Raw genomic sequence first — 56,498 nt, forward strand, 5'->3', positions numbered from 1 at the left:
TGAGATTTCCCAGTATGTAAGACCCCTTGTAGACGACGAGGTTGATAGGTTCGAGGTGGAAGTGCGGTAACGTATGCAGCTGACGAATACTAATCGGTCGAGGGCTTAACCAAAATTCCTAAGGATTTAACTTTACGTGAAGTTTCGTATCTAGTTTTCAAGGCGCAAACAAACGCTTTGACTGTTTGGTGATGATGGCGGAGGGGACCCACACGTTCCCATCTCGAACACGACCGTTAAGCCCTCCAGCGTCGATGGTACTTGAACCGCAGGGTTCTGGGAGAGTAGAACGTTGCCAAGCAACATAGGGATCTTTTGGTGGAGCCAAAAGTCTCTCAGCTCTGTAAGAGTCTTTCTGGATTTTTTCCAGAAAGACTCTTTTTTTTGCATCTGTAAATGTTGCTTTTTTAACCATACTAATCCTACGAGGAGGGATGACGATGAGGACAACAAGCAGCATGAGATGGATCAACAGGGTGTGTCTTTGTTCGTTAGTAACGTTGATGATGAATGGTTGCTCAACCAAAATCGATGAAGTGAAGGAGGAGACCAATCCACTTCACTCCTTAAGTCAAGTAGGAAGCATGGAGCCTGTGCCCAAACAGGAGCCGAAGAAGATGCCAGTCGTTGCGGCAACTCCTTCTTTTCAAAAGCCTGCCAAACCGATCGTGAAAGGTATTTACGTTTCCGCATGGTCCTCCGTAGGCAACAAATTTGAGCAATTAATTGAGCTGGTAGAACGTACGGATTTAAACGCGATGGTGATTGATGTCAAGAACGATTCCGGTCAGGTGACCTATCCCTCAACAGTTCCTTTGGTCAATGAGATCGGGGCGAATAGCCACGTCATTATACAAGATATAAAAACGAAGCTGCAGAGATTGAAGCAGAAGAAAATTTATACAATTGCAAGGCTTGTCGTGTTTAAGGATCCTTATTTAAGTAAGAAGAAGAGTACGTACGCTATGAAAAACAAAGACGGAAGTGTCTGGAAGGATGCGAAAGGAATTGCTTGGGTAGATCCTTTTAAACCAGAGGTATGGGACTATAATATTCAAATCGCGAAGGAAGTAGCTGCTCTGGGTTTCGATGAGATCCAATTTGATTATGTGAGGTTCCCAGAGAACGGGCAGAAGGTTGATCGGGAGGTCCAATTCGATAACCCGCAGAAGCTAAGTAAGGCGCAGGATATAGCAACTTTTCTGCATAAAGCGAAGGAACAGATTGGTGATAAGGCGTATATTTCCGCTGATGTGTTTGGTTTAACAACGTCCTTGCCTAATGATATGGGCATTGGACAGGACTGGGCGATGATCAGCAAAGAGGTTCATTTTATTTCTCCGATGCTATATCCGTCACACTACACGACTGGGATTTATGGGGTGAAACATCCGGATTTGCAGCCATACGCGATCATCCATCAAGCTATTAACGACGCCAATTGGAAAAATCGTCAGTTAGCCCAATCGAGTGGTCAGATCGCTCAGATCAGGCCTTGGTATCAGGATTTTACAGCCACATGGGTGAAGCCGCATAAGAAGTATGGCACTCTCGATGTAAAGGAGCAGATTAAGGCGGCTAGGGAGCAAGGGGTTGAGCAGTTCTTGCTATGGAATCCAAGCAGCACTTACTCCTATCGTTAACGGAATTGACTTATTCAAGGCATGGTTGGAGCTGCTGGATCGTCCTTTTCCTTGACACCAAAAATAGGCTTTTGTTAAGATTGCAATCATATACGAAAGAATGAGCTGAAGCTTTCTTCAGATAGAGGGCTTTAAGGAGGACATGGTACGCTGTGAGAGAAGACAAGTTTGGCAAAGAGGGCTTAACTTTTGATGATGTATTGTTGGTGCCAAGAAAGTCTGAAGTGTTCGGTAAGGAGATCGACGTTTCAACTGTGCTTGCGCCAGGCGTGAAATTAAATATTCCGTTCATCAGCTCCGCTATGGATACAGTGACGGAATCAGCATTAGCGATTGCAATGGCCCGAGAAGGCGGTATTGGAATTATTCATAAAAATATGTCCATTGAGCTTCAAGCTGAGCATGTTGACCGTGTTAAAAGGTCAGAAAGCGGCGTTATCACCAACCCGTTCTCATTAACGCCTGAGCATCATGTCTATGATGCCGAAGAGTTAATGGCGAAATACCGTATTTCAGGTGTTCCGATTGTGAATGCGGATAACCGTTTGGTCGGTATTTTGACGAACCGTGACTTGCGCTTTGTGCATGACTATTCTATTAAAATCAAAGAAGTGATGACGCAGGAAGGGCTTGTGACAGCGCCAGTTGGAACGACGCTACAGCAAGCTGAGGGCATCCTTCAGAAGCATAAGATTGAAAAGTTGCCTTTAGTAGATGAGAATTTTGGTCTAAAAGGGTTAATTACGATTAAAGATATCGAGAAGGCGATTCAATTCCCTAACTCGGCGAAGGATGCACAAGGACGCTTACTTGTAGGCGCAGCTGTTGGTGTATCCAAAGATGTGCTGGAGAGAGCCGCAGCGCTTGTTACAGCTGGTATTGATGTGATCGTCGTGGATTCTGCGCATGGACATCACATTAATATCGCAGAGACTGTGAAGAAGCTCAGAGCCCAATATCCAGAACTGCCGATTATCGCAGGAAACGTGGCGACAGGCGATGGTACGCGTGATTTGATCAAAGCAGGAGCTTCTATGGTGAAAGTAGGGATCGGTCCTGGATCGATCTGTACAACTCGTATTATTGCAGGGATTGGTGTTCCGCAAATTACAGCGATTTATGATTGTGCGCAAGCAGCTGCCGAGTTTGGCGTTCCGGTTATCGCAGATGGCGGTATCAAGTACTCCGGTGATGTGGTTAAAGCGATTGCCGCGGGCGCTAGCGCAGTTATGATCGGTAGTCTTTTTGCGGGGACGGAAGAGAGTCCGGGTGAGTCTGAGATTTTCCAAGGACGGAAGTTCAAGGTGTATCGTGGAATGGGCTCCTTAGGCGCTATGAAGGAAGGCAGCAAGGATCGTTACTTCCAAGAGAACGAGAGCAAGCTTGTTCCGGAAGGTATTGAGGGTCGTGTTGCTTATAAAGGACCTATGGCAGACACGGTGTATCAACTGGTGGGCGGACTTCGTTCCGGCATGGGGTATTGCGGCGCGCGCAACATTCATGAACTTATTCATGATACGCAATTCGTTCGTATAACCGGTGCAGGATTGAAAGAAAGCCATCCGCATGATATTCAAATTACGAAAGAAGCACCGAACTACTCGATGTAATAGTCACAATATGGATGAAATTGGAGGCGTGGGAGTTGAACCCACGTTTTCTTTTTTTTGTCTAATACAGTGTGTTACAATATAACGTGTCATATCGGTTATCCAAACATCATTTAGGGAGAGTGAAATTGTGAGATTTTTACGTTTTACAAAGAAAAAGGTTGCTTTGGTGTTAGGTGTTAGCTTAATTGCTCAATCCTTACTTTTACATATACAGCCAACCTATGCGGCATCGCCTTCTCCTTCAGCAACTCCAAAACCCGCTGCGGTAACAACACCTGCGCCTAATGCAGGAACAACGCCCGCACCCGCACTGAATGAACCTCAAGTAGCTGCAAAATCTGCGATAATCATGGAAGCCAGCACAGGAGCAGTACTATATCAAATGAATGCGGATGAAGCTTTCCCTCCGGCAAGTATGGCGAAGATGATGACGGAGTATTTGGCGATGGAGAGCATCAAAGAGGGCAAATTTAAGTGGGACTCACCCGTGACAGCCAGTAAGAATGCGGCAGATGTCATTGGTTCTGGTCAGTTGATTGCCGAGAATGAAACGCTGACGTTCAAAGATATGTTCAATGCGATGTCCATTTATTCCGCGAATGATGCTTCTGTGGCTTTTGCTGAATTACTTGGGCAAACGGAAGAGAATTTTGCGAAAATGATGAATGACAAAGCGAAACAGCTTGGGATGTCAGATAAGGCACATTTTATTAGTGCGACAGGACTTTCACGTGCTGATCTTATCAATCCGCCAGCTTCCATAGAGGGTGAAACCAAGATGACCGCTCGCGATGCGGCGATTCTTGCTTATAATATTTTGAAGGATCATAAAGAAATTCTGGAGTTTACGAAAATTCCATCGTTGAAGCTAAGAGCAACGGACAAGGCTCCTATGATCAACTGGAACTGGATGCTTGAAGGGAATTCCACGAACACGAATTTTAAAAAGTATGCGTATACAGGTTTGGACGGTTTGAAAACGGGTTCTACGGATGATGCAGGGTACTGCTTCACAGGAACGGCTGAACGTAACGGCATGCGTATGATCACGGTTGTTATGGGCACCAAGACGGAACCAGAACGTTTCAATGAAACACGTAAGTTGCTGGACTATGGATTTAATAATTTTGAAATGAAACCGTTCTTGAATGCGAAACAACCGATAGATTCTTTGAAAAGTGTGAACATTAAGAAGGGTGTACAGTTGGAAGTACCTCTTGTTACGAAAACAGGTCTAACTTTTGTTGCTAGAAAAGGCGCGAAAGACACTGATTTCGTTGTAACGACGGAGTCGGTTGAAGAGAGCAAGCTAGTAGCTCCGATTGCCAAAGGCGACACACTTGGGAAAGTAAAAGTAAGCTATAATGGTCAAGAAAAAACGGTAGAACTAATTGCAGATGGGGATGTTCAAAAAGGTAGTTGGATCAGGTTGCTGTTCCGCTCCATAAAAAACTTCTTCAGCGATCTGTTCAAAGGGATTAAAGGCGGCTCTTAGGCCAGAAAATGGGTTGTATATTACCCCTCCTTCATGTAAAATTGTTGTTTAGAAGTTTATTATCGAATCGTGTAGGGAACTACACCGAAATTGCATAGAAGCTATAGGAGGAAATTAAGAATGGAAACAGGAACTTCCCGCGTTAAAACTGGTATGGCCGAAATGCAAAAAGGCGGCGTCATCATGGACGTTATGAACGCCGAGCAAGCTAAAATCGCAGAAGCAGCTGGCGCGTCCGCTGTAATGGCACTTGAGCGCGTACCTGCAGACATTCGTGCTGCTGGTGGCGTATCCCGTATGGCTGACCCAACAATTGTTGAAGATGTGATGAGAGTTGTATCCATTCCAGTCATGGCGAAAGCAAGAATTGGACACTTCGTTGAAGCGAAGGTTCTTGAATCCCTAGGCGTTGACTATATCGATGAGAGTGAAGTACTAACACCTGCGGATGAAGTATTCCACATCAACAAACGTGATTTCACAGTGCCTTTCGTATGTGGTTGCCGCGATCTTGGTGAAGCTTTGCGTCGTATTGGTGAAGGTGCATCCATGCTTCGTACCAAAGGTGAGCCAGGGACAGGTAACATCGTTGAAGCGGTTCGTCACATGCGTACGATTCAAGGTCAAATTCGTAAAGTTCAAAGCATGTCTTTGGACGAGTTGATGTTTGAAGCGAAAACGCTTGGCGCTCCTTATGAGCTTCTGTTGCAAATTCACCAAACAGGTAAATTGCCTGTTGTTAACTTCGCAGCTGGCGGCGTGGCTACACCTGCTGATGCAGCGCTTATGATGCACCTTGGTTCTGACGGTGTATTCGTTGGATCTGGTATTTTCAAATCCGACAGCCCAGAGAAGTTCGCGAAAGCGATCGTTGAAGCGGTAACGCACTACACAGACTACAAAATGATCGCCGAAATCTCCAAAAACCTGGGTACCCCTATGAAGGGAATCGAAATTTCCAAGCTCCAAGCTTCCGAGCGTATGCAGGAGCGCGGCTGGTAATGACGAAGATTGGGGTTCTCGCGCTGCAAGGCGCGGTAGCGGAGCATATTCGTGGGATTGAAAAGGCGGGTGCGGAAGGTGTCGTTGTGAAACGCACCGAGCAGCTCGCTGAGCTTGATGGCATGATCCTCCCTGGCGGAGAAAGTACGACGATCGGTAAGCTCATGCGTACGTATGACTTCATCGATGCGCTGCGTGAGTTCTCTGCTGCAGGCAAGCCGATTTTCGGCACCTGTGCAGGGTTGATCGTCATCGCGAAAGAGATCACCGGACAACCGGAAGCTCATCTTGAGCTGATGGATATTACGGTGGCTCGCAACGCGTTCGGTCGTCAACGCGAAAGCTTTGAGACGGACTTGCCGATCAAAGGCATTGACGAGAACGTTCGCGCGGTGTTCATTCGGGCCCCGCTTATCGAAAAGGTGGGACCGGATGTGGATGTATTGGCTACGTATGACGGCCAGATCGTTGCCGCGCGGCAAGGGCATCTCCTTGCGGCGTCGTTTCACCCAGAGCTGACGGATGATTTCCGTCTGCACAGTTATTTCTTAGACATGGTAAAGCAAAGCCAACAAGCCTAATAAAACGGTTCAAGCACCTTGAGTTAACCGGGATTGCCGGTATGGGTGCTTGCTTCCATATATAAACCCATTTTGCGCTAACGGAGGAATCTCCTTGTTTGATGTAAAGTTACTTCGAAGTGATTTAGCAGCTGTACAAGCTGCCATGCAAAACCGCGGCAAGCAGATCGAGGAGCTTAATGGTTTCACAGCTTTAGACGTGAAGCGCAGAGAGCTACTGCAAGAAACCGAGCAGCTGAAGAACCGCCGTAACACGGTGTCCCAGGAAGTAGCGGGTCGTAAAAGAGCTGGCGAGAATGCGGACGAGCTGATTCAAGAAATGAAAGTGGTCGGTGACCGCATTAAAGAGCTCGATGACGAGATTCGTGTCTTGGACGAGTCTTTACAACAGGTCTTGCTCTCCATCCCGAATATGCCCCATGCAAGCGTTCCTGTGGGCCGTACAGAGGAAGAGAACGTGGAGGTTCGCCGCATCGGTGAGATTCCCTCCTTCGATTTCGAAGTGAAGCCGCATTGGGAAGTGGCACAGGAGCTAGGCATCTTGGATTTCGAAGCAGCGGCGAAGGTAACGGGATCGCGTTTCGTATTCTATAAAGGACTTGGCGCGCGTTTGGAGCGTGCATTGATTAACTTCATGATGGACCTGCACAGCGAAGAGCATGGTTATGAAGAAATGCTGCCTCCTTATATCGTAAACCGTGACAGTCTGACGGGTACGGGACAACTTCCGAAGTTTGAGGAAGATGTGTTCAAGCTGGAGAATTCGGACTATTTCCTAATTCCAACAGCGGAAGTACCGGTAACGAATTACCACCGTGAAGATATTCTAACGAATGAACAGCTGCCAGTTAACTTCGTGGCGTTCAGTGCTTGTTTCCGTTCGGAAGCAGGATCCGCTGGTCGTGATACACGGGGCTTAATCAGACAGCATCAATTCAACAAAATTGAGCTTGTAAAGCTTGTGAAGCCCGAAGACTCCTACGAGGAGTTGGAGAAGCTTACAGGGCATGCTGAGCGCGTCCTACAGCTATTGAGGCTGCCTTATCGTGTGCTGTCACTCTGCACAGGTGATATTGGCTTCACATCCGCGAAGACGTACGATCTAGAAGTATGGCTGCCTAACAGCGGCGCCTACCGCGAAATCTCAAGCTGCTCGAACTTCGAAGACTTCCAAGCCCGCAGAGCGAACATTCGCTTCCGCCGGGATGCGAAGGCGAAGCCAGAATTCGTGCATACGCTGAATGGATCAGGCTTAGCGTTGGGCCGAACCGTGGCTGCGATTCTTGAAAATTACCAGCAAGCCGATGGTTCGATCGTCGTTCCAGACGTGCTTGTTCCGTACATGAACAACGTGAAAGTGATCACGAAAAAATAAGCACTTGCATCATGTTATGATTATGTGCTACAATGCTTTTTGTCACTGCACAAGGTCGTCTCTCTAATCAGAGACGCCTATCGTGGAGAGGTGGTCGAGTGGTTTAAGGCAGCGGTCTTGAAAACCGCCGAGGTCGCAAGGTCTCCGTGGGTTCGAATCCCACCCTCTCCGTAGCCAAGGTAATACCCAACCAAAAAGTCATGCGATTCTAGAAATCGTGTGGCTTTTTTTGTTGTTGTTTTTAGGAGGGAAAGTTTTTGGCCCCTTTACAAAATCAACATCGTAATGCGATTGTAGCTTATTGTATTGCAGACATGGATGAGCTCGTAAAAGTCACGAACAGTACTACGATTCGGCTACGGGTACGTTCACATTAAAGCTGGCGCATGGCAGGTGTGAACCTGGGCGCCTACAAACAGTCCAGCTACCGCGATGTGAAGACAGATAAGCTTATAAGCCCAGTCTGTGTAATGATAGCTGAGAATGGCCTTACAAGCGGTGTAAGCGAGGGTGTGTTTGCACCTGCTGCACATATCGTATGCTGGATATGCTCTGCAGCTCAGTGTGAAATGAGCAATCGCAATTAGCACTTACCCCTGGGCACGAATTCGATTCGTGCTGGGGAGTAGGTGTTTTTTTACATGGATAAAACACGGGCGGCTTCCGCATTTTAATCATGTGGAGGTGTTACCTATGAGCAAATCAGATAAGCCTAGCGTGGATCAAGCTGAACTCGTGAAAGAATGGATGAACGTCATGCCCACTGTGTTGCAACCCGCCGATACGACAAGGGTATGGGCAGATGAGGGCGATGCGGATGCCATCCGTGTACACATTATGACGGCGGGACATACCGGCTATTCATTTGATTTTAAAGTGACGTATGTGGACGCCAGAGAAGTGAAGGTTGAGCTAACCGATGTACAGCAAGGAACCACGCATATTGACGAACGCGGCGACGTCGTGCAGTCATTAATCGATGATTATGTGCGTCATATTCATGAGTGTGCGCAGGCTTTGCAGAAGGTTACCAACGCGTAAGTAAGAAGGAGGACACCGTGATGACGAAGCAAAAGAGTCCGGATAAAAATTTGCAAAACGCGGCCAAGGATTTGGAAACGAATGCGGTAAACAGCCATAATGCGCAGCAAATTCAGCAAAAGGTCAATGACCATCGGCATCAAGATGCGCTTAATCACCAAGGCACCTAACTTGTAAAAGGAGGATGGGGATATATGTCTAAACCGAAATCATATTCAGCAGGCGACAATCTTGTGAACAATGGCAATGTCAAAAACCGAAATAATCCGGGCGGTAATCAGGAGCCCTTATCTGGTTCTAAGAAAGTGAAGAATCAGAATCATCACGGCGGACATGCTGCAGAAGGCCATGGACACGGCGGATAAAGGGCATCGAAATTTTTTTTAATAAGTATGATTAAAAAACTGTAAACGGGTCATACTATATTTGTCGGCAAGCAGAGAGGTGTGGTTCCGTTGGAGCAATTAGCGAAAGCGAAACATCCATTGCAAAGAGGACTTTTCTACCTGTTATAATCAGGCTGGAGGGCGATGTGCTAAAGACACTTACCGTGTTTTATACGCAGATTTAACTTAGGTTTACGTGTAACTGGTTCAAAGAAATATCATCAATGCCGACGAAAAAAGAACCCTTAGGGGTTCTTTTTTTCTATGTCTATTAAGTTGTCTGGCGTGGGCGTGGGATAGGTAGCTGGAAAAGCGGGTTTAAGCGGCTGCTTACGATACATTAACAATCGAATGCCGCCCCCTATCAGGAGAAGAGCTACAATCAGCGTTTGACTGAAATTGTTGATCAAATACATATAATTCCGCGATGCGGGTAGAAATTGATACAGGAATTGTACGAATACATCACTGAAGATATAATAAGCCCCTAGTACGATCAAAATAACCCCAATAGTACGTTGGTAGGCTGTCCAGTTTTCGACGAGAGGCTTGTCGGTCAGAGTGCCATTTTCGTACTTAGAAATGTTCTGCAGGGCATCGAAAAAGCTAAAGAACCACAGGATCGGGATCAGAAAAAAGAACAGAGAGAGCCGCAGCACATCCAGCACATAAACAGAGAATAGGAACACAGCCATTAACTGGATACCGCGTTTGGTCATGGATAAGTACAGGTGCGCCGCGCCAGGGAAAATGGCGATAATCGTGGCTAGCGTCCGATTTTTGCGTCCATGCTCGTCGCGTTGAAAATCCTCGAACATACTGCGATCCACGAGCTCGAGCCCGGCTTGCTTGCGATCCAGCTGTTTCAGCGCATCGAACATCGTGTAAAACCAGAGCACTGGCAACGCCAGCAGGAAAACGATAAAGCCATCGTTATGGGTCAATATGGTGATGAAGAACACGAGAATAGCGATCCCGAAGAAGGAGACCATCGCCGTAAGGCCTCTTTGCATAAGTCCAAGCCGGTAATGGCCAACGCCAGGAATGAAGGAGAGCATGAGAACTTTGGATCTTTCTTGTTTTTCCGCTAGCTGAGCGTAATAGGAAGCGGCATCCCAAGACGGCATCCCCTGATCTGGTGGATAAGGCCCATAATAGGCTGGATTCGGTTGATGATGGGCTGCTGGAGTAGGTACTGGGGAACGCAATAAATAGATAACCATATCCACCATATTCGCAATCCACGTGAAGGCAATAGGGACGAGAAGGATGGCAAACTCGTCACCATCATGTGAAGCTATACCTAAAAAGAGTAAGAAACAGAGTCCGAAGAACACGAAGCCGTATAGAAAGCCCCGGCCCTTACGGTTCATGTACAAATGACCCGCTCCGGGTATGAAGGACAGTAGGAATGCAGCAAGACTGCTTTTGTTAGACATCAAGGTTGAAGACCTCCCTCTTTGTGTTCATTTTGTAAGGTGTCTAGCCACGTAAGGGTTTTATTCACGATGTGATCGGAAATTGGAACTTGGGCTTCAAGGGAGGATGGCGCTTCCAGAGGAGGAGCGGGCTTGAAGGCACCAAAGGTTCCTAATTCCTGCGATATGCCATGGAAAAAGCCTGTTGCTACAAGTACAAGCGTCGCGGCAGCGGCGACCCCATAGTGGAACATCGTCGAGCGGTACCAAGCAGGCTTCGTACCTATCGTTCGGGATATAATGCCTTTCATGTAAGACTCTGTGTCCTCGACGTCTACGGTCGGTAGTGTTGCTGATCCCTCTATGCAGGTCATGTAGATTGCCAGACAGGCATCACAGCGGTATAAATGATGTTCCATCTCGTCCCATACTTCTGACGACAAATGTTCCTCGATATACTGCATCCATTCGTGCTGGTTATAGTGTTGAATGTTCATCGAAACTCCTCCTCCTTCCAGTGATTTCTCACCCATTGCTTGGCCCTGTACAGCTTAGATTCCACGGTTTTAATGGTAACACCTTGGGCATTCGCGATATCTTGATAAGATTGATGATGAATATAATAGGCCAGTAATACATCCTGGTAGTTCGTCGGGATTTGGTCGAGCCTCTGACGTACGAATTCTGTTGTTTCTTTGATCAAAACCTCATGCTCCACAGCGTGCTCCGGATGAGGGGGACCCGTGGACGAGATAGCCTTCTCCAGCTCGGCGACGATGTCTTCCTTACGGCGACTGGACGCGCGTTTGAAATCAATAGCTCGATTCACTGCGATCCGGGTCATCCAGGTTTTCAGGCCTTTCCGTTCATACTGAGGGAGAGAAAAGTAGATGCGGGTCCAAACCTCTTGGGACAAGTCCTCGGCATCCTTCTGATGACGAACAATCGTAAAGATCGTCTGCAAAATATACGGACGATACCTTGTAATCAGCTCACGGAATGCCGATTCATCGCCTTTCAATATGCGATCAATTAGTGTGTGCTCCTCAATATGCTTCTCCTCCTCTCCGCATGAATAGACGAAGCTTCCAATCATTACCCCTGCACTTGTACGAAAAAAAGAGCGAATCGAGAGATTCGCTCCCATTATTGCGCAATTGTAGATTTGTTAGCCGCCAATGGCTGTTTCCTAACCGAGCTTTGAACGAACAGATAAGAGAGTAGTGCACTGAAGGCTCCGAGTACGCCGAGTACAATAAAACCTTGATTAAGCGAGAAATAGTCACCAATGATGCCCATAAGGACAGGTCCAATGAACATACCGAGCCCATAGATCGCTTGGAAAAAGCCCATCGCCGTCGCCCGCTTATCCGCAGGCATATGCTTGATGCTCATCCCCATGAGCAGCGTGAACGAAAGCCCTCGTCCAAAGCCGGCAAACGCTTGTGTGATCATGAGGAGCCAGAGATGATGCGTGAACGGAACCGTAAACGTGAAAATGCCCATAAGTAGAAAGCCAACTACAACCATGCGTTTCTCTCCGTACCGGATCGACCAACGTCGTCCACCGAACAAGGAGGCAAGCGCTACAGGGACGTTAGCGAATAAAGAGAGCAGGGAGAGCGAGAATTTATCCGCGCCAAGCTGCGTGGCATAAACAGGTGTGAACCCAAACACCGTAGCGAAGATGAGCACTTGAGACAGAATAGCGAGCAGTGAAACGAATAGCAGCGTGCGATCTGTCGCCACGTCACCGATCCCGCGAAGGGTGATTTTGGGCGCGTCTTTTTCTACCTTTTCGATAAGGAAAAAGGAACCGACCATGCCGAGCAGGCCCAGCACCGCACCTAGAATGAACACGGATTCCCACCCTAGCTGGTCTGCTGCCCATCCCGCACTAAGTATGCCGAGCACCTGACCAAGTGAGTTGAAAAAGGAGATCGTTCCGATCGCTTTGGTAGACTCCTCGTGCTTGTAGTAGCTCGTGAATAGCACTGTAAAATCAACCCAAGTCGCTGCGGCTGCCCCTGCAAGAGCTCGGAGGATTAAGATCCACGTAAAATCGTGCGTGAACCACAGCCCCAGCCCTGTAATGGCGGTGAAGAGAAGGCCGAAGGTGATGAACAGTCTTCTTTTATGAAATCGATCCGACATAATGCCTACGGGTATGCGCAGCAGCATCTGTGAGATGCCGTACATGCCGACAATCCAGCCAGCCAGCTGATGGCTTCCCCCGAGGAACTCCACGTAAGGCGCCATGATCGGAACGCTAGTGTACATCGACATCCAGAAGAGCATCGTGACCACACAGAAGAGCGGGATACGATAGGATGGAATAGAGCGAGTTGTCATCGGAGTGAGGACTCCTTTCGATTGTGAGTACATAACAAAGAAAGGGATTGCCAACCTGAGTTGTAATCCCTTTGTACGTATGTATGTCTAAAAAACTATACGCGCCCGATACGATTCGAACGTACGACCTACAGTTTAGGAAACTGTGTGACTGATAGATAACCATAATAAACATTTAAACCCTTGCCACTCCAACAGTTTCTTGGAATCAATGGCGCACTTAATATCATAATGTATCTCAGTCTAAAAATACAATGGCTTTTTTGTACATTGATGAACAACGTTTGGTTGATTATCGTGTTTAGTATGTTATATACTACAGCTCAGGGTCGGACGATAAGTTCCAAACTTGTCGTATGCATATAGAGAGATTAAAGGGGGAAATAAAAAAATGAAACCGCTTAAAACTGTATTTAGCAAGACAATTGTTCTAAGTATGACAACGGCTATCATCCTATCTGGTTGCGGTGTAACAGCCGACACGCCATCCGCTACTACGAGTGTAGCGCCTGCTGCAACAGTGGCAGCAAAACAAGTTACATTGAAGTTTATTACGGTGGGTCCAGGTAAGCAAGCGGATTCACAAGAGGTTTATGATGAGTTTAACAAGAAATTGGCAACATTTCTGCCAAACACGAAGGTAGAATTCGTACCCTTTACTAGCGTACAATACCCTGAAAAGTGGAAGTTAATGGCCGCTGCATCCGAGGAAATTGACATCGCATGGACAGGATATGCGTTGGATTATCCAGCTGAGGTCAACAAAGGTTCTTATATTGAATTGGATGCCCTCGTTGATAAATATGCGCCAGAAATTAAGAAAGAGCTTCCTGCCTGGGTACTAGACCGCGCCCGTGTTAATGGCAAATTATATGCCATTCCAAATTATTCACAAGCCGTAGATAACCGTCCAGCATTGCGTGTACCGAAAGAGTTTGTCGAAAAAGGATACATCGATCCGAAAGTAGCACAAGAAACTTTCTTTAAAACGGGTCCTGTCTCCAAGGAATCTCTCGCTGTCATCGAAGGTTACCTAGAGAAATTGAAACAGAACAATCAATTACGCAAAGGGTTTAGCCCAGCTGTACTTACGAGTATGCAGCATCACAATATCATTACACCATCTTTCAAATTAGTAGGCGATTTGAAAGATCCGAAGAGCCTAAAGGTAATCAATTTGTATGACACACCTGATGAGCAACGTTATATCAAAACAATGACGGATTGGTTTGCCAAAGGATATATCCGTAAAGATATGTTGAGCTTGCAAAATCAGCGACAAGATGAAGGTAAGCCAGATGGAAACGTCGCTTGGTTCCATACGATGGTTGGCAGTATCGAAGATGTTTCGAAATCAGAGTCAACAAGATATGGTTTCCCAATTCAGGTTATTCCAATGGAAGAGAAGTATACCATCTCCAATTTGTCTGATGGCACAAACCTTGCTATTACAAGAACATCTAAAAACCCTGAGCGTGCTATGCAGCTTATTAATTTGTTAGATACTGCTAAAGGGAAAGATCTATATAACCTTTTGGTATGGGGTATTGAAGGCAAACATTACAAGAAAATTGGCGACAATAAAATCGAAACCATTGGTTACTCAGGTCAAGGAACAGCAGATGCAAAATATGGCGCATTTCCATGGAATCTTGGTAATGTAGCTAACAGTTTCGAAACACAAGCTAATCCAGCTAATTACACGAAAATTTGGCAAGACGCGAATGCCAGTGCTACAGTTTCACCATTACTTGGTTATAAGCCTAATCTTGATCCAATTAAAATAGAACTTGCACAGATTGCTGCGGTTGTTAAAGAATATGCTGGCACTGGAACTGTCATTGAAACAGGAGCAGTTACTGATTCTGAAAAAAAATATGCAGAATTCATTGATAAAATGAAAAAAGCAGGTTCAGACAAAGTAATCGCTGAACTTCAAAAACAAGTTGACGAGTTCTTGAAAACTAAGAAATAATTCGAAAAAGAGTCATGGCTTGTGTCATAACAAGCCATGACTCTTTTTCAATTTCACCATTTAAAAATTCTTGATAGATTTTTGACTGCGAACTGGTATCTCTTGACATAATTCGTTTTTTGCCTAGGAATGATGCTTTGGACATAGAAAAAACCCTCCAAGTTGGTTTGTCGCCAATGGAGGGTCTTAGTGTTTACATGGTTTAGCCTTAAAATATAAGGTATACGCGCCCGATACGATTCGAACGTACGACCTACAGTTTAGGAAACTGTTGCTCTATCCTGCTGAGCTACGGGCGCATAGTATCGTCATTCTAACACGAGATGTTTTGGAGGTGCAACCATTTTAGCCCATGGACATGAAGAAGGTTTCATTTGAGCAAGGAATGTACATAGTGAATAAAGAATAGTATAAACATTTACTACAATTCTTTATAAATCGATAGAAAGAAGGTGCCACGTGAAGAATCGTCCCGTCATTCAACTGCCCAGAACTAAAGCTGAAACAGTTCTTGATGTCATCTCTCTGTTAGTGATCGTAAGTATGATCGCTTATGTAGCTTACGAATGGCATGCCTTGCCAGAGCGAATTCCGATGCATTTTAACGGTAAAGGGGATATCGATGGTTGGGGGAATAAGATGAGTTTGATTGCCTTACCACTCATAGGTGTTATCGTCTATGTTGGCTTGACTCTCCTAAGCAAGATCCCTCATGTGTATAATTATCCGTCCCCAATTACGACCGAGAATGCCCATGGACAATACCAGAATGCTCGTTTATTTATCAACAGTTTAAAAGCGATGATTGTAATTCTGTTTGGCTTCATTGAATGGTCTGTTGTCCAAAGCGCTAAAAAGGGTATCGCTGATCTTAACGTATGGATCCTGGGCTTCCTGCTGCTGATGCTGTTTGGCACAATTATCTTCTTCATCGTACGTTCGATCCAGTTAAAGTAAGGAAGGTTTTACGCCTTCCCGCGCAATTTTCGAAAAAACTGCGTCAACATCGTGGAACACTCCTCTTGTAAAACGCCGCTTACCACATCGACCCGGTGATTGAACCGGTCCTCCTGCAGCAAGTTCATTAACGTCCCCGCACAGCCTGCCTTCGGATCTACCGTTCCGTAAATCACTTGAGGAATACGTGCTTGCACGATCGCACCTGCACACATCGGACAAGGCTCCAGCGTCACATAGAGCTGGCAGTCTAGAAGACGCCAAGCCTGTAAATGCTCACTTGCCTGCTTAATCGCAATCATCTCCGCATGCGCGAGAGGATCTAAGGTTGTTTCACGTAAATTATAACCGCGGCCAATAATTTGACCTTGATGGACGACGATGGCGCCGATCGGTACTTCACGGATTGCTTCGGCCTTCAGTGCCTCGCCGATCGCTTCTTTCATCCAGGGGATATGTTCATCCACAGGGGGACACCTCGCAATAATAGTCTATCCACATGTGTATAAACATCCGAACAAATATTCGTTGTTAACAAGCTGTGGATAACAATGTGGATAACTTGTAAACCTGTGGATATTCATTCCACTACACATTCATACAATAAAAACAGGGCTCATGCAAGGATTTTAGTTGAAAGAAATAACTAGGCTACGTATAATGGTGATAACAGTGGGTCTTTTAGACCATAAATGATGAACGACATAACATTCATAGCAAGGTTCGACAATGGCAAACTTGTTGAAAAGCAAGGACGCAAAGCTGAGGGTCTAAGGTTCTAATGAACTATGGCAGTCTGGTTACCGACAATCGATGCTTTTATTGATTAAGGTGATAGACTGTCCCTTTCTTGTGGGGCAGTCTATTTTGTGCGGAAACATACATGAACATCCATCAATAAAGGGCGAGGTGTAGGTGAGCATGGCGATGAAGCAGGATGCTTTGAAGCGATATGGTTGTAAAGAAGGATACGATGCGGAAGTATTGATCGATTGCCGGGCTGTTGTAGGGAAGGATGATTTCGTATCCACGGGTATTCTGACCTATGCCCAAGGGGACATTATGGAAATTGAACTACCGGAATATGATGTGTTCCAACTGGGTGACAAGGTGAAGATTACGATGTATACCAAATCAGGGCTATTCGTCGTGCATACGACCGTTGTCGCCAGAGAACCAGGTTCGCTCATTGTCATTAATCCACCTGAGAATCGCAGAAGATTCGCGGAGAAGCGGGAATTCCCAAGGGTCAATGTAAGAAGATTTGGTCAGATCCTCGAATTTCAGAATGCGAATCAAAAGGAGCCCCAACAGCTTGAAACCCCGATAGATATTTCAATTAAAAATATTTCGATGAATGGTATCGGTTTTACGATAGACGACAATGGCATGATTGATAAGATTCTACATATAAAATGTACACTTTACGTGCAATTAGAGTTGGGCTTCGATATGCCTTGTCAGTTGGAAATTATAAGGAAAGAAAAGCTAGAGGACACCTATTATTATGGTGCTAGCTTTGAAAGCGTTCCCGCTGAACAAAGCAATGCGCTGCGCGGTTTTATTTTGCGGAATCAGATCAAAACGTACTTCGTGCAAAAGCGGGATGACGAGTTCAAAATAGCAATGGAAAAAAAGTCTGCGGCGAATCGATAGCTTGCAGGCTTTTTTTTGCCCTCCAAGTACTATATAATAAGAAGGATGATTTTCGAAAATTAAGGAGTTGTAACGACAATGGCTTTGAAAGCAGGTATCGTCGGTCTACCGAACGTAGGAAAATCGACATTGTTTAATGCAATTACACAGGCGGGGGCAGAATCTGCGAATTATCCGTTCTGTACGATCGATCCGAATGTTGGGGTAGTTGAAGTACCAGACGAGAGATTGCAGAAGCTGGTGGAAATCGTTGTGCCTAAGAGTATCGTGCCGACGGCCTTCGAATTCGTTGACATTGCGGGTTTAGTTAAGGGTGCGAGCAAAGGCGAGGGCCTTGGAAATAAATTTCTAGCACACATCCGTGAAGTTGATGCGATTGTGCATGTTGTGCGTTGTTTTGAGGATGATAATATTACTCACGTTTCTGGGAAAGTTGATCCGATTGGCGACATCGAGACGATTAATCTTGAATTGATTTTGGCAGACATTGAGTCGGTTGATAAAAAGATCGAGCGTTCACGCAAAAACCTCAAAGGCGGCGACAAGAAGGTGGTTGCTGAGGTTGAGTGTTTGGAACGTATCAAAGAAGCCTTATATAACGATATGCCAGCACGCAGCTTGGATTTGACAGAAGATGAGCGCCTGCTAGTTCGCGATCTTCATTTGCTAACGATGAAGCCAGTGCTCTACGCGGCAAACGTGAGTGAAGATGAAGTTGCAACTGCGGACGACAATGCATACGTTAAAATTGTGAAGGCATTCGCTGAGAAAGAAAACAACGAAGTCGTTTCCATTAGCGCGAAGGTTGAATCCGAAATTGCTGAGCTGGAAGAAGAAGAAAAAGCGATGTTCCTGGAAGAGTTGGGACTTCAAGAGTCCGGCTTGAATAGATTGATCAAAGCAGCATATAGAAAACTAGGCTTGTACACGTATTTCACAGCTGGCGTGCAAGAAGTTAGAGCATGGACGATCCGTAAAGGAACGAAAGCTCCGCAAGCGGCAGGCGTGATTCATACGGATTTCGAACGTGGATTCATTCGTGCGGAAGTTGTGTCGTACAACGATTTGTCAGCTGCAGGATCGATGGCTGGTGCTAAGGAAAAAGGCCAAGTGCGTCTTGAAGGTAAAGAGTACGTGGTGAATGACGGCGACGTTATGCATTTCCGTTTCAATGTTTAATGATTTATAAAATAGAGAAAGGAGTGATCCCCTATGTTGGATCGACTTCAGTCCATTGTGGACCGCTATGACAAACTAAGCGAGTTATTGTGTGACCCGGATGTAACGAGTGATACGAAGAAACTAAGAGAGTATTCCAAAGAGCAATCTGATCTTCAGGAAGCTTATGATGCTTATAATGAATATAAGAGCGTGAGTGAACAGCTAGCTGAAGCGAAAGTGATGCAGAACGAGAAGCTGGATGATGAGATGCGTGAAATGGTCAAAATGGAGATCGATGAGCTTAGCGACCAATCCGCTAAACTCGAAGAACATCTTCGCATTCTGATGATGCCGAAGGATCCGAATGACGATAAGAACGTTATCGTAGAAATCCGCGGTGCGGCAGGCGGCGATGAAGCTGCGCTGTTCGCAGGCGATCTGTACCGGATGTACACGCGTTATGCAGATGGTCAAGGATGGAGAACGGAAATTCTCGATGCGTCCGTCAATGATTTGGGCGGATTCAAAGAGATTATCTTCATGATTACGGGAAAAGGTGCTTATAGCAAGCTCAAGTTTGAGAGCGGTGCGCACCGTGTTCAACGTATTCCAGTAACGGAGTCCGGTGGACGGATCCATACATCCACGTCGACGGTTGTTGTTATGCCGGAAGCAGAAGATGTGGAGGTCGTGATTCATGATGCGGATATTCGCGTAGATACATTCTGTTCCAGTGGAGCGGGCGGTCAGTCTGTTAATACAACGAAATCCGCTGTACGTGTAACGCACGTACCAACGGGTATCGTCGCAACGTGTCAGGATGGTAAATCGCAGAACTCCAACAAAGAGTCAGCGCTTCGCGTACTTCGTACGCGGATTTCAGATAAATTGCGTGAAGAAGAAGAAGCGAAATATGCCGGCGAGCGTAAAAGCAAAGTCGGAACGGGCGACCGTTCAGAGCGTATTCGTACCTACAACTTCCCGCAAAGCCGTATTACCGATCACCGCATCGGCTTGACGTTGCACCGTTTGGAAACGGTTCTTAACGGCGATATGGCGGAAATTGTGTCAGCGTTAACGATTGCTGCACAATCCGATGCCTTAGAGGCGATGTAATGACGACTGTGAAAATGACTGTAAGAGAAGCCTTTGTGAAGGCTTCTTCTTTTTTAGGGGAGCAAGGCGTGGCGGAGGCTTCGTCTTGCACGGAGTTGTTGCTGCAGCACCTGTTAGGCGGCTGCACGCGCACGGAGCTCCTGTTCCGCTGGTGGCAGGAACCGATGCCCGAAGAGCTGGTCGCCACGTGGGACCAGCTGGTAGCAAGGAAGGCCGCGGGTGAGCCGGTGCAGTATATCACCGGCGAGCAGGATTTCTTCGGCCTTCCGTTTGAGGTCGGGCCGGCCGTGCTGATCCCGCGGCCGGAGACCGAGCTGCTCGTGGAGGCTTTGCTCCACGAGGGCTCGCGTCTGTTCCCGCAAGGCGCTCCGCTGCTTGCGGATGTGGGCACCGGGAGTGGTATCATCCCGGTGACGATCGCGCACGCGCGCCCTACGTGGCGCGTGGCGGCCAGCGACATCTCCGCGGCAGCGCTGGAGATGGCCGTAAAGAACGCGCAGCGCCACGAAGTGGCTGAGCGGATCGAGTGGCTCGAGGGCGACCTCCTCGAGCCTTATATTGAGCGCGGGCTCGCGCTGGATATGGTGGTGTCGAACCCACCATACATCCCGGATGGCGACCTGCCGGCGCTGATGCCCGAGGTGCGGCTATTCGAGCCGCACACGGCTTTGTTCGGCGGTGTCGAGGGACTCGACCTGTACCGCCGATTGATTTCGCAGCTGCACCGGCTGCCGCGAATCCCGACCGTGGTCGGGTTCGAGGTGGGCATCGGGCAGGCGGAGGCTGTTGCGGCGTTGCTGCGCGCCGCAGCTAGCTGGACGGAGATCCGCTTCGTGCAGGATCTCCAGGGGATCGATCGCCACGTGATCGCGATCCGCTCTCCAGAGCTGTAGCCGATGCTCCGAGATCGGCTAACCCTATCTATCAGCTGCGGTAACTCTAGCAACTCTACCATTTTACAAAAAATCATAGATTCATAGGTTTAGCCCCGCCTACTCTTGTCCATACTGGTTAGTATTATAAGGGACGGGAAAGGGGCTACTCTCCATGGTTAAGAGAACAGAGCGCCAATCATTTAAGAGTTTATTATTCATTTCTTTTGCACTTATTCTTATGATTATGTGTTGGGAATCCAATCGGACGAATGCGGCGGTAATTTCGCCTACGATACCAGAGGAGTCCATTCGTTTGCGTATTCTAGCAAATTCGGATTCTGCGCAAGACCAAGCACTGAAACGCGAGATTCGCGATGCGATTATTGCCCGTATGCAGGAGTGGGTTGTTGGACCACATTCCTTGGACGAGGCGAGAGCCGTTGTGAATGCGCATTTGCCCGAATTTGATCAGCTAGTTGGAGAGATGATTGCGTCCCGTGGCTATAGCTATCCGCATACGGTTGATCTGGGAGTTGTCCCTTTTCCAACCAAAATGTACGGAAATGACGTCTACCCAGCAGGGGATTATGAGGCATTGCGTGTTGTGATTGGTTCTGGTGAAGGCCAGAATTGGTGGTGTGTGCTGTTTCCACCTTTATGCTTCGTAGATTCCGTGTCCGGCGAAGCCGTAGCATCTGCAGCAGTTGTCGTGGCCAAAACGACAGATGAGAACGGCAAGGAAAAAAAGCCAACCAAAGAAGCTAAGGCTAAAGCTAGCGAAACATCGTCTGCCAAAAAGAAAGATGATGCTTCAGCCAAAGATAAATCAGCCTCCACATCCACGGAGAAATCCGTGAAGAAAGAAAAGGATGCCGAAGTTGTGGCAGCAGCAGCAACGCCTTCAGATGAACCGGCGCAACCGAAAGTGAAATTTTTTATCTGGGAAATGTTTAAGGCGATTTTCTCGTGGTTTAGCTAGCGTCGAGTAGAGTGAGAAAATGCTGCACTTTGGTAGAATTGTAAACGATTGAGTCTATGAGCAGCTTGTCCGAAATACGAACGAGTGGTGCGAATGGGATATTCCCATAGAATTTCAACGAAGTAAGGATGAGAATGATCGTGACAACGTACTGGAACGTGGAACAAGGCGATGAGAACACCATCGCACAGCAACTCGCAGAAGCAGCTCGGCTTCTACAATGGGGGGAAACGGTCGCTTTTCCAACTGAAACGGTGTACGGTTTAGGCGCTGATGCGACGAATACGAAAGCCGTGGAACATATTTTTACGGCAAAAGGAAGACCCTCCGACAATCCTTTAATTGTACATATAGCTGATGTGAAGCAGCTTCCAAGCCTTGTGCAAGCCGATTGTCTCACCCCCGATCATCAAGCTCTTATGAAGGCTTTCTGGCCCGGACCCTTAACCATTGTGCTACCTGTACTTGCAGGTAGCCTTTCGCCGTTAGTCACAGCGGGGCTGCAAACGGTGGGGATCCGTATACCGGACCATCCGGTTGCTTTGCATCTGCTGCGAGAAGCAGGGCTGCCTATAGCAGCACCAAGTGCGAACAGCTCGGGCAGACCGAGTCCGACACTAGCCTCGCATGTGCGTGATGATTTGGACGGCAAGATTGGCGGAATTGTAGACGGGGGTGCAACGGGTGTTGGCGTGGAGTCCACGGTTATTCAACTTGTAAATGGCGAGTTATTTATACTGAGGCCGGGTGGCGTGACAGCTGAGCAGCTGCAAGCGGTTTTGCCAGAAATGCATATTCATGTGTCCGAGCCGACTGAGGTAGAAGCCTTGGATACCCCTCGCGCACCAGGTATGAAGTACACACATTATGCGCCGAAGGGCTTTATGCACATCGTTCAAGGGGATGATGGGCAGGAAGTTTCAGCGTGGATTCAACGCGATATCGATGCCGCGAAGTCACGAGGGGAGTCGACGGGCATTCTCACGTTCGAAGAAAGAGTAGCGTGCTATCGGGCGGATCTCGTACTCGCGTGCGGCTCCTTATCCCAGCCGGAAACGATAGCTCGGGGGCTTTATGCCGCTCTGCGGACTTTTGATCATAAAGGTATTAGCTATATTGTCGCAGAAGGTGTTCCAGATTCCGGTATTGGCCGTGCGATTATGAATCGACTGCTGAAAGCAGCGGGTCATGAGCGGATCCGTCTCTAAAATATAAGATTGTATAAGTTTCACGCACTAAATTGTTGTATATTTCTGGATAAACGCTACCGTCCAAGTAGGACGTCGTAGCCGTTTATTGTGACTAGCATGATTCCCAGTTTGTCCGCATATCTTGAGAAAGAATCGTGGACAAGGGGGATCGTGCTATGCTCGCATCTGGGGTACAAGTTGGGCAACTCATGACAATTGGGATTATGGCGATTGCTTTGGGCCTAGATGCTTTTTCGTTAGGAATTGGCATAGGAATGAAGGGCATTCGTCTGATCGATATTTTGAAAATTAGCATAGTCATCGGACTTTTTCATGTGCTCATGCCGCTGATGGGGATGTTTATGGGGCAGTATGTGTCCCTCCTTCTGGGTAACGTCGCTACGGCTGCAGGGGGTTGTTTACTTATTCTGCTCGGTGCGCATATGGTATACAGCTCGGTACGTGGGGAAGAAGCTACGGCATTCGATCATCGGACGCTATGGGGACTCATCATTTTTGCCCTAAGTGTTAGTATAGATTCGTTCTCTGTGGGCGTTTCTCTCGGGATGTTTGCCACGGACATTGTGCTTACGGTGCTCATATTTGGTCTGTTTGGTGGTTTGCTTTCGATAGCAGGCTTACTGCTGGGCAGACGAGTTAGTGGTTGGGTTGGGGAATATGGTGAGGCATTCGGTGGACTTATCCTATTAGGGTTTGGGATCAAGTTTTTGCTGTGATACAATACGGGTAATAACGGACGGTGCAGCCGTTTATTTCAAGGAGGATTTCATGTTGCGAATTCTATTTGTCTGTACAGGAAATACGTGCCGCAGTCCGTTAGCTGAAGGTTTGCTGCGTATGAGGGTGCATCAAGAGGGGCTTGCGGCGGAGGTTCGTTCAGCAGGTGTGTCGGCCATGACAGGTGGTCCGATATCGAGAAACAGCCAGTCGCTTCTTCATGAAGCGGGCTTTAAGGAATCCATCAGTTCTCTAGCGATTACCGCGGCTGACGTCGATTGGGCGGATCTGATCCTGACAATGACGACAGGGCATAAACGTACAGTGATTGGGCGTTTCCCTGAAGCGATCGAGAAGACGTATACGCTCAAAGAATATGTAGAGGACGATGCTCGTATTCTCAAGGCGATTGAAGAGCAGGAGCAGCTTGCGACGGAGCTTCAACTGAAACAGGCGCTGTCCCAAACGGTATCGGTCGAGGAAAGAAGTCGCCTGTACGAACTACAAAATATCATGCCAGATTACGATATTTCCGACCCGTATGGCGGGTCATTAGCTGATTATCGGTATACAGCCGAAGAAATTGGCCGGAGCTTGGATAAATTGGTGAAAAAACTGAGATAGGTCAATATAGCTTTACACATCGCAGGGAATGCGATAAAATACAAGTAACAAGCAAGACTCAATGTAACTGGCGACGAGTGGGGTTAACCACAATGGAGCATTGAGCTATACGGCCGGTCGCCTGGGCACAAGAGCAACGCGCGTTTTCTAGCGTGTGCGCTCTTTTTTTCGTTTTTGGTGAGCTTTGGGATATAATAGGATGGTCGAATTCGAACAAGTCAAAAGGAGCGTTTAAGTTATGAAAATTGCTTTAGGTGCTGATCATGCAGGCTATCGTTTGAAAGATGTTATCATTCCTTTTATTGAATCATTAGGTCATCAAGTGATCGATTTCGGATGCAGCTGCGGCGACTCCGTCGATTATCCAGACTATGCACTTCAAGTTTGCGAAAAAGTTGTTTCGGGAGAAGCAGACAAAGGCATTCTGCTTTGTGGAACAGGCATTGGGATGTCCATCGCCGCGAATAAGGTTCCAGGGATCCGTTGTGCACTTGTGCATGATCTCTTCTCAGCGAAAGCGACGCGTGAACATAATGATACGAACGTGCTAGCGATGGGTGAACGTGTTGTTGGTCCTGGCGTAGCGGAAGAAATCGTCAAAATCTGGCTGGAAACCGAGTTCTCGGAAGGTGTCCGGCACAAGAATCGGATTAACAAAGTACAGAGTATCGAAGATCGTTTCACGGTACATCCCTAGAGATGAGGGAGCCACAATGACAGATTCGATGTATGAACCTATAGCAGAAGCTTTGGAAGCGAACCTGCGTGAGCTGATTACGGTTGGCAGCTTGCGTCCCGGCAACATCTTGGTGATCGGCACGAGCACGAGTGAAATTCTCGGGCATCGGATTGGGACATCGGGTACGCTGGATGCGGCGAAGCCGATTTTTGAGACGGTTAAGCGCATCTGCGGTGAGTTTGGGCTGCATGCGGCGTTTCAATGCTGTGAGCATTTGAATCGTGCGCTGGTTGTGGAGGAAGAGTTGCTGGCGCTAGCGCCGCAGCTGGAGCCTGTCTCCGTGATTCCCGTGCCGAAGGCCGGGGGCTCGATGGCTTCCTATGCGTACAGACACTTCGTGAAGCCGGTCGTTGTTGAGACAATTCAGGCGCATGCGGGCATCGATATCGGCTCAACGCTGATAGGCATGCATCTGCGCAGAGTCGCTGTTCCCGCAAGGCCGCCGGTTCGCCATATTGGCCAGGCTTATGTCACGATGGCATTCGCTCGGCCGAAGCTGATCGGTGGTACTAGAGCTGTATACTCCGCTGATCAGGCGGATCAACTTTATCAACAAGCTGCACCTGATGCAGATTGCTAATTTACTTTTGATAATCATCCTTAGGAGGAATTCAATATGACAAACTTTTTAAGCAAGCAAGATCCGAAAATCGTAGAAGCCATGAATCTTGAGCTAGGCCGCCAACGCGACAAAATTGAACTGATTGCTTCCGAGAACATCGTGAGCCAAGCGGTTCTTGAAGCTATGGGAACAGTATTAACGAACAAATACGCTGAAGGCTACCCAGGCAAAAGATTCTACGGTGGCTGTGAGTACGTCGACATCGTGGAAGACATCGCTCGTGATCGTGCGAAAGAGCTTTTCGGTGCTGAGCACGCGAACGTTCAACCACATTCCGGTGCACAAGCGAACATGGCTGTATACTTGGCTGCGCTAAACCCTGGTGACACAGTTCTAGGTATGAATCTTGCGCATGGTGGTCACTTAACACACGGTAGCCCAGTTAATGCTTCCGGTATTCTTTATAACTTCGTAGCTTACGGCGTAAGCGAAAAAGATTCCCGCATCGACTACGATGAGGTTCGTAAAGCAGCTTTCAAACATAAGCCTCGCATGTTGGTTGCTGGCGCAAGTGCTTACCCGCGTACGATCGATTTCGAAGCAATGGCTTCCATTGCGAACGATGTAGGCGCATTATTCTTCGTCGATATGGCGCATATCGCTGGTCTTGTTGCAGCTGGCTTGCACCCGAACCCAGTGCCACACGCACATTTCGTAACAACAACAACACACAAAACGCTTCGCGGTCCTCGCGGCGGTATGATTCTTACGCGCAAAGCTTGGGCTGCAGCAATTGATAAAGCCGTATTCCCTGGTTCCCAAGGTGGTCCTTTAATGCATACAATTGCAGCTAAAGCTGTTTCCTTTGGTGAAGCACTTCAACCAGATTTCAAAGTGTACGGTCAAAATGTCATCAACAATGCCCAAGCATTGGCGACAGCTCTTACAGCTGAAGGCATCAACCTTGTTTCCGGCGGTACGGATAACCACTTGATGTTGGTTGACTTGCGTAACCTGGACATCACAGGTAAAGACGCAGAGCACGTTCTTGATGAAATTGGTATTACAGCGAACAAAAATGCGATTCCTTTCGATCCGAAAAGCCCGTTCATCACAAGCGGTATTCGCTTGGGTACACCGGCTGTGACTTCCCGTGGTATGGACGAAGAAGCGATGAAAACAATCGCGAAAGTCATCGGTCTTACATTGAAAAACCCGAAAGACGAAGCTACGCTTGAGAAAGCGCGTGGTATGGTATCGGATCTAACAGCGCAATACCCGCTTTACCCAGGTTTGACGTACTAATCATTATTTGCAGGGGCCAGCTCTTTGGAGCTGGTCTTTTATTTGTTTTTGCGCGAATAGCCCCTACGTCCCTAAAACTTCAGACCATCTTACGTCAGCTGCGGATTGACGGGGCTGCAATTCGTGCTCGTTCGATGATAAAACTTCATTCCCCCATTCTCGATGCAGAGTGGCGGTGACGAGGTTTTTTGTATTTTATAGTTGTTGGTTCTATAGCAGATAAGTTGGATAACATATGATATAATGGACAAGGTTTGCCTGACCTACAAGCTTATATTAGGGAGGAACATATGGGTAAAGTACATATTTGCGATCATCCGCTTATCCAACATAAGCTTACTTATATTCGGGATGAGAACACGACAACCAAGGATTTCAGAGCGCTTGTCGATGAAGTTGCTACCTTAATGGTTTATGAGATTACAAGAAACCTTCCACTGCAGCAAGTGCAAGTGAAAACCCCGGTGACAACAGCAGATTGCCAAGTTATCTCAGGCAGAATGCTAGGGCTGATCCCTATTTTGCGAGCAGGTTTGGGGATGGTTGACGGCGTGTTAAAGCTGATGCCAGCTGCAAAAGTAGGCCATGTCGGTCTCTATCGCGATCCGGATACGCTTCAACCTGTTGAATACTATGTGAAGCTGCCTACCGATGTATTGGAGCGGGATTTACTTGTTATTGATCCTATGCTCGCTACAGGCGGATCCGCAAACGCAGCAATTGAAGTACTGAAACGCAGAGGTTGTACGCGCATTAAGCTAATGTGCCTAATCGCAGCGCCAGAGGGTGTAGCTTCGGTTCAAAAAGAGCATCCTGACGTCGATATCTACGTCGCAGCCGTTGATGATCATTTGAATGATCATGGCTACATCGTGCCAGGTCTCGGGGATGCTGGGGATCGACTATACGGAACGGATTAATTTTCTAAAAATTCAATGCTTACGCAGATAGCTTTCTTAATAGAAAGCTTTAAGGGGAGAAGAAACCGATGAAACGTCTAAAAGTGATTACGATCTTCGGAACAAGACCTGAAGCCATCAAAATGGCTCCGCTCATTCTCGAGCTGGAGAAGCATCCTGAGCACATTGAGTCTCTGGTTTGCGTAACCGCACAGCATCGTCAGATGTTGGACCAAGTGCTTGATATTTTCAAAATCACACCTGACTTTGATCTCAATGTCATGAAGGATCGCCAAACGCTGAACGAAATCACGATGCGCGTGCTGCAAGGCTTGGAGCCTGTGTTCCAAGAAGCAAAGCCAGATCTTATTCTTGTTCATGGGGATACACTAACAACATTCCTGGCTAGCTATGCAGCCTTCATGCAACAGATCCAAGTAGGACACGTGGAAGCGGGTCTTCGGACGTGGAACAAATTGTCCCCGTATCCAGAAGAGATGAACCGCCAATTAACGGGTGTTCTCGCTGATCTTCACTTTGCACCCACACAGCAATCTGCAGATAATCTACGTAAAGAAAACAAATCAGAGTCGCAAATTTATGTGACGGGCAATACCGTTACGGATGTTTTCAAATATACGGTACAACAAGAATTTAATCATCCAGTACTGGAGTGGGCGGCTGGTCGCAAATTAATCCTGATGACAGCGCACCGTCGCGAATCTCAAGGTGAGCCACATCGCCAAATCTTCCGTGCTGTGAAGCGTATTGCTGATGAGTTCGAAGATATTGCCATTGTCTACCCCGTACATTTGAGTCCAGCGGTAAAAGAACCAGCACATGAGATTCTAGGTAATCACCCACGCATCAAGCTAGTAGAGCCATTTGATGTATTCGAGTTCCATAACTTCTATCCACACGCGCATATGATTCTAACGGACTCCGGTGGTCTGCAAGAAGAAGCGCCTTCCTTCGGTGTGCCAGTTCTGGTTCTACGTGATACAACAGAGCGTCCAGAAGGCATCCAAGCAGGAACATTGGAACTAGTTGGAACGGATGAAGAAGCGGTCTATACGCGTGCTCGTGCGCTGCTGACAGATCCAGAATTGTACAATAAAATGAGCCAAGCTGCGAACCCTTACGGAGATGGAAAAGCGTCAGAACGCATTGTTCAAGCGATTCTCCATCACTTCGGTAGGACTAAGGAACGCCCAGAAGCTTTCTAACCGTGACAAAATCATGACAAACGCTACAGCGTACAGTTCGACTGTTCGGTTTGAAAACGCGCAAACCCTAGAGCCGCAAGGCTCTAAGGAGTTTTGTAAGATGTGACAAATGAAGTTCCGTCAATTGACAAACTTAGCATGGCTTCGATACAATGAATGAGGATTCGTAGCAGATAAGCTACGAGACGCGTTTTCCCATGTGGAAAACACCCAGGAGGGTGCAATGAAACGGCCAAATTCCAATGATAATCCTTGGCGGGCAGTAGCGTTAACTAGTGCAATTGGCATAGACCTTGTCGTATGTTTGGCAGCCGGATATTTCTTCGGAGATTGGTTAACTGGCGCACTAGGTGGACAGATCTGGTTGTTAGTCGGGTTTTTACTTGGGCTTGTAACCGGCGTCATTAGCATTTACTTCATGATAAAGCAGTACGGAGGGCTATGATGGACGACTTTTCAGCCACTCTGAAAACGGTTCAAAATGTGTTTCTATTCTTTTTATCCTTTTGTTTGGCTGCATGGGCGCTTCTTGTCGATTACCGCATTTACATTGCAGGACTCATGCTTGGCTCCATTGCTAGTATGATCAGTGCAAGGTTTCTGGCCTGGAAGATTAGCAAGCTGGCAGCAGCTGCGATAGAGCAGTCAGGGCGCAAGGTAACCCTTGGCTTTCTGACAAGGGCAGCAATCGCTGGGTTTGTAGGTTTGGTTGCCGTCAGGTATCCCGAACATGTTGCAATAACCACGACGATTGTTGGATACTTTTTTGCTCAATTGGCAACACTCGTACTGGGTATTCTTTCTATTAGGAAGTCTAAGAAGTAATTCCACGATGTAACTTCAACGGATGAAAGGGGTGAAAATGGAAAATATGGAACATCATGCACCAGGGTTTGAGTGGTTAGGTTTTCATTTCGATGCATCAGCACTGATGATGATCAGCATAACCACGGTTATTGTATTAATTCTTGCATTCGCTGGTACTCGTAAGCTTTCCGTATCGAATCCTTCGAAAATGCAAAACTTCATGGAATGGACGATTGAGTTTGTAGAAGGCATCATCGGAAGCACAATCGGTTCCAAGCACGGTAAGGGATTTATTGCACTTGGTCTTACGCTCATCATGTATATCTTTATCGGTAACATGCTCGGCCTTCCTTTCTCAATTGTAACGGAAGATCACGCATCTTGGTGGAAATCACCAACAGCCGATATCGCAGTTACTGGAGCGCTTACGCTTATTGTAATCTTCCTTAGCCACTACTTAGGGATTACACGAAACACCAAGCATTACTTTGCGCATTACTTTGAGTTTAAAGGGGCAATGTTGATCCTTCATTTAATTGAAGTTGTCTCCAAGCCGCTTACGCTCGCCTTCCGTCTTTACGGTAACATCTATGCAGGTGAAATCATGATAGCTGTCATCATGGGGTTAGGCCCGGTTGGTGTTGTGCCTCTCGTTGCATGGCAGGGCTTCAGTGTGTTCGTAGGTGCAATTCAAGCCTTCGTATTCACGATGCTGACCATGGTTTATATCTCGCAAGCGTTAGTTCACGATGAAGAGCACTAAGCAATTAGACTTACCTCGGGTAGTCTCGAGTCACTAATAAAACAAACAAAACCTAAGAGTTTAGAGGAGGATTTTATCAATGGGAGCAATAGCATTAGTAGCAGCAGGTATCGTATTCGGTTTGGGAGCACTAGGTGCAGGTATTGGTAACGGTTTGATCGTAGGTCGCGCTTTGGAAGGTATTTCCCGTCAACCAGAACTTCGTGGTACGCTTCAAACAACAATGTTTATCGGGGTAGGTCTAGTTGAGGCTATGCCAGTCGTTGCATTGGTTCTTGCGTTCTTGTTCATGGGGAAAGCATAAGAAAGCGTTTGGCGTTGATGGCCACAGTCGCCACCACGCCTTCGTTTTGCCCACGTTATCAGAAGGGAGTGACGTTACTTGTTGCATATTGAATGGTCCACATTTTTTATACAAATAATTGCGTTTTTGATTCTATATGTGTTGCTTTCCAAATTTGCGTTCGGTCCTCTGTTTGGCATGATGGAAAAACGCAGACAATTGGTTAAAGAACAGATTCAAACAGCTGAAACAAGCCGTAAACAAGCTGATCAACTGTTAGAGGAACAAAAGCAAGCGCTGCAACAAACTCGTAAGGAAGCTTACGATATTATTGAGCAAGCGAAACACACAGGTTCCAAGCAAGCGGATGATATTATTCATGCTGCTAGTGCAGAAGCGAATCGTCTGAAAGACGAAGCGTTGAAGGATATCGAAAATGAGAAGAACAAAGCGGTTGCCGCTCTTCGCAGCCAAGTTGGCGCGATGTCCGTTCTGATCGCATCCAAAATTATTGAGAAACAAATCGACGAAAAGTCACAAGAAAAACTTGTTGAGCATTACCTCAAAGAGGTAGGAGGCAACGTATGAGTGACATCGTCGTAGCGAAGCGTTATGCCAAAGCTTTATTCGAAGTAGCGAAGGAAAAGAATTTGATTTCCCAAGTTGAAGATGAGCTTAAATCTGTAGCTAGTGCGATTAGGGATAATGCAGACTTGCAGAAGTTCCTGAACCATCCGAACATCGGGAATACCGCTAAAACGGACCTGCTGAAGCAGATTTTCGAAGGCAAAGTTTCCGAACCGGTGTGGAACACGCTGCTAGTCTTGATTGATAAAGGAAGACTATCCATTTTGGATGCCTTAGTGAGTGATTTTACGAAGGTTGCGAATGAAGCTCTTGGACAAGCGAGCGCTATCGTTTACTCAGCATTCGTATTGTCAGATGCACAGCAAGCGGAAATTGCTTCACATTTTAGCAAAGTAACAGGTAAAACGATTCGTGTTTCGTCCGTGGTTGAGCCTAAGCTGCTCGGCGGCGTACAAGTGCGTATCGGTGATCGTTTATATGATGGAAGCTTGGCAGGCAAGTTAGACCGCTTGTCCAAAGCATTAGTTTAACACAAGCACTGTAAGAATAGGGGTGAAGTTCGTTGAGTATCAAACCTGAAGAAATCAGCTCATTGATTAAACAACAGATAGCAAACTATAATTCCGATATCCAAGTGGTTGATGTAGGTACAGTCATTCAAGTTGGTGATGGTATCGCTCGTGCTCACGGCTTGGAAAGCGTAATGGCAGGCGAGCTGCTTGAGTTTCCAAGTGGCGTTCTAGGTTACGCGTTTAACCTGGAAGAAAGCAACGTAGGTATCGTTATTCTCGGACCTTACAAAGATATTCGTGAAGGCGACCAAGTTAAACGTACTGGCCGTATCATGGAAATCCCTGTAGGTGATGCACTACTAGGCCGTGTTGTTAACCCATTGGGTCAACCAGTCGATGGTAGAGGTCCTATCGAAACAACTGGATTCCGTCCAATCGAATCCCCAGCACCAGGCGTTATGGCCCGTAAATCGGTACATGAGCCAATGCAAACAGGGATCAAAGCGATTGACGCGATGGTACCAGTTGGCCGTGGACAACGTGAGTTGCTCATCGGTGACCGTCAAACAGGTAAAACAGCGATTGCAATCGATGCGATCATCAACCAAAAAGGCAACGGCGTTAAATGTATCTACGTTGCTATCGGTCAAAAGCAATCCACTGTCGTAGGTGTTGTTGAAACACTTCGTCACGCTGGCGCTTTGGACTACACAATCGTTGTAACAGCTTCTGCTTCTGAGCCTTCACCAATGCTTTGGTTGGCTCCGTACGCAGGTTGCGCAATGGGCGAGTACTTCATGTACAAAGGCGAGCACGTTTTGATCGTCTATGATGACTTGTCCAAACAAGCAGCTGCTTACCGTGAGTTGTCCCTCTTGCTTCGTCGTCCACCGGGTCGTGAAGCTTATCCAGGGGATGTTTTCTACTTACACTCCCGTCTTCTAGAGCGTGCTGCGAAATTGAATGATGAGCTAGGTGGCGGTTCTATGACTGCACTTCCTTTCATTGAGACACAAGCAGGCGATATCTCAGCATATATTCCAACGAACGTAATTTCGATTACGGACGGACAAATCTTCCTAGAATCCGACTTGTTCTACTCAGGTCAGCGTCCAGCGGTTAACGTTGGTAACTCTGTATCCCGTGTAGGGGGCTCTGCACAAACGAAAGCGATGAAAAAAGTTGCCGGTACACTTCGTGTTGACTTGGCACAATATCGTGAGCTTGCTGCATTTGCTGCATTCGGTTCTGACTTGGATAAAGCTACACAATCGCGTTTGGACCGTGGTGTTCGTACGCTTGAAATTTTGAAACAAGGTGTTCACCAACCGATGTCATTGGAGAAGCAAGTTGCTTCCCTTTACACAGTTGTTAAAGGACATGTGGATGATCTTCCTGTTCAAGACGTTACACGTTTTGAAGGTCAATTCTTGGCTTACTTGGAATCGAACCGTCCAGAAATTCTACACAGCATTCGTGACACGAAGGATATCACTCCGGATAACGATAAAGCGCTAGTAGAAGCTATTGTTCAATTCAAAAAGAGCTTCGCAGCTTCTGTATAAATCATGATGGCAGAGCTTCATGTTGAAGTGAAGCTCTGCCTACCGTGTTAATCCTGGGCAGGCTGATCGCCTGAATTCAGGTCTTCGAATGAAGGCTTTTCTAAGCCTCAAAAGAGAGGTGAGCAGGTATGGCAAAAGGAATGCGCGAGATTAAGCGCCAAATCAAGTCCACACAAAGCACGAAGCAAATTACGAGAGCGATGGAAATGGTCTCTGCAGCAAATTTGAGACGAGCACAACGTTCTGCGGAAGCAGCGCGTCCTTACTCAGACAAGTTGAAAGAAGTCGTTCAAAGCATCGCAGCTGGAAGCAAAGGGATCAAACACCCGATGTTACAGACACGCGAAGTGAAGAAGACAGGCTATTTAGTAATCACCTCGGATCGTGGATTGGCCGGAGGTTACAACGCTAACGTGTTGCGGAAGGTCATGACCGAGATTCGTGAAAACCATAAATCAACAGCTGAATATTCGATTTTTGTAATCGGACGTAAAGGCAGTAACTTCTTCCGCAAACGCAACATGCCAATTGTAGAAGAAGTAACGGGTGTTCCGGATTCACCGAAATTCGCGGATATCAAATCTGTCGCTTCAGCAGCAGTAAAAAACTTCGAAAACGGAACGTATGACCAGTTGTTCTTGGTATACAACCAATTCAAAAATGCGATTACCCAAATTCCAACGATGATCCGCCTGCTTCCTATGGAAGAAGTTACTGGCGTGGCTGCTGCTAGTTATGAGTATGAGCCATCACCAGAAGGTGTTCTGGAAGTATTGCTTCCTAAATATGCAGAAACGCTTATTTACAGTGCGGTACTGGAAGGTAAAGCAAGTGAGTTTGGTGCGAGAATGACAGCGATGAACTCCGCTACGAAGAATGCAACGAAAATGATCAGCGGCTACACATTAGCTTACAACCGTGCGCGTCAAGCTTCGATTACCCAGGAAATATCGGAAATCGTTGCTGGAGCGAACGCGAACGCATAACAATGAAGCTTCTACGGAAGCAAAGCTTTTCTTAGGAGGGAAACCATGAGCAAAGGGCGCGTTGTAACAATTACAGGGCCAGTCGTCGACATTGAGTTCGAACGCGGACAACTCCCTGAAATCTTGAATGCCATCAAGATTGAAAAAAATGATAATGGCGTACTATCCACAATGACAGTCGAAGCAGCAGTTCACCTTGGTGACAACCTGGTTCGTTGTATCGCAATGTCCTCAACTGACGGACTTGTGCGTGGAGCAGTAGCTACAGATACAAAAGCTGCAATTACTGTACCAGTTGGAGCAGCAACACTAGGTCGCGTGTTTAACGTATTGGGAGATCCGATTGATGGAATCGAAGAAGTTGACCGTACATTAACAAGCGGCATTCACAAAGAAGCTCCAGCTTTCGACAACTTGTCGACAAAAGCAGAGATTCTTGAAACAGGTATTAAAGTTATCGACCTTATGGCTCCTTATGTTAAGGGTGGTAAAATCGGTCTCTTCGGCGGCGCGGGTGTAGGTAAAACCGTAACGATGCAAGAGTTGATCCACAACATTGCACAAGAGCATGGCGGTATCTCTGTTTTCGCAGGCGTTGGAGAGCGTACTCGTGAAGGTAATGACCTTTACCACGAGATGAAAGACTCCGGCGTTATCGCAAAAACAGCGATGGTATTCGGTCAAATGAACGAGCCTCCAGGCGCGCGTCTTCGCGTAGCTTTGTCCGGTTTGACAATGGCTGAGTATTTCCGTGATGAAGAAGGTAAAGACGTTCTTCTGTTCATCGATAACATCTTCCGTTTCACACAAGCAGGTTCTGAGGTTTCCGCTTTGTTAGGCCGTATGCCTTCCGCGGTAGGTTACCAACCAACCCTAGCTACAGAAATGGGTCAATTGCAAGAGCGTATTACCTCCACGAAAAAAGGTTCCGTTACTTCCATTCAAGCGATTTACGTTCCTGCCGATGACTATACGGATCCGGCTCCTGCAACGGCTTTCGCCCACTTGGATGCAACAACGAACTTGGAGCGTAGTATTGCTGCAGCAGGTATCTTCCCTGCGGTAGATCCACTTGCTTCTTCTTCCCGTATCTTGACGCCAGAAACACTTGGCGAAGATCACTATAGAACAGCACAAGGCGTTAAACAAATTCTTCAACGTTACAAAGAGCTTCTGGATATTATCGCAATCTTGGGTATGGATGAGTTGTCCGATGAGGACAAATTGACTGTACACCGTGCGCGTCGTCTCCGCTTGTTCTTGTCTCAGCCGCTTCACGTTGCTGAGCCGTTCAACGGTTTCCCAGGTCTTTATGTACCATTGAAAGAAACTGTGCGCAGCTTCAAAGAAATCCTTGAAGGTAAGCACGACAACCTTCCTGAAGTAGCTTTCCACAACGTTGGAACGATCGAGGACGCTATCGAGAAAGCAAAAACACTGTAAGCTTGGCATCTAGCGGGCGACGGGTTTTGCTAAACTCTAAGGAAGGAGAATCCAAGTGAGTACATTCCTACTGGAAATTGTTACACCGGAGCGCAAAGTGTACGCTGAACAAGTGAGCATGGTTAGCGTGAAGGGTACTGAAGGGGAGCTTGGAATTCTGCCGAATCACATTCCATTGGTCACTCCACTGAGAATTGCACCGATTACTGTGAAGAAAACGGGCTCTAAAGACGAAGTCATTGCAGTGAACGGCGGTTTCATGGAAGTGCGCAAGGATAAGGTGGTTATTTTGGCGGAAAGCGCCGAGCTACCTGAACAAATTGATATTGATCGTGCGAAGGCAGCGAAAGACCGTGCGGAGAAACGTCTTGCGGATAACAAGCAAGATAACGTGGATTTCAAACGTGCTGAAGCTTCTTTACAAAGAGCAGTGACTCGTATCGAAGTGTCCGGGAAATAAATATATGGTTAAAAGCGGGGGAACTTCGGTTCTTCCGCTTTTTTGCGTTTAAATGGGAAGAGAAAAACTGCCCCTCTCTAATGAGAGGAGCAGCATAGGTGAATGCTTCATTTTAAGCGTGATGCCAGATGGTGGATTCCCCTGTTTTCGGGCAAGGTGGGAAGGTTTCGCCTGCTGTTAGTTGAATGCTCTGCCCGTCGGCATCGCGATAGCGACCTGTTTCGGTAACTTTGTCATTGGTTCTATGTTTGTGATTAGCATTTGATCCAGTTGCCATGTGAATAATCAGTCCTCTCTTGTATCAAAATAGGGAATGTGGCAAGAGCCGCTATGCCCAAGCCCAATGAATAGTATTACCCGTCTACGTGGTATGCTACTCTTAACGTGAAAGAATTAATGTCGACGCATAACCCCCTTTTTGTTATACTAATATAGGTGATTATTACCAAAACTACTTAAAGGGTAAGAAACGCAAATAAGAATTGGAGGCGGTTACATTCACATGATGTATACAAATAACTATGTAATCGTAGCGATTTTCCTTGGGTTAGGCATTGTTCTCCCCATTGTAGCGCTGACGATTGGCAAATGGTTAAGACCGAGTAAACCCGTCGATGAGAAGTACACGACGTATGAGAGTGGTAATGAGCCTGTAGGTGAGGGGCAAATCCGGTTTAACATTCGTTATTATTTGTACGCTTTGATGTTTGTCATCTTTGATGTGGAGACCGTATTCCTCTATCCTTGGGCTGTTGCTTTCGATCAGCTTGGATTGTTTGCTTTAATCGAAATGTGTATTTTTGTAGCCTTGCTTGCCATAGGATTAATATACGCTTGGAAGAAGAAGGTGCTGCGATGGACTTCAGTTTAGAATCGATTTCCCCCGAAGAACGGGAAGAAATAAACCGCAATGTATTTATGACAACACTGGAGCAGGTTAAAGCTTGGGCTCGCAGTAATTCGCTTTGGCCATTGACCTTTGGCTTGGCTTGTTGCGCGATCGAAATGATGGGAACTGGCGGATCTCACTATGATTTAGACCGATTCGGAGTCATCTTCCGTACGTCACCTAGGCAATCAGATGTCATGATTGTGGCAGGGACAGTTACGAAGAAAATGGCTCCTTTGCTGCGCCGTCTTTATGAGCAAATGCCTGAACCGAAATGGGTTATCGCGATGGGCTCCTGTGCAACAGCAGGCGGACCTTATGTGAAATCGTACTCGGTTGTTAAAGGTGTCGACCAAATCGTACCTGTGGACGTGTATATCCCTGGTTGCCCACCGAATCCGGCTGCGCTTATCTATGGGATTAACAAGCTTCAGGAGAAGATTCGCTATGAAGCGAAGACTGGGAAGCAGGTGACCAATCGATGAGCGAGGAGAAAAAGCCGGAAGAAGCGGCGGTTCCGACTCCCCCTGTTGGTGAGGATGGAAAAGAGGAAGGCAATGTAGAGAGCGCAGCTGAAGCGAAAGAGGAAATTGGAGCGGAGAGCAATGCCGAAGGTAAAGCGGAAGTAAGTGTAGAAAGCAGTGACGTGGTACAAACGGAGAGCAAAGACGAAGCAAAGACGGAGAGTAAAGCGGAAGCCACTGAGCCGCCTCCGACGGAGGCAGCTCCCGAAGAGGGCAAGCCCGTGCCGCCTGAGGCTGGCGCAGCAGTTACGGACGCGGCGGCTGAGCGCGCCGCGGCAAGAGCCGCGCGCTTCGCAGCGCGCGCGGCCACAGAGGCGGGCGAGCCTGCGCCCGCCGGGGCAACAACGCCTGCGTCCGCGGACGCTGGCAGCGAAGATCCGGCGGCCAAAGCCCAGGCCGCCGCAGAAGCCCGCGCCGCGCGTGCCGCAGCACGCGGAGCGAAGACCGATTCGGCGGAGCCAGCTGCGCCGAAGGAGCCGTCACCGAACCAGCCGCTGCTGGACCGGTTGGTGACGATCTTGAAAGCCGAGGCAGGCGAAGACGCCGTCGTCGACGCTTTCATCAACGAAAGGGACGCGCATCGCCCTTACGTGGTCATTCACAGCTCGCGCTGGCCGCAGGCCGCGCTGACGCTCCGCAACCACGAAGAGCTACGCTGCGATTACTTGCGCAATCTCTCTGGTGTGGACCAAGAGACGCACCTCGAGGTGGCGTATCATCTGCTTTCCCTCACACACAAGCATGAGTTTTGTGTGAAAGTGAAGACAGACCGCGAGCAAGCCAGCATACCTTCGGTAGCTGATGTTTGGCCGACGGCCAACTGGAACGAGCGCGAAGCCTTTGACCTTTTCGGCATCGATTTCCCTGGCCACCCGAACTTAGTACGGATCATGATGCCTGATGATTGGGTGGGTCATCCACTGCGCAAAGACTACGAACCGCTTGACCCGGAGGTGTAGCACGTGTTACGGACAGAAGAACTCCTGTTAAATGTTGGTCCTCAGCATCCAAGTACGCACGGCGTTTTCCGCGTGATCGTCAAGCTGGATGGTGAAATCATTAGAGAAGCAATACCCGTTATGGGCTACTTACATAGAGGAACAGAGAAATTGGCTGAGAACCTCAGCTATACCCAGATCATCCCTTACACGGACCGTATGGACTATGTATCGGCGATGACGACCAATTACGCGTTAGTGAACGCCGTAGAGAGAATGATGGGGCTAGAAATCCCTGAACGTGCGGAATTCCTTCGCTTAATCGTGATGGAGCTGCAACGTATCGCATCTCACATGGTGTGGTGGGGAACGTACTTGCTGGATATCGGGGCGATGAGTCCTTTCTTGTATGCGTTCCGTGACCGTGAAATTATTATCGATCTATTCAATGAATTGTGCGGGGCTCGTTTAACGTACAACTACATGCGTGTAGGCGGCGTGAAATGGGACGCACCAGAAGGCTGGATCGAGAAAGTACGGAAATTCGTGCCGTATATGTATGGCAAATTAGAAGAGTATCACACACTAGTCACCGGAAATGAGATCTTCCTTTCCCGGATTAAGGGTGTTGGTAAATATGACGCTGAGACAGCCATTGCATATGGTCTTAGCGGGGCGAACCTACGTTGTACCGGTGTAGATTGGGATATTCGCAAAACGCAGCCCTACAGCCTATACAGCCGCTTCCAGTTCGATGTGCCTGTGCGTAATGGCGGGGATTGCTATGACCGTTATTTGATCCGTATGGAAGAAATTAAACAGTCGCTTCGCATCTTGGAGCAAGCATTAGACGTGTTCCCTGAGGGTGGCGAAACCATGGGCAAAGTGCCAAGAGTCATTCGCCCGCCAGAAGGCGAAATCTATGCAGCAATTGAGTCTCCGCGCGGAGAAATTGGCTGTCATATTATTTCCCGAGGTAAGCAAGAGCCCTACCGCTTGAAATTCCGCAGACCGTCCTTCGTGAATCTGCAAATATTGCCCAAGCTATTAGTTGGTGAGTCGATGACCAATCTCATTACGATTCTGGGCGGCATCGATATTGTCGTTGGGGAGGTGGATGCCTAATGGTCAACCTGTTGGAAGAGAGTCTGACGTGGACGAACTTCTTCGTATTCCTTTTCTGGGGCATCGTGATGCTAATGCTCGTATTGGGGTTCGTTACCTATGCGATCTACTTTGAACGTAAAGTCATTGGTTGGATGCAGCTGCGTATTGGGCCGAATCGGACAGGGCCTTTCGGGCTGCTGCAGAGTGTCGCTGACGTATTCAAGCTTCTCATTAAGGAAGATACGATTCCCAAAAAAGCCGAGCGTGAGCTTTTCATTCTCGCACCCATCATTACCTTTATCCCATCCTTTACGATCATTGCGACGATCCCGTTCTCGGATCGGATGTTTGGTGCGAATTTAAATGTGGGATTGCTTTACTACGTAGCACTAACAGGGATCTCAACCATTGGGATTATTCTTGGCGGTTGGGCTTCCAACAATAAATATGCATTGCTGGGCGGGATGCGTTCCGCAGCCCAAATGATCAGCTATGAAGTTCCGCTCGTTATCTCGGTCGTTGGCGTGGTCATGATGACGGGCAGCCTGAATCTACATACAATTGTCGACCATCAATCAGGCGGCTTCTGGCAATGGAATTTCATTCCTCAGATCCTCGGTTTCATTATTTTTGTGATTGCGGGTGTGTCAGAGCTCAATCGAACGCCTTTCGACTTACCGGAAGCTGAATCCGAGCTTGTTGCGGGCTATCACGTGGAATACAGCGGTTTCCGCTTCGCTTTTTTCATGCTATCCGAGTATGTGTACGTCTTCGTCATTGCTTCACTCATCTCTCTGATTTTCCTAGGTGGGTGGCATGCGCCATTTGGATTCCTTGATTTTGTTCCAGGCGTCATTTGGTTCCTGTTGAAATTCTCGTCGGTCGTTTTCTTCCTGTTCTGGCTGCGGGCGACACTGCCACGGGTTCGAATTGATCAACTGATGGGGTTCGGCTGGAAAGTGCTGTTACCACTGGCACTGGTCAACATGCTGCTGACAGCGATCATCATGACCATCTTTTAAGAGAAACGAAGTCAGTTTTGCTATCGCAAAACTTTAAGGAGTTGAAACACATGAAGGGCATTATGAAAGGTTTAGGCTTCACGTTTAAGCACTTGACTGAGAAGAAAGTAACGTACGCATACCCAGAAGTTCCGATTAAAATGCCGGATCGCTTTCGTGGTATTCAATATTTTGATCCCGAGAAATGCATCGTGTGCAATCAATGTGCGCGTGTATGTCCGACGGAGTGTATTACGTTAACTGGAAAAGCGAACCCAGACCCTGAGAAAAAGGGAAAGGTCATTGATACGTATGACATCAACTTCGAAATTTGTATTCTGTGCGACCTATGCACAGAGGTGTGTCCGACGGAAGCGATCGTGATGACGAACAATTTTGAGCTGAGCAGCTACAGTCGGGACGATTTGTTCAAAAATATGGAGTGGCTGAGCAACAACACGCAAAACATTCGTCAAGAGAACAATTCTGCGATGCCTAAAGGGGGCGCGAAGAAAGATGTTTAGTGGACTCGGTGATTTTTTATCCAGCGGAACGAGCTGGGCCTTCTTCATCTTCGCGTTGCTCGCTATCGGCGGGGCGATCTTTATGATCTCTTTTACAAAAGTCGTTCATATGGTGATTGCGGTTGCCCTTACGTTTATTAGCTTGGCTGGCCTGTACGTCATCCTTGAAGCTGAGTTTGTCGCTTTCGTACAAGTTCTGATTTATGCGGGAGCCATCTCGATTCTGATGATTTTCGGCATTATGATGACGAAGCATAGACAGGGTGAAGACGAGGGACCTAAACGTCCATGGCATGAAGGTTTGGCCATTCTTGGCGCTGTGGGATTGTTCGGTGTATTGTTCTATGCGATTCAGAAGTCGACCTTCGTCTCTTCGGGAGCATTGGATGCTGGCAAGGATAATACCCTCGAAATCGGGAAGCTGCTCTATAATGTGCATGTCATTCCCTTCGAAATCATGTCCGTGCTGCTGACGGTAGCGTTCATCGGTGCTATCGTAGTTGCGAAGAGAGAGGAGGATTAGCGTTGGGTAACATAATTACTCCTTATCTTACATTGGCGGCGATCCTATTCTGCATTGGACTATACGGTGCATTAACGAAGAAAAATGGGGTTATCGTGCTTCTCTCCATCGAGCTTATGCTCAATGCGGTGAACTTGAATTTGATTGCCTTCTCGAAGCTAGGGGATCACCCCGCATTGACAGGGCAGATCTTCTCCCTCTTTAACATTACGATCGCAGCTGCTGAGGCGGCTGTGGGGATTGCGATATTGATTACGATTTACCGGAATAAAGGTACAGTCGAAGTTACGGATTTGGATTCTATGAAGCGCTAGGAGGCTAACAAGGCTATGGTATCGGACTATTCACAGTACGCCTGGCTCATTCCATTGTTTCCGTTGCTTGCTTTTCTAGCGCTCACGGCGATGGGACGTCAACTTAAGGACTTAGGGATTTACATTAGTATTTTCGCGATGCTGCTTTCATTTATTGTAGCTTTGCTCATATTCGTAGAGCGTATTGGCGGCAAGGTGGAGGACTTCACGTGGGATAAAATGAACTGGCTGCAGGTGGGCGATTTTACGCTGAAAATGGGCTTTGAGGTGACCAACCTTAATTCCCTCATGCTAGTAATCGTCACACTCGTTTCATTGCTGGTGAATATTTATTCCAAAGGCTACATGAAAGGTGACGAGCGCATTCACGTGTTTTTTGGCTATATTGCGCTATTCTCTTTCTCTATGCTAGGTCTTGTCATCTCCGAAAATATGCTGGAGCTCTACATCTTCTGGGAGCTGGTAGGGGTATGTTCCTTCTTGCTCGTCGGATTCTGGTACTTCAAGCCAGAGGCGAAGGCTGCCGCCAAAAAGGCATTCATCGTCACCCGCATCGGGGATGTGGGTTTGTTTATCGCGATCCTGCTGTTGTATCTATACATGCCAGGGCATGCGCTTGATTTCACATCGATACATAATGCCTTCACAACGGGTAAAATCGACCCAACGATCGTCACGTGGATCGCCGTCTTGATTTTCATCGGGGCGATGGGTAAATCCGGGCAATTCCCGCTGCACACTTGGTTACCTGAAGCGATGGAAGGGCCAACGCCGATCTCGGCGCTGATCCACGCCGCGACGATGGTTGCTGCTGGGGTGTACCTCGTGGCACGGACGTTTGATATTTTCCACGCCTCACCGGATGCGTTGATGGTTGTTGCTTATGTCGGTGGATTTACCGCCATATTTGCAGCAACGATCGGTATCGCACAGAACGATATTAAGCGGATTCTCGCTTACTCGACCGTGAGTCAACTCGGCTACATGATGATGGCGCTCGGAATTGGCGTTTCGATTACGTCAGGAATGTTCCACTTGTTTACACATGCTTTCTTCAAAGCGCTGCTCTTCTTGGGCGCAGGTAGTGTCATTCACGCGGTTCATACGCAAAACATCAACGAAATGGGCGGCTTATCCCGCAAAATGAAAATCACGACATGGACCTTCGCGATTGGAACGTTGGCCTTAGCTGGTATCTTCCCATTCGCAGGCTTCTGGTCGAAGGATATGATTCTAACGGAAGCGTACGAGCATAATCAGCTTCTGTTCTGGGTCGGTGTGATTGCGGCGTTCTTCACCGCTTTCTACATGTCACGCCTGTTCTTTCTTGTGTTTATGGGTTCGTCTAGGGCGAAAGCACATGCTTCTGAGGATCACCATGATCACGAGCACAACCACGCGCATGAGCCGCATGAATCTCCGGCGTCCATGACAACACCGCTTATTATTTTAGCTGTGCTGGCTGTCGTTGCAGGATTTGTGAATACGCCATTCAATGAATGGCTAGGTCATTGGCTAACAGGGCAAGAACATGAAGAAACAGCGAACTGGACCGTTATTATTTTGTCCACGCTAGCTGGATTGCTAGGTATTGGTCTTGGTTACCTCATTTATCTGAAACGTACAATCCCTCGGGACATCGTTTCGAGCAAAATGCCTTGGTTATATACGTTGCTTAATCGCAAATATTTCATCGATGAAATCTATGATGTCATTGTTGTCAAACCGCTTCGCGGTCTAGGCTTCATCCTAGAATTGATTGATATCTACATCATAGACGGGATTGTACGCTTGATTGCTTTCACTGTGGTCAGTCTTGGACGCTTAGGCTCCCGACTTCAAAATGGTCAACTGCAGTCCTACGGGGTCATCATGCTACTAGGGATGTTGATTCTGGCACTTGCCATTGCAGGAAGGAGGTTCATACATGCTGGATAATATACCCATTTTAAGTATGATCGCCTTCTCACCTTTGCTAGGTGTTCTCGTACTGCTCTTCCTTCGGGGGGATCGTGGACGTTTAATCAAAACGGTAGGTATCGTCACGACGCTCATTCCGCTTATTTTGGCGGCATGGTTGTATGTGGACTATAACTATCAGGGGGATCCGCTTCAGTACAAAGAACAGCTCGATTGGATCAAAGTCCCTTTAAATCACGAGGGTATTCAGCAAATTACACAATTTTTCTTCGAGTTTAAATACTCGTTGGCTGTCGATGGCATTTCGTTGCCACTCGTCTTTCTAACAGCGCTGATCTCGTCCATGGCGGCATTAGCATCGGTTTACATTAAGAAACGGTGGAAAACGTATTTCATTTTGTTCCTTTTGCTAGAAACGGGCATGTTCGGTGTGTTCATGGCACAGGATCTCTTCTTGTTCTTCCTGTTCTTCGAAATTACACTCGTGCCGATGTTCTTCCTGATCGGAATTTGGGGGTATATGAACCGGGAGCAAGCGGCTAACCGCTTCTTGCTTTATAACGGACTGGGCTCAGCGATCATGCTGATTGCGTTCTTAATTTTGGTTACAACCGCAGGGTTTAACCAGGATCCGTCGCAGACTGAGGCTATCATTTACTATAGCGGGGACATCCATACGATTGCCCATAATTTGCTGCAAGCCCCTGAGGCTTATGTGAATCAGGCGAACACGCCGTTCTTCATGAGTCAAGCTATGAAATGGACCGTGTTTATCATGTTATTGGTCGCTTTCGGGATCAAGCTGCCGATCTTCCCGTTCCATACGTGGATGCTGAAAGTACATACAGAGGCTCCGCCTGCTGTTGTTATGATTCACTCCGGGATTTTGCTCAAAATGGGGGCCTACGGCCTCATCCGTTTCGGGATTCTGTTCTTCCCGGCGGAAGCCCAGCAATGGGCGTGGGTGCTCGCGCTCCTCGGTGTGATTAACATCGTGTACGGTGCGCTTCTCGCGATGGTCCAAAAGGACTTCAAACTCGTGCTGGCCTACTCGAGTATCAGCCACATGGGCATCGTCTTGTTGGGACTTGCTGCGTTCAACATTGCAGGTCTGCAAGGCGCCGTGTTCCAGCTCATCTCACACGGTTTGATCTCAGCCCTGATGTTCTTGCTCGTCGGCAGCATCTACGAGCGAACCGAAACCACGCAGCTCGATCGCTTGGGCGGTCTCGCGAAGAATATCCCCTTCATCAGCGGTATTCTGCTGGTCGGGGGCATGGCGTCGCTCGGATTGCCAGGCTTATCCGGCTTCATCAGTGAGTTCCTCGCATTCGTCGGACTCTTTGAAAACCACCGCGTGTACGCGATTGTCGGTACACTGGGTATCATTTTTGCAGCGGTTTACGTGCTGCGTGGGGTGTTAAACATCACGTTCGGCCCTCAGCAGCCGAGCTTACTGCAGCAAGGGATGCGCGACGCGCGTCTCATCGAGGCTGTGCCGATGATTACCTTGGTCGCGTTCATTCTCTTGCTGGGCGTGTACCCAAGCGTGCTGAGTCAGCCGCTTCAACAAACCATTGGCAGCTTGGATCAATTGATCCATAGCGTAGCCGGGAAGATAGGAGGTTAGTCCAGTGGAACAGATTAGACTCCATGCTGCTGATTTGATGCATCTGCTCCCTGAGCTTGCGCTGGTTGCTACCGCGATCATCCTATCTCTCTTGGATTTGGTTCTGCCGAACCGTTTCAGTCGTTCGATTATCGGATGGTTAACATTAGTCGGTATCGCGATTTCCGCCGTGTTCGTAGTCCTGCAGCTGAATCCGGAAGAGGCGATTCAGCTCCTGAATCAAAGCTATCGCGTCGACGATTTCTCGAACTTACTTAAATTATGTACCCTCGTCGGTACGGGACTTATCGTCTTTATGAGCTTAGGCTTCGTAAAAGAGGATAGCATCCCACATGTCGGGGAGTATTATTACTTCTATTTGCCTGCTGCGTTAGGGGCCATGATCATGTCATCCTCGGGTGATTTGATTACCCTCTACGTAGGATTAGAGCTGCTCAGTATCACCTCTTACTTAATGGTCGCCATGAAGAAGAGAGACAGCAAGTCCAATGAGGGAGCATTCAAGTACTTGGTTATGGGCGGTATTTCGTCCGCGATCATCCTGTACGGCATGTCCTTCCTGTACGGAATGGTCGGCTCCGTGAATCTGCAAGAGATTGGTGCAGCCCTCCCGACGTTGGTAGCGTCGTATGAGCCACTGCTCTATGTCGCCTTTTTCCTGCTGCTGGCAGGCTTTGGCTTCAAGATCGCGGCTGCGCCTTTCCACAGCTGGGCACCGGATGTATACGAGGGCGCGCCGACACCGGTTACCGCATTCTTAGCTGTCGTGTCCAAAGCTGCTGGCTTCGCCATCTTGTTCCGTGTATTCTATGTTTTGTTCGGATTTAGCAGCTTCGAAGAAAGCAAATTACAGTCCGATGTGTTCCTAGCGATTTCTGTTATGGCAGCCATCGCGATGGTTGTGGGGAATTTCATAGCGCTGAAACAAACGAATATGAAAAGGCTACTCGCCTATTCGGGTATAGCAAATGCTGGTTATCTGCTCGTTCCGATCGGAACGTATTTCTCGGCCACGCATTATGCCAATTTCTCGGAATTCATATTCTACTTAATCGCGTATATGTTTATGAACATTGGCGCTTTCGCCGTGCTGATGATTATCGAACAGGCTGAGGGACATACCGAGGCCAAAGGCTTCGCAGGTTTGTACTATCGCGCACCTTTAACGGCTGTAGCCATGGTATTGTTGATCCTTTCCTTAGCTGGTATTCCTATCTCAGGCGGATTCTTCGGTAAGCTCTACATTATCTTAGGCACGATGCAGACGCAGCAATACTGGCTTGGGGCCTTAATGATCGCAACCAGCGTTGTTTCGTTCTACTACTATTTCAGCATTGTGCGCCAAATGTTCATGCGCAGCGATTATGAGCCTGCCGCCATCAAAGTGTCCGTACCCTTAGGCATAACGGTTTGGTTATGTGCCCTCATTAGCGTGGCGCTTGGCGTGGTACCGCACTTGGTGCTGAAAGCCATTGAGAGCATCTTTACCTTGACGAAGGATTTTATCATTATGTAAAAGCGTTACAGCAAGGCCCTTCCTACTCAAAAAGTAGGGAGGGCCTTTTTCTTTCAAAAAATATTTCCTAAGATCTGAACTTTTTGCGAAGTTAAACCGTTATAGGTATCGAGAAGATGTTTATTGTGGTATAGATATATAAGTAAAAGACAGAAGAGATTCAATTTGGGATAAAGGACCTGATGTGATGAAATGTTTTCGATACGTAGGCCCCATGATACTGATGATGTTGCTTGTCCTAGGACTAACAGGGTTTGTGACCAACGTAAAGGCTGCTTATGCGGTGTCTTCGGATCCCATGAGGGTGAAGCAAACCTATCTAGATATGATTCGCGTTGATCAAGCATGGGCGGTGGCAGGGGACTCTCGTTCACCGATCGTAGTCGCTGTTGTTGATACAGGGGTTGACCTTGGACATCCAGATTTAATTGGTAATTTAGTGGATGGTGTGAACTTGTTGCAGGCTTCTAAGAAGCCTTTTGATGATAATGGACATGGAACCAACGTAGCTGGCTTGATTGCCGCTGCGATTAATAATGATAAAGGTATTGCGGGAATCGCTCCCAATGCCAAGATTATGCCGATTAAGGCGCTAGAAGCAGATGGAACAGGCGGCGAAGCCAAGTTAGGTGAAGGCATTAAATATGCAGTCGATCACGGGGCGAAAATCGTTGTGCTTTCCTTAGGGTTGAACAAATATTCAGACTACCTGGCAGGTGTTGTGAAGTATGCGGAGGATCGTAATGTATTACTCGTCGCTGCTGTTGGTAATGAAAGTACGAGTGTGAAATACCCCGCGGCTTATCCAACGGTGCTTTCTGTAGGTGGCGTAAGTCCCGATAAACTGGCTGATCCACGATCGAATTACGGCCCAGAGCTCGATGTCATGGCGCCTTGGGACGTATACACGACAGCGCTTGGAGGGGGGTATCAGTACCAAGATGGAAGCTCGATGGCCGCTCCTCAAGTGGCAGCAGCTGCAGCATTGGTCTGGGGTAAATACCCGGCGATGACGGCGTATCAAGTAAGATCGCAGATCGAACAAACAACGCAGGACTTGATGACCAAAGGGTGGGACACCAAGACAGGTTACGGCTTATTGAACATCGAGAAGGCAATGACCGAGCCGTATAAGCAAGATCGTTTTGAGCCGAATGATTTAGCAAATCAGGCAGCGTCACTACCGAGTCATACGATGGTGAAAGTGAACCTTAGCTCAGGGCAAGATCAGGACTGGTATGCGATTGATGCTGCGTACGACGGGTATATTCAATTAGAGGTACAGCCCGAAGATGGTGCGGGTATTCGTGTGAATTTCGATTCTGGGCAAAGCTTTGTCGCGGCTAGTGGTGCTACTGGAGGAAATCAGCCGTTTACAGTAGCAGTGACCAAAGGGCGCACCTATGTCCAGTTGGAGAATGTGGACCGTACACGTAAAACCGTGCTGAATTACACGTTGAGGACGGACTTTGTTATTTATACGGATCCTTTTGAGGATAATGATAAGCAGTACAAAGCGTATACGTTGCCAGAGCGCAGTCAGACCCTGCGAGGTACTTTTCATGAAAAAGGCGATCTCGATTGGTTTGCACTAACGCTTGAACACTCTGGCACGATGCGCCTCAGACTTTCCACTGATACGGGGCGGATCGATCCCATGCTTCTTTTCCAGAAAGAAGGGGAGAAGGGGGCGACGATTGATCAAGCTGGCGATGGTGGTATCGAGGTTAGCTCGCAGATGGAAGTACTTCCTGGGCAATATTATATTCGCGTTAGTAATGTGAAGGATTATGCCGGACCGATTACGGGTGAATACACGTTAGAGATTGAGTATACGCCCAAATTAATTGACCCTAATGAGCCGAATGATAAATCGTATCAAGCTACATTTGCGGCGATGAATGCTGGGTATGAGGGTGTTTTTAACAAAAATGAAGACGTCGATTGGTTTGAATTCCGATTGACATCAGATAGCTTGGCTCAAGTGAGATTAACGAATATTCCAACATCACGTACCTTATATGCCACCTTGTATAACAATTCCTTGCAGGAGCAAGGCACCTATCGTAGTGAGAGTGGCTCGAGTCAGCTGGGTTTCGAGAAGCCTTTGCCCGAAGGAACGTATTATATTAAGCTCCAGGCGAACCAGTGGTTCATGAGTCAGATGTATCGCTTGCAGTTGAATAGTTATGGGCTTGTCAGCGGGTACGTTGACATTGCAGGACATTGGGCACAGGATGCCATTAGCCAACTCACCGAGCAAGGCATGATTAGCGGATATGGGAACTATCGTTTTGCTCCAAATCAGTCGATAACAAGGGCCGAAGCGGCTACCGTGCTGTCACATGCTTTGCGTTTAACGAAACGCAAGGAATTACGGTTTAGCGACGTAGCTGCTTCACATTGGGCCTATGCGGACATTGCCAAAACGGTTCAAGCGTCGATCGTAGACGGTTACCCGGATGGCACCTTTGACCCGGATGGCAAGCTGACCCGCATGGAAATGGCGCAAATGCTCGCGCGCAGCATGAATATGACGGGGAAGCTACGAGGAAATACACCTTTTAGCGATGTGAGTGAATCCTACTGGGGTGTGGGTATTCTGAAACAAATGTCGGCCGATAACTGGATCAGCGGTTTCCCCGACGGGACCTTTCATCCAGAAGATCAGGCAACACGGGCTGAATTTGTGACATTGCTGGCCAAAGTCGTAAATCGATAATATCGAAGAGGAGTGACCTATGAGCGAGACGGACAAATGGAGTGAAGTGGCGCAATATGCGTCGTATATGAATATGGCCAGTATAGCGGTCTATATTCTTTGCATCGGTTTAGCCTGGTGGTCGCTGCAAGCGTTCCGCTTTGATGTTTTGCTGCGAAGGCCCAAAGGCGCACAAGCGATTATGCTGCAAATTTTGCTTTCGATTGGACTTGGGCAGCTGGTTGCGGGCTTTTTCATTCAGTATTTAGGTCTCTCCATGAGCTTTAGTAAGATGTTTTAATGTGATTTCCCGAATAATGAAGAAGTTTGTTGTCAACAATGGATAATAGCACGGAATGAAAATCGCAATAGGTTACGAACTCTATGTAGGGCAATCTCTGACTGCCAATAGAACACAGTTGTATCTATGTAGCTCCAAATGATAAACTTAGGAAATGTGCAAAACCTGTCTTTTAAAATAAGTGCGCGGAGGGACCATGATGAGCAAAATTATCGTCCGCGGTGGCCGAAAGCTAGCTGGCAATGTGAAAATCAACGGAGCAAAGAATGCGGTACTGCCGATTATTGCGGCTTCCATTTTGGGGTCGGAAGGTGAAAGCGTCATCCATGATGCGCCTCCCCTTGACGATGTACTAGTCATTAATAAAGTGTTGCAAAGTTTGGGGATTGAAGTCGAATATAATCGTCAAACGATTCGAGTGAAGGCTGCGCAAATTAATACTTGTGAAGCTTCCTATGATCTAGTCCGTAAAATGAGAGCCTCTTTCCTCGTAATGGGTCCTTTGTTAGCTAGGTTGGGTCAAGCGAGAATATCGCTTCCAGGCGGTTGTGCGATTGGCACAAGACCGATTGACCAGCATCTCAAAGGCTTTGAAGCGATGGGTGCCGATATTGAACTGGGTCAAGGCTATATCGAAGCAAAAGTGAAAGGGCGCCTGAAGGGTGCCAAAATTTATTTGGATGTCGCCAGCGTAGGCGCAACCGAGAACATTATGATGGCCGCAACGCTTGCGGAAGGTACAACAACAATTGAAAATGCGGCTAAAGAGCCGGAAATTGTTGATTTGGCCAATTATTTGAATGCGATGGGCGCTGTGATCCGCGGTGCGGGAACGGGCGTTATCCGCATTGAGGGTGTCGAGAAGCTTCGCGGCTGTGTACATACGGTGATTCCGGATCGTGTAGAGGCCGGTACGTACATGATCGCTGCAGCTATTACGGGCAGTGAGCTGTATATGGAAGGCGCGATCGGAGACCACCTTCGCCCTGTCATTTCCAAAATGCAGGAAATGGGCGTTACGATCGAAGAAGATGAGAACGGCATTCGCGTTCGGGCTACAGGTCCGCTGCGCGCGGTAGACGTGAAAACATTGCCGTATCCCGGCTTCCCGACCGATATGCAGTCGCAAATGATGGCGTTGCTGATGGTGGCTGACGGAACGAGTCTCGTTACCGAGACCGTGTTCGAGAACCGGTTTATGCACGTGGATGAATTCGCGAATATGAACGCTAACATTAAAGTGGACGGACGGACAGCTATCGTCAGTGGTAACTCAAAGCTTCGCGGTGCGAAGGTTTGTGCAACAGACCTGCGTGCTGGTGCGGCGCTCATTCTCGCGGCATTAGCGGCTGAGGGTGAAACTGAGATCACAGGTATTCACCATATCGATCGTGGTTATGTCGATATCACGGACGTGCTGCGTGAACTAGGCGCCGATATTTATCGCCCGGTCCCACAAGAAATCGAGCAGGAAGTAGCGGAGCTTGGGTTTTTCAATATCCAGCCAACGCTAGCGTAATTGTGAGGAACCATCGGGGAGTTGCCCTGGTGGTTCTTTTTTTTCCCTCCTCAATAGGAGTGGATGCCTTTCCTCTTATAATCACACAGCCTATCAACACCTAACCGACCTCCTCCAAGTTCTATTCTAGCAACCCCTCTCATAAGCTAAGACATACCAAAATTCCTGCTAGTAAACGCGCTTATGGAGGCTGCTCAGACATATGTTCAAAAAGAAACGTGTGCTCAGAAAAGGGGTCATCCTGTGGATGACTGTTTGCTTATCTTCCATGTTGTGTGTCACTATCATCGTCCCTGGATTGCTAGTCAAGAAGATTCCAACTGGCGATGTTGGGCCACCCACCCCTATCGAAGGTGCAGGACTTCAAGAGACAAGTGCTGAACAAGGGCTGATGATTCCCGTGTATTTGACGAAACAGGCAACCGTGCAAACCGTTCCACTAGAGCAATATGTGCGAGGTGTGCTAGCTGCCGAAATGCCCGTTGATTTCGAGCTAGAGGCACTCAAGGCGCAAGCGCTGGCAGCCAGAACGTACGTCGTGCGTAGAGTCATAGAGAAGGATTATAGCAATATGCCGGTGAGTGACGCACTTGTGACGGATACGACAGCACATCAGGCCTATCTAACGGATCAAGAACTCAGAGCGAAGTGGGACAAGTCCAAATATGAAACGAATATGGCCAAGATTGATAGAGCTGTCAATGAGACTAAGGATAAAATACTGACCTACGGACATGAACCAATCAACGCGACTTTTTTCTCAACAAGTAATGGTTATACCGAGAATTCAGAAGAGTACTGGCCTTTCAAAAGCCCTTATTTGCGCAGCGTGCCTAGTCCGTGGGATATCAATCTTTCCTCTCGCTATCAAGAAAGTGTCACGATCAGCTACAAGACGATGCTTCAGAAGCTAGGTGTAACGAGCATTGCGACGACGGATACGAGCGCCAAAGGCATGAAGGTACTCTCTTGGTCTACTGGGCATCGGATAAAAAGTATGACGATAGGCGGCAAGGTTTTCTCAGGACGCGAGGTGAGAGAGAAGCTAGGTCTAGCATCCTCTCAATTTGCTTGGAAATGGGCAGGCTCTCAAATTACGATTACCACGTACGGCTTCGGCCACGGTGTAGGTCTCAGTCAATGGGGCGCCAACGGCATGGCGAAGGAAGGGAAAACCGCGGAGGAGATCGTAACCTACTATTACACGGGCATCTCTATCGAAAATGCAGCCTCTTTTCTCCACAAATCTTAAACTTGTATCGTTTCTATAAAAATATCTTTCTGCAAGTATAAAACCTTGGAATGTGTCAAGAATGGTTGATGAGGTGATAACCATGAGTGATAATAACAAAGGTTTTCAGAAAGAAGAAGCTCCTAAAACTGTTCAAGGAGCACAAGGTCCAACATCTGCATGGAAGAGATTGCTTGCTAAGAAATGGGTATTCCCAGCGACGTATGTGGCAGCAGCAGCAATTATCTTAACCTTAATGTGGGTGTACCAGGGAGCAGGAACGAAAACAGTCAGCCAAGAAGAACTGGGTATTGAGGTTAGCAGTACAGAACAAACCGATAATCCGAGAGCACCACATGATGGGGCTGTCGCGGTTAACGGAACAGCTGAAGCGATGCAATGGCCTGTCAAAGACAGAGCGGCTGTCGAAGTAGGTAATCTCTACTACGACACGAATGCATCGAATGACGTGAAGGCAGCGGCTTTGATCGACTATAATGATCAATTGACCCCACACACTGCTATTGACTTGAAAGCCAAAGATGGTGCAGCTTTCGATGTTCTAGCGGCACTGGGTGGTAAAGTAACGCAAGTTGAGAAGAATCCTGTTGTGGGCGATTTGGTTGAAATTACACACAGCAACGGCTTGATCAGTATTTACCAAAGCTTATCAGAAGTGAAGGTAACCAAAGGTGCAGAAGTGAAGAAAGGCGACATCATCGCCAAAGCAGGCCGCAACGATTTCGAGAAGGAAGATGGCGTCCACTTACACTTTGAAGTGCGCCAAGTTAGCGACAATGCAGCCGTTAACCCGGAAAGCCTCTTGAACGTGAAGCAGTAAGATATACAGTGAAAGGCAGCGGGTACATACCTGCTGCTTTTTCCTATTTTTCAAAATATAGAAATTTATATGTTTCACATAATAAGTTGGCTATATTTCTTGATAAACGCTCCCGTCCAAAAAGGACGGCGTAGCCGTTTATTTCGTCCAATTTGGACCCGTATAAGCGGCTAAAGCCCAAATTGCTCCATTATTTTGAAAATAAATATGGGAAATGAGCTTGTCAGGCTTGATTACGTAGAATATCTAGTCATGCCCCTCATATACTTTACCAAACTATCTCGAGTAGGGAGGCGAGGGGAGTGCACGATTACATCAAAGAGCGAACCATTAAGATTGGTACCTGTATCGTCGAGACCAAGAATACGGTTCGCACCATTGCTAAGGAATTCGGCGTTTCCAAAAGCACGGTGCATAAGGATTTGACGGAAAGACTACCGGAAATCAACCCAGACCTGGCCAATCAGGTGAAGCACATTTTGGAGTATCACAAGTCCATTCGGCACCTTAGGGGAGGAGAAGCGACGAAAATTAAGTATCGTAAGACCCGTAATCCTAAGCTTTCCGAAGTCTTGGTGACGGTTAAGTCCTAAGATACCCTTCATCCCGAGATGTTTCCTGTGTTTCCTATAACTGGGCGTGTCGAAATTTCACGGAAAAAGAGGAAAACATGCATTTATAACGAATTTAGCTTATAATTAGAACAGTATATACGAGCGCCGATTCTTCACGGGATGGACGGTAGGTTTAGGGAGGATTAATTAGAAATGTTCAGCAAGGATATTGGAATAGATCTCGGCACGGCAAATGTGCTTATTCATGTAAAAGGTCGCGGAGTTGTGCTTGATGAGCCATCTGTAGTTGCGATTGAAAGCGATACGAAACGCGTGTTGGCTGTTGGTGAAGAAGCCTTCCGCATGGTAGGTAGAACACCTGGTAACATCATTGCGATTCGTCCGCTTAAGGACGGAGTTATTGCGGATTTTGATATTACGGAAATGATGTTGAAGCATTTCATCGCGAAAATAGGGGGCAAGAATTGGTATTCTCACCCGAGAATACTGATCTGCGCCCCTACTAACATTACCTCAGTTGAGCAGAAAGCGATTCGCGAAGCAGCTGAGCGCAGCGGTGCTCGAGAGGTATTCATGGAAGAAGAACCGAAGGCGGCAGCAATTGGTGCCGGTATGGACATCTTCCAGCCTAGCGGTAACATGGTTGTTGATATTGGTGGAGGGACGACGGATGTTGCCGTGTTATCCATGGGCGACATCGTCACCTCCTCTTCCATCAAGATTGCTGGCGATAAGTTCGATACAGCGATCATGAAGTACATCAAAAATAAGTACAAGCTGCTTATCGGTGAACGGACAAGCGAAGCTATTAAGTTGAAAATTGGAACGGTATATCCACATGGGCGGGATCAAGAGATGGATATTCGCGGAAGAGATATGGTATCTGGACTTCCATTGACCATTACGATCCACTCCAGCGAGGTACAAGAAGCGCTATGGGATCCGGTTTCCTCCATCGTCACAGCGGCGAAGAGCGTACTTGAGCGGACACCTCCTGAGTTATCTGCGGATATTATTGACCGTGGTGTCATTCTGACAGGCGGCGGCGCATTGCTGCATGGTCTTGACCAATTGCTTGCAGATGAGTTGAAAGTGCCTGTATTAATTGCAGAAGATCCAATGTCCTGTGTTGTTAAAGGCACGGGGATTATGCTGGATAATTTAGATAAAGTATCCAAACGTAAATTTTAGTTGAATATACTACCTAAGAGGTGACTAGATGTTAAGAGGACTGTATACCGCGGCGGCAGGGATGATTTCTGAGCAACGCAGACACGATACCATAACGAATAACATTGCCAACTTGAATTCCCCCGGCTTTAAACAGGGGAATGCCTTATCGCGTTCGTTTCCAGAAATGCTCATCTCTACGATTCGCGGTGGACAAGCTGCCTCTCCAGCGCCGCTTGGGAAGATGAGCTTAGGGGTGTTCTCCGAGGAGAGTATCTCTGTTCATTCACAGGGAGATCTGCAAGAGACGAACAACCCCTTCGACTTCGCGCTTGTATCCAACATTCAACTGCCTGGCGTGACGTTTGATGCCACAGGGAAGTACGTGAATGAAGACGGAGAGCGTACGTTTCAGCCTCAGGCTTTATTTACAGTGCTAAATCCGAATGGCGAGCAGCGGTACTCCTTGAACGGGAAGTTCACTGTCGATGCAGCAGGTCAGCTTGTAAATGCCAATGGTGAACAAGTGTTGGGCCGAGATGGACAACCCTTGGTGCTGTTGGATGGGACAGGTCAACCGATCACGTCCTTTAAAGTAACAAACAGAGGCGAGTTCATGGACAGCGAAGGTCGTCCGATCGTGGATGCGGCAGGTGCGCCGATCGGCTTGATGCTTTCACGTGCAGAGAATCCGAATCTGTTACTGCGTGAGGGAAATGGATTATTACGCATTAATCCGGGGGATGAAGCGACGATCACGCAAGTAGCACCAGGCGACCAAGTTGAAGTTCGTCAGGGCTTTATTGAGCGTTCGAACGTGGATTCCGCGCAATCGATGGTAGATATGATGTCGGCGCTGCGTGCCTATGAAGCGAATCAGAAGGTCATTCAGTCGTATGATAAAAGTATGGACAAAGCAGTAAACGAAGTAGGACGCGTCTAAATCTAGCTTGCGAAGG

General features: G+C 47.6%; 60 protein-coding genes, 3 tRNA genes, 2 rRNA genes and 2 riboswitches. Of the genes, 57 read left to right on the top strand and 8 right to left on the bottom strand.

The window, feature by feature from the left end; genetic code table 11:
- From AC58PQ_RS16430 to AC58PQ_RS16490, 13 genes are all read left to right on the top strand, one after another.
- Window positions 1-113, top strand: a 23S ribosomal RNA gene (locus AC58PQ_RS16430); the annotation flags it as partial.
- A 71-nt stretch (window positions 114-184) separates the two neighbouring features.
- A 5S ribosomal RNA gene (gene rrf / locus AC58PQ_RS16435) occupies window positions 185-301 on the top strand.
- Between the two features lie 139 nt (window positions 302-440).
- Entirely contained in the window at window positions 441-1,643 is a 1,203-nt protein-coding gene (locus tag AC58PQ_RS16440) for a putative glycoside hydrolase (protein WP_497243292.1), read from the top strand.
- A gap of 152 nt (window positions 1,644-1,795) precedes the next feature.
- Complete coding sequence (gene guaB, locus AC58PQ_RS16445) at window positions 1,796-3,253, top strand: IMP dehydrogenase (RefSeq protein WP_497243294.1); 1,458 nt, start codon at window positions 1,796-1,798, stop codon at window positions 3,251-3,253.
- A gap of 130 nt (window positions 3,254-3,383) precedes the next feature.
- A complete protein-coding gene (locus AC58PQ_RS16450; protein ID WP_497243296.1) occupies window positions 3,384-4,751 on the top strand; it encodes a D-alanyl-D-alanine carboxypeptidase family protein in 1,368 nt (455 codons plus the stop codon).
- 120 nt (window positions 4,752-4,871) lie between these two features.
- Window positions 4,872-5,753, top strand: a complete 882-nt coding sequence (gene pdxS / locus AC58PQ_RS16455; protein WP_497243298.1) for a pyridoxal 5'-phosphate synthase lyase subunit PdxS — start codon at window positions 4,872-4,874, stop codon at window positions 5,751-5,753.
- Window positions 5,753-6,334 (top strand): pyridoxal 5'-phosphate synthase glutaminase subunit PdxT, encoded by a 582-nt coding sequence (pdxT, locus tag AC58PQ_RS16460; protein WP_497243300.1) that lies wholly within the window; start codon window positions 5,753-5,755, stop codon window positions 6,332-6,334. The genes pdxS and pdxT overlap by 1 nt, the downstream gene beginning before the upstream one ends.
- Before the next feature lie 94 nt (window positions 6,335-6,428).
- On the top strand, window positions 6,429-7,709 hold the full coding sequence (gene serS / locus AC58PQ_RS16465) for a serine--tRNA ligase (RefSeq protein ID WP_497243302.1): 1,281 nt from the start codon (window positions 6,429-6,431) through the stop codon (window positions 7,707-7,709).
- Window positions 7,710-7,793: 84 nt separating this feature from the next.
- Window positions 7,794-7,880 (top strand) — tRNA-Ser (locus tag AC58PQ_RS16470).
- A 215-nt stretch (window positions 7,881-8,095) separates the two neighbouring features.
- A complete protein-coding gene (locus AC58PQ_RS16475; RefSeq protein WP_497243304.1) occupies window positions 8,096-8,296 on the top strand; it encodes a hypothetical protein in 201 nt (66 codons plus the stop codon).
- Between the two features lie 106 nt (window positions 8,297-8,402).
- Window positions 8,403-8,750: a hypothetical protein gene (locus AC58PQ_RS16480; protein WP_497243306.1), complete on the top strand. Its 348-nt coding sequence runs from the start codon at window positions 8,403-8,405 to the stop codon at window positions 8,748-8,750.
- 20 nt (window positions 8,751-8,770) lie between these two features.
- Entirely contained in the window at window positions 8,771-8,920 is a 150-nt protein-coding gene (locus AC58PQ_RS16485; protein ID WP_497243308.1) for a hypothetical protein, read from the top strand.
- A 24-nt stretch (window positions 8,921-8,944) separates the two neighbouring features.
- A complete protein-coding gene (locus AC58PQ_RS16490; protein ID WP_497243311.1) occupies window positions 8,945-9,115 on the top strand; it encodes a small acid-soluble spore protein P in 171 nt (56 codons plus the stop codon).
- A 266-nt stretch (window positions 9,116-9,381) separates the two neighbouring features.
- Here AC58PQ_RS16490 and AC58PQ_RS16495 read toward each other — a convergent pair whose 3' ends face one another.
- The 5 genes from AC58PQ_RS16495 to AC58PQ_RS16515 all read right to left on the bottom strand — a co-directional run bounded on the left by AC58PQ_RS16495 (window position 9,382) and on the right by AC58PQ_RS16515 (window position 13,124).
- Window positions 9,382-10,575, bottom strand: coding sequence for a hypothetical protein (locus AC58PQ_RS16495; protein WP_497243313.1), 1,194 nt, complete (start codon window positions 10,573-10,575; stop codon window positions 9,382-9,384).
- Window positions 10,575-11,051, bottom strand: a complete 477-nt coding sequence (locus AC58PQ_RS16500) for a hypothetical protein (protein ID WP_497243315.1) — start codon at window positions 11,049-11,051, stop codon at window positions 10,575-10,577. Before AC58PQ_RS16500 ends, AC58PQ_RS16495 begins: the two co-directional genes overlap by 1 nt.
- Complete coding sequence (locus tag AC58PQ_RS16505) at window positions 11,048-11,650, bottom strand: RNA polymerase sigma factor (RefSeq protein ID WP_497243317.1); 603 nt, start codon at window positions 11,648-11,650, stop codon at window positions 11,048-11,050. Before AC58PQ_RS16505 ends, AC58PQ_RS16500 begins: the two co-directional genes overlap by 4 nt.
- 50 nt (window positions 11,651-11,700) lie before the next feature.
- A complete protein-coding gene (locus AC58PQ_RS16510; RefSeq protein WP_497243319.1) occupies window positions 11,701-12,906 on the bottom strand; it encodes an MFS transporter in 1,206 nt (401 codons plus the stop codon).
- A 100-nt stretch (window positions 12,907-13,006) separates the two neighbouring features.
- Window positions 13,007-13,124: transfer RNA gene (locus tag AC58PQ_RS16515), tRNA-Ser, on the bottom strand.
- Window positions 13,125-13,297: 173 nt separating this feature from the next.
- Between AC58PQ_RS16515 and AC58PQ_RS16520 the strand changes: the two genes are divergently transcribed.
- Window positions 13,298-14,881 carry an ABC transporter substrate-binding protein gene (locus tag AC58PQ_RS16520; RefSeq protein ID WP_497243321.1) on the top strand — a complete coding sequence of 528 codons (1,584 nt, stop codon included), beginning with the start codon at window positions 13,298-13,300 and terminating at the stop codon, window positions 14,879-14,881.
- Here the strand turns inward: AC58PQ_RS16520 and AC58PQ_RS16525 are convergent.
- Window positions 14,871-15,026 carry a hypothetical protein gene (locus AC58PQ_RS16525; RefSeq protein ID WP_497243323.1) on the bottom strand — a complete coding sequence of 52 codons (156 nt, stop codon included), beginning with the start codon at window positions 15,024-15,026 and terminating at the stop codon, window positions 14,871-14,873. The genes AC58PQ_RS16520 and AC58PQ_RS16525 overlap by 11 nt on opposite strands.
- A gap of 80 nt (window positions 15,027-15,106) precedes the next feature.
- Window positions 15,107-15,180 (bottom strand) — tRNA-Arg (locus AC58PQ_RS16530).
- Between the two features lie 160 nt (window positions 15,181-15,340).
- Here AC58PQ_RS16530 and AC58PQ_RS16535 point away from each other — a divergent pair.
- Complete coding sequence (locus AC58PQ_RS16535) at window positions 15,341-15,838, top strand: DUF1648 domain-containing protein (RefSeq protein WP_497243325.1); 498 nt, start codon at window positions 15,341-15,343, stop codon at window positions 15,836-15,838.
- Between the two features lie 8 nt (window positions 15,839-15,846).
- Here the strand turns inward: AC58PQ_RS16535 and tadA are convergent, their stop codons facing one another.
- The gene (gene tadA / locus AC58PQ_RS16540; RefSeq protein ID WP_497243515.1) at window positions 15,847-16,284 is read right to left on the bottom strand and encodes a tRNA adenosine(34) deaminase TadA; all 438 of its coding nucleotides are present in this window, start codon (window positions 16,282-16,284) and stop codon (window positions 15,847-15,849) included.
- Between the two features lie 275 nt (window positions 16,285-16,559).
- A riboswitch (cyclic di-GMP riboswitch) is annotated at window positions 16,560-16,646 on the top strand.
- A 113-nt stretch (window positions 16,647-16,759) separates the two neighbouring features.
- Here tadA and AC58PQ_RS16545 point away from each other — a divergent pair.
- The 42 genes from AC58PQ_RS16545 (at window position 16,760) to AC58PQ_RS16750 (ending at window position 56,482) form a co-directional block, all read left to right on the top strand.
- Entirely contained in the window at window positions 16,760-17,494 is a 735-nt protein-coding gene (locus AC58PQ_RS16545) for a PilZ domain-containing protein (protein WP_497243327.1), read from the top strand.
- A 78-nt stretch (window positions 17,495-17,572) separates the two neighbouring features.
- Window positions 17,573-18,673 carry a redox-regulated ATPase YchF gene (gene ychF / locus AC58PQ_RS16550; protein ID WP_497243329.1) on the top strand — a complete coding sequence of 367 codons (1,101 nt, stop codon included), beginning with the start codon at window positions 17,573-17,575 and terminating at the stop codon, window positions 18,671-18,673.
- Between the two features lie 33 nt (window positions 18,674-18,706).
- Window positions 18,707-19,771: a peptide chain release factor 1 gene (prfA, locus tag AC58PQ_RS16555; RefSeq protein ID WP_497243331.1), complete on the top strand. Its 1,065-nt coding sequence runs from the start codon at window positions 18,707-18,709 to the stop codon at window positions 19,769-19,771.
- The gene (gene prmC, locus AC58PQ_RS16560) at window positions 19,771-20,664 is read left to right on the top strand and encodes a peptide chain release factor N(5)-glutamine methyltransferase (protein ID WP_497243333.1); all 894 of its coding nucleotides are present in this window, start codon (window positions 19,771-19,773) and stop codon (window positions 20,662-20,664) included. The genes prfA and prmC overlap by 1 nt, the downstream gene beginning before the upstream one ends.
- Window positions 20,665-20,818: 154 nt before the next feature.
- The gene (gene spoIIR / locus AC58PQ_RS16565) at window positions 20,819-21,625 is read left to right on the top strand and encodes a stage II sporulation protein R (protein ID WP_497243335.1); all 807 of its coding nucleotides are present in this window, start codon (window positions 20,819-20,821) and stop codon (window positions 21,623-21,625) included.
- A gap of 134 nt (window positions 21,626-21,759) precedes the next feature.
- Entirely contained in the window at window positions 21,760-22,833 is a 1,074-nt protein-coding gene (locus AC58PQ_RS16570; protein WP_497243517.1) for an L-threonylcarbamoyladenylate synthase, read from the top strand.
- Window positions 22,834-22,991: 158 nt separating this feature from the next.
- Window positions 22,992-23,552, top strand: a complete 561-nt coding sequence (locus AC58PQ_RS16575; RefSeq protein ID WP_477592486.1) for a manganese efflux pump MntP — start codon at window positions 22,992-22,994, stop codon at window positions 23,550-23,552.
- Window positions 23,553-23,604: 52 nt separating this feature from the next.
- Complete coding sequence (locus AC58PQ_RS16580) at window positions 23,605-24,177, top strand: low molecular weight protein arginine phosphatase (RefSeq protein WP_497243337.1); 573 nt, start codon at window positions 23,605-23,607, stop codon at window positions 24,175-24,177.
- 53 nt (window positions 24,178-24,230) lie between these two features.
- Window positions 24,231-24,311, top strand: a riboswitch (ZMP/ZTP riboswitch).
- A gap of 104 nt (window positions 24,312-24,415) precedes the next feature.
- Window positions 24,416-24,874, top strand: coding sequence for a ribose 5-phosphate isomerase B (gene rpiB, locus AC58PQ_RS16585; protein ID WP_056611733.1), 459 nt, complete (start codon window positions 24,416-24,418; stop codon window positions 24,872-24,874).
- A 16-nt stretch (window positions 24,875-24,890) separates the two neighbouring features.
- Window positions 24,891-25,496: a TIGR01440 family protein gene (locus tag AC58PQ_RS16590; RefSeq protein ID WP_497243339.1), complete on the top strand. Its 606-nt coding sequence runs from the start codon at window positions 24,891-24,893 to the stop codon at window positions 25,494-25,496.
- A 36-nt stretch (window positions 25,497-25,532) separates the two neighbouring features.
- Window positions 25,533-26,783, top strand: a complete 1,251-nt coding sequence (gene glyA / locus AC58PQ_RS16595; RefSeq protein ID WP_497243341.1) for a serine hydroxymethyltransferase — start codon at window positions 25,533-25,535, stop codon at window positions 26,781-26,783.
- A gap of 290 nt (window positions 26,784-27,073) precedes the next feature.
- Window positions 27,074-27,703, top strand: a complete 630-nt coding sequence (gene upp / locus AC58PQ_RS16600) for a uracil phosphoribosyltransferase (protein WP_497243343.1) — start codon at window positions 27,074-27,076, stop codon at window positions 27,701-27,703.
- Window positions 27,704-27,771: 68 nt separating this feature from the next.
- Window positions 27,772-28,908 (top strand): non-hydrolyzing UDP-N-acetylglucosamine 2-epimerase, encoded by a 1,137-nt coding sequence (wecB, locus tag AC58PQ_RS16605; protein ID WP_497243345.1) that lies wholly within the window; start codon window positions 27,772-27,774, stop codon window positions 28,906-28,908.
- 223 nt (window positions 28,909-29,131) lie between these two features.
- Entirely contained in the window at window positions 29,132-29,353 is a 222-nt protein-coding gene (locus AC58PQ_RS16610; protein WP_497243347.1) for an AtpZ/AtpI family protein, read from the top strand.
- Window positions 29,353-29,733: an ATP synthase subunit I gene (locus AC58PQ_RS16615; protein ID WP_497243349.1), complete on the top strand. Its 381-nt coding sequence runs from the start codon at window positions 29,353-29,355 to the stop codon at window positions 29,731-29,733. Before AC58PQ_RS16610 ends, AC58PQ_RS16615 begins: the two co-directional genes overlap by 1 nt.
- A gap of 46 nt (window positions 29,734-29,779) precedes the next feature.
- On the top strand, window positions 29,780-30,478 hold the full coding sequence (atpB, locus tag AC58PQ_RS16620) for a F0F1 ATP synthase subunit A (RefSeq protein WP_497243519.1): 699 nt from the start codon (window positions 29,780-29,782) through the stop codon (window positions 30,476-30,478).
- A 79-nt stretch (window positions 30,479-30,557) separates the two neighbouring features.
- Window positions 30,558-30,782 carry a F0F1 ATP synthase subunit C gene (gene atpE, locus AC58PQ_RS16625; protein WP_171633362.1) on the top strand — a complete coding sequence of 75 codons (225 nt, stop codon included), beginning with the start codon at window positions 30,558-30,560 and terminating at the stop codon, window positions 30,780-30,782.
- A gap of 81 nt (window positions 30,783-30,863) precedes the next feature.
- Window positions 30,864-31,349 carry a F0F1 ATP synthase subunit B gene (atpF, locus tag AC58PQ_RS16630; RefSeq protein ID WP_497243521.1) on the top strand — a complete coding sequence of 162 codons (486 nt, stop codon included), beginning with the start codon at window positions 30,864-30,866 and terminating at the stop codon, window positions 31,347-31,349.
- Window positions 31,346-31,879 (top strand): F0F1 ATP synthase subunit delta, encoded by a 534-nt coding sequence (locus AC58PQ_RS16635; RefSeq protein WP_497243351.1) that lies wholly within the window; start codon window positions 31,346-31,348, stop codon window positions 31,877-31,879. The genes atpF and AC58PQ_RS16635 overlap by 4 nt, the downstream gene beginning before the upstream one ends.
- A gap of 32 nt (window positions 31,880-31,911) precedes the next feature.
- Window positions 31,912-33,426 carry a F0F1 ATP synthase subunit alpha gene (gene atpA / locus AC58PQ_RS16640; protein WP_079416984.1) on the top strand — a complete coding sequence of 505 codons (1,515 nt, stop codon included), beginning with the start codon at window positions 31,912-31,914 and terminating at the stop codon, window positions 33,424-33,426.
- 128 nt (window positions 33,427-33,554) lie between these two features.
- Window positions 33,555-34,412: an ATP synthase F1 subunit gamma gene (gene atpG / locus AC58PQ_RS16645; protein WP_497243353.1), complete on the top strand. Its 858-nt coding sequence runs from the start codon at window positions 33,555-33,557 to the stop codon at window positions 34,410-34,412.
- Window positions 34,413-34,457: 45 nt separating this feature from the next.
- Entirely contained in the window at window positions 34,458-35,855 is a 1,398-nt protein-coding gene (atpD, locus tag AC58PQ_RS16650) for a F0F1 ATP synthase subunit beta (RefSeq protein ID WP_065854487.1), read from the top strand.
- A gap of 55 nt (window positions 35,856-35,910) precedes the next feature.
- The gene (locus AC58PQ_RS16655; protein ID WP_497243355.1) at window positions 35,911-36,315 is read left to right on the top strand and encodes a F0F1 ATP synthase subunit epsilon; all 405 of its coding nucleotides are present in this window, start codon (window positions 35,911-35,913) and stop codon (window positions 36,313-36,315) included.
- 505 nt (window positions 36,316-36,820) lie between these two features.
- Window positions 36,821-37,186 carry an NADH-quinone oxidoreductase subunit A gene (locus tag AC58PQ_RS16660; protein ID WP_477592471.1) on the top strand — a complete coding sequence of 122 codons (366 nt, stop codon included), beginning with the start codon at window positions 36,821-36,823 and terminating at the stop codon, window positions 37,184-37,186.
- Window positions 37,171-37,689: a NuoB/complex I 20 kDa subunit family protein gene (locus AC58PQ_RS16665; RefSeq protein ID WP_028556938.1), complete on the top strand. Its 519-nt coding sequence runs from the start codon at window positions 37,171-37,173 to the stop codon at window positions 37,687-37,689. Before AC58PQ_RS16660 ends, AC58PQ_RS16665 begins: the two co-directional genes overlap by 16 nt.
- A complete protein-coding gene (locus tag AC58PQ_RS16670) occupies window positions 37,686-38,687 on the top strand; it encodes an NADH-quinone oxidoreductase subunit C (protein WP_497243357.1) in 1,002 nt (333 codons plus the stop codon). Before AC58PQ_RS16665 ends, AC58PQ_RS16670 begins: the two co-directional genes overlap by 4 nt.
- A 3-nt stretch (window positions 38,688-38,690) precedes the next feature.
- Window positions 38,691-39,791, top strand: coding sequence for an NADH-quinone oxidoreductase subunit D (locus AC58PQ_RS16675; protein WP_497243359.1), 1,101 nt, complete (start codon window positions 38,691-38,693; stop codon window positions 39,789-39,791).
- Window positions 39,791-40,795: an NADH-quinone oxidoreductase subunit NuoH gene (gene nuoH, locus AC58PQ_RS16680; RefSeq protein ID WP_497243361.1), complete on the top strand. Its 1,005-nt coding sequence runs from the start codon at window positions 39,791-39,793 to the stop codon at window positions 40,793-40,795. The genes AC58PQ_RS16675 and nuoH overlap by 1 nt, the downstream gene beginning before the upstream one ends.
- 50 nt (window positions 40,796-40,845) lie before the next feature.
- A complete protein-coding gene (nuoI, locus tag AC58PQ_RS16685) occupies window positions 40,846-41,298 on the top strand; it encodes an NADH-quinone oxidoreductase subunit NuoI (RefSeq protein WP_056611658.1) in 453 nt (150 codons plus the stop codon).
- The gene (locus tag AC58PQ_RS16690; RefSeq protein WP_497243363.1) at window positions 41,291-41,821 is read left to right on the top strand and encodes an NADH-quinone oxidoreductase subunit J; all 531 of its coding nucleotides are present in this window, start codon (window positions 41,291-41,293) and stop codon (window positions 41,819-41,821) included. Before nuoI ends, AC58PQ_RS16690 begins: the two co-directional genes overlap by 8 nt.
- Before the next feature lie 2 nt (window positions 41,822-41,823).
- Complete coding sequence (gene nuoK / locus AC58PQ_RS16695; RefSeq protein WP_029195649.1) at window positions 41,824-42,135, top strand: NADH-quinone oxidoreductase subunit NuoK; 312 nt, start codon at window positions 41,824-41,826, stop codon at window positions 42,133-42,135.
- Window positions 42,136-42,150: 15 nt separating this feature from the next.
- The gene (gene nuoL, locus AC58PQ_RS16700; protein WP_497243365.1) at window positions 42,151-44,073 is read left to right on the top strand and encodes an NADH-quinone oxidoreductase subunit L; all 1,923 of its coding nucleotides are present in this window, start codon (window positions 42,151-42,153) and stop codon (window positions 44,071-44,073) included.
- The gene (locus AC58PQ_RS16705; RefSeq protein WP_497243367.1) at window positions 44,063-45,685 is read left to right on the top strand and encodes a complex I subunit 4 family protein; all 1,623 of its coding nucleotides are present in this window, start codon (window positions 44,063-44,065) and stop codon (window positions 45,683-45,685) included. The genes nuoL and AC58PQ_RS16705 overlap by 11 nt, the downstream gene beginning before the upstream one ends.
- Before the next feature lie 37 nt (window positions 45,686-45,722).
- Entirely contained in the window at window positions 45,723-47,201 is a 1,479-nt protein-coding gene (locus AC58PQ_RS16710) for an NADH-quinone oxidoreductase subunit N (RefSeq protein WP_497243523.1), read from the top strand.
- Window positions 47,202-47,388: 187 nt separating this feature from the next.
- On the top strand, window positions 47,389-49,923 hold the full coding sequence (locus AC58PQ_RS16715; RefSeq protein ID WP_497243369.1) for a S8 family serine peptidase: 2,535 nt from the start codon (window positions 47,389-47,391) through the stop codon (window positions 49,921-49,923).
- A gap of 19 nt (window positions 49,924-49,942) precedes the next feature.
- On the top strand, window positions 49,943-50,203 hold the full coding sequence (locus tag AC58PQ_RS16720; RefSeq protein ID WP_497243371.1) for a DUF1146 domain-containing protein: 261 nt from the start codon (window positions 49,943-49,945) through the stop codon (window positions 50,201-50,203).
- Window positions 50,204-50,402: 199 nt separating this feature from the next.
- Window positions 50,403-51,722, top strand: coding sequence for a UDP-N-acetylglucosamine 1-carboxyvinyltransferase (gene murA / locus AC58PQ_RS16725; protein WP_497243373.1), 1,320 nt, complete (start codon window positions 50,403-50,405; stop codon window positions 51,720-51,722).
- A gap of 202 nt (window positions 51,723-51,924) precedes the next feature.
- Window positions 51,925-52,974, top strand: a complete 1,050-nt coding sequence (gene spoIID / locus AC58PQ_RS16730; RefSeq protein WP_497243375.1) for a stage II sporulation protein D — start codon at window positions 51,925-51,927, stop codon at window positions 52,972-52,974.
- 82 nt (window positions 52,975-53,056) lie between these two features.
- Window positions 53,057-53,794: a peptidoglycan DD-metalloendopeptidase family protein gene (locus AC58PQ_RS16735; protein WP_497243377.1), complete on the top strand. Its 738-nt coding sequence runs from the start codon at window positions 53,057-53,059 to the stop codon at window positions 53,792-53,794.
- A 302-nt stretch (window positions 53,795-54,096) separates the two neighbouring features.
- Entirely contained in the window at window positions 54,097-54,387 is a 291-nt protein-coding gene (gene spoIIID, locus AC58PQ_RS16740; RefSeq protein WP_057313422.1) for a sporulation transcriptional regulator SpoIIID, read from the top strand.
- Window positions 54,388-54,561: 174 nt separating this feature from the next.
- Entirely contained in the window at window positions 54,562-55,560 is a 999-nt protein-coding gene (locus AC58PQ_RS16745) for a rod shape-determining protein (protein ID WP_497243379.1), read from the top strand.
- Between the two features lie 28 nt (window positions 55,561-55,588).
- Complete coding sequence (locus AC58PQ_RS16750; protein ID WP_497243381.1) at window positions 55,589-56,482, top strand: flagellar hook-basal body protein; 894 nt, start codon at window positions 55,589-55,591, stop codon at window positions 56,480-56,482.
- The last annotated feature ends 16 nt before the right edge of the window (window positions 56,483-56,498 follow it).

The organism is Paenibacillus sp. J22P143 (assembly GCF_059692035.1).

Bases quoted from the DNA above. Each gene is read 5' to 3' on its own strand.
- AC58PQ_RS16735 (WP_497243377.1), top strand. From the start codon at position 53,057: ATGAGTGATAATAACAAAGGTTTTCAGAAAGAAGAAGCTCCTAAAACT.
- AC58PQ_RS16500 (WP_497243315.1), bottom strand. From the start codon at position 11,051: ATGAACATTCAACACTATAACCAGCACGAATGGATGCAGTATATCGAG.
- AC58PQ_RS16690 (WP_497243363.1), top strand. From the start codon at position 41,291: ATGTTTAGTGGACTCGGTGATTTTTTATCCAGCGGAACGAGCTGGGCC.
- AC58PQ_RS16715 (WP_497243369.1), top strand. From the start codon at position 47,389: ATGAAATGTTTTCGATACGTAGGCCCCATGATACTGATGATGTTGCTT.
- AC58PQ_RS16440 (WP_497243292.1), top strand. From the start codon at position 441: ATGAGGACAACAAGCAGCATGAGATGGATCAACAGGGTGTGTCTTTGT.
- AC58PQ_RS16610 (WP_497243347.1), top strand. From the start codon at position 29,132: ATGAAACGGCCAAATTCCAATGATAATCCTTGGCGGGCAGTAGCGTTA.
- atpE (WP_171633362.1), top strand. From the start codon at position 30,558: ATGGGAGCAATAGCATTAGTAGCAGCAGGTATCGTATTCGGTTTGGGA.
- spoIIR (WP_497243335.1), top strand. From the start codon at position 20,819: ATGGTTAAGAGAACAGAGCGCCAATCATTTAAGAGTTTATTATTCATT.
- AC58PQ_RS16590 (WP_497243339.1), top strand. From the start codon at position 24,891: ATGACAGATTCGATGTATGAACCTATAGCAGAAGCTTTGGAAGCGAAC.
- prmC (WP_497243333.1), top strand. From the start codon at position 19,771: ATGACGACTGTGAAAATGACTGTAAGAGAAGCCTTTGTGAAGGCTTCT.
- AC58PQ_RS16505 (WP_497243317.1), bottom strand. From the start codon at position 11,650: ATGATTGGAAGCTTCGTCTATTCATGCGGAGAGGAGGAGAAGCATATT.
- AC58PQ_RS16475 (WP_497243304.1), top strand. From the start codon at position 8,096: ATGGCAGGTGTGAACCTGGGCGCCTACAAACAGTCCAGCTACCGCGAT.
- AC58PQ_RS16545 (WP_497243327.1), top strand. From the start codon at position 16,760: ATGGCGATGAAGCAGGATGCTTTGAAGCGATATGGTTGTAAAGAAGGA.
- AC58PQ_RS16510 (WP_497243319.1), bottom strand. From the start codon at position 12,906: ATGACAACTCGCTCTATTCCATCCTATCGTATCCCGCTCTTCTGTGTG.
- AC58PQ_RS16705 (WP_497243367.1), top strand. From the start codon at position 44,063: ATGCTGGATAATATACCCATTTTAAGTATGATCGCCTTCTCACCTTTG.
- wecB (WP_497243345.1), top strand. From the start codon at position 27,772: ATGAAACGTCTAAAAGTGATTACGATCTTCGGAACAAGACCTGAAGCC.
- glyA (WP_497243341.1), top strand. From the start codon at position 25,533: ATGACAAACTTTTTAAGCAAGCAAGATCCGAAAATCGTAGAAGCCATG.
- AC58PQ_RS16490 (WP_497243311.1), top strand. From the start codon at position 8,945: ATGTCTAAACCGAAATCATATTCAGCAGGCGACAATCTTGTGAACAAT.
- murA (WP_497243373.1), top strand. From the start codon at position 50,403: ATGAGCAAAATTATCGTCCGCGGTGGCCGAAAGCTAGCTGGCAATGTG.
- nuoH (WP_497243361.1), top strand. From the start codon at position 39,791: ATGGTCAACCTGTTGGAAGAGAGTCTGACGTGGACGAACTTCTTCGTA.
- AC58PQ_RS16580 (WP_497243337.1), top strand. From the start codon at position 23,605: ATGTTGCGAATTCTATTTGTCTGTACAGGAAATACGTGCCGCAGTCCG.
- atpD (WP_065854487.1), top strand. From the start codon at position 34,458: ATGAGCAAAGGGCGCGTTGTAACAATTACAGGGCCAGTCGTCGACATT.
- AC58PQ_RS16520 (WP_497243321.1), top strand. From the start codon at position 13,298: ATGAAACCGCTTAAAACTGTATTTAGCAAGACAATTGTTCTAAGTATG.
- AC58PQ_RS16525 (WP_497243323.1), bottom strand. From the start codon at position 15,026: ATGTCCAAAGCATCATTCCTAGGCAAAAAACGAATTATGTCAAGAGAT.
- AC58PQ_RS16615 (WP_497243349.1), top strand. From the start codon at position 29,353: ATGGACGACTTTTCAGCCACTCTGAAAACGGTTCAAAATGTGTTTCTA.
- AC58PQ_RS16575 (WP_477592486.1), top strand. From the start codon at position 22,992: ATGCTCGCATCTGGGGTACAAGTTGGGCAACTCATGACAATTGGGATT.
- AC58PQ_RS16710 (WP_497243523.1), top strand. From the start codon at position 45,723: ATGCATCTGCTCCCTGAGCTTGCGCTGGTTGCTACCGCGATCATCCTA.
- AC58PQ_RS16480 (WP_497243306.1), top strand. From the start codon at position 8,403: ATGAGCAAATCAGATAAGCCTAGCGTGGATCAAGCTGAACTCGTGAAA.
- nuoI (WP_056611658.1), top strand. From the start codon at position 40,846: ATGAAGGGCATTATGAAAGGTTTAGGCTTCACGTTTAAGCACTTGACT.
- AC58PQ_RS16750 (WP_497243381.1), top strand. From the start codon at position 55,589: ATGTTAAGAGGACTGTATACCGCGGCGGCAGGGATGATTTCTGAGCAA.
- pdxT (WP_497243300.1), top strand. From the start codon at position 5,753: ATGACGAAGATTGGGGTTCTCGCGCTGCAAGGCGCGGTAGCGGAGCAT.
- tadA (WP_497243515.1), bottom strand. From the start codon at position 16,284: ATGAAAGAAGCGATCGGCGAGGCACTGAAGGCCGAAGCAATCCGTGAA.
- AC58PQ_RS16670 (WP_497243357.1), top strand. From the start codon at position 37,686: ATGAGCGAGGAGAAAAAGCCGGAAGAAGCGGCGGTTCCGACTCCCCCT.
- AC58PQ_RS16485 (WP_497243308.1), top strand. From the start codon at position 8,771: ATGACGAAGCAAAAGAGTCCGGATAAAAATTTGCAAAACGCGGCCAAG.
- nuoL (WP_497243365.1), top strand. From the start codon at position 42,151: ATGGTATCGGACTATTCACAGTACGCCTGGCTCATTCCATTGTTTCCG.
- AC58PQ_RS16745 (WP_497243379.1), top strand. From the start codon at position 54,562: ATGTTCAGCAAGGATATTGGAATAGATCTCGGCACGGCAAATGTGCTT.
- pdxS (WP_497243298.1), top strand. From the start codon at position 4,872: ATGGAAACAGGAACTTCCCGCGTTAAAACTGGTATGGCCGAAATGCAA.
- AC58PQ_RS16665 (WP_028556938.1), top strand. From the start codon at position 37,171: ATGGACTTCAGTTTAGAATCGATTTCCCCCGAAGAACGGGAAGAAATA.
- AC58PQ_RS16570 (WP_497243517.1), top strand. From the start codon at position 21,760: ATGATCGTGACAACGTACTGGAACGTGGAACAAGGCGATGAGAACACC.
- rpiB (WP_056611733.1), top strand. From the start codon at position 24,416: ATGAAAATTGCTTTAGGTGCTGATCATGCAGGCTATCGTTTGAAAGAT.
- atpB (WP_497243519.1), top strand. From the start codon at position 29,780: ATGGAACATCATGCACCAGGGTTTGAGTGGTTAGGTTTTCATTTCGAT.
- atpG (WP_497243353.1), top strand. From the start codon at position 33,555: ATGGCAAAAGGAATGCGCGAGATTAAGCGCCAAATCAAGTCCACACAA.
- spoIID (WP_497243375.1), top strand. From the start codon at position 51,925: ATGTTCAAAAAGAAACGTGTGCTCAGAAAAGGGGTCATCCTGTGGATG.
- AC58PQ_RS16720 (WP_497243371.1), top strand. From the start codon at position 49,943: ATGAGCGAGACGGACAAATGGAGTGAAGTGGCGCAATATGCGTCGTAT.
- prfA (WP_497243331.1), top strand. From the start codon at position 18,707: ATGTTGGATCGACTTCAGTCCATTGTGGACCGCTATGACAAACTAAGC.
- AC58PQ_RS16660 (WP_477592471.1), top strand. From the start codon at position 36,821: ATGTATACAAATAACTATGTAATCGTAGCGATTTTCCTTGGGTTAGGC.
- ychF (WP_497243329.1), top strand. From the start codon at position 17,573: ATGGCTTTGAAAGCAGGTATCGTCGGTCTACCGAACGTAGGAAAATCG.
- upp (WP_497243343.1), top strand. From the start codon at position 27,074: ATGGGTAAAGTACATATTTGCGATCATCCGCTTATCCAACATAAGCTT.
- AC58PQ_RS16495 (WP_497243313.1), bottom strand. From the start codon at position 10,575: ATGTCTAACAAAAGCAGTCTTGCTGCATTCCTACTGTCCTTCATACCC.
- AC58PQ_RS16635 (WP_497243351.1), top strand. From the start codon at position 31,346: ATGAGTGACATCGTCGTAGCGAAGCGTTATGCCAAAGCTTTATTCGAA.